51 protein-coding genes, 1 tRNA gene and 2 pseudogenes (1 of these 54 cut by a window edge) are annotated in these 57,671 nt (G+C 61.2%); 21 read left to right on the forward strand and 33 right to left on the reverse strand.

What is annotated here, in order from left to right:
- Positions 1-11 precede the first annotated feature (11 nt).
- Positions 12-995, forward strand: coding sequence for a class II fructose-bisphosphatase (gene glpX, locus IWY39_RS07315; protein ID WP_107124295.1), 984 nt, complete (start codon positions 12-14; stop codon positions 993-995).
- 56 nt (positions 996-1,051) lie between these two features.
- Here the strand turns inward: glpX and IWY39_RS07320 are convergent, their stop codons facing one another.
- From IWY39_RS07320 to IWY39_RS07345, 6 genes are all read right to left on the reverse strand, one after another.
- On the reverse strand, positions 1,052-1,429 hold the full coding sequence (locus IWY39_RS07320) for a MerC domain-containing protein (protein WP_026002108.1): 378 nt from the start codon (positions 1,427-1,429) through the stop codon (positions 1,052-1,054).
- Between the two features lie 77 nt (positions 1,430-1,506).
- Positions 1,507-3,294 (reverse strand): sensor domain-containing diguanylate cyclase, encoded by a 1,788-nt coding sequence (locus IWY39_RS07325; RefSeq protein WP_107124249.1) that lies wholly within the window; start codon positions 3,292-3,294, stop codon positions 1,507-1,509.
- 143 nt (positions 3,295-3,437) lie between these two features.
- A complete protein-coding gene (locus IWY39_RS07330) occupies positions 3,438-4,937 on the reverse strand; it encodes a catalase (RefSeq protein WP_107124296.1) in 1,500 nt (499 codons plus the stop codon).
- 117 nt (positions 4,938-5,054) lie between these two features.
- A complete protein-coding gene (gene clpS, locus IWY39_RS07335) occupies positions 5,055-5,462 on the reverse strand; it encodes an ATP-dependent Clp protease adapter ClpS (protein WP_017181491.1) in 408 nt (135 codons plus the stop codon).
- 111 nt (positions 5,463-5,573) lie between these two features.
- Entirely contained in the window at positions 5,574-6,404 is an 831-nt protein-coding gene (locus IWY39_RS07340) for a phasin family protein (protein ID WP_017181492.1), read from the reverse strand.
- A gap of 130 nt (positions 6,405-6,534) precedes the next feature.
- Entirely contained in the window at positions 6,535-8,274 is a 1,740-nt protein-coding gene (locus IWY39_RS07345; RefSeq protein ID WP_107124250.1) for a PHA/PHB synthase family protein, read from the reverse strand.
- Positions 8,275-8,417: 143 nt separating this feature from the next.
- On the opposite strand from IWY39_RS07345, the gene IWY39_RS07350 reads away from it, so the two are divergent.
- The 3 genes from IWY39_RS07350 to IWY39_RS07360 are packed head-to-tail and all read left to right on the forward strand — an operon-like array spanning position 8,418 to position 10,691.
- Positions 8,418-9,626, forward strand: coding sequence for an LL-diaminopimelate aminotransferase (locus IWY39_RS07350; protein WP_107124251.1), 1,209 nt, complete (start codon positions 8,418-8,420; stop codon positions 9,624-9,626).
- 16 nt (positions 9,627-9,642) lie between these two features.
- Entirely contained in the window at positions 9,643-10,125 is a 483-nt protein-coding gene (locus tag IWY39_RS07355) for a DUF2721 domain-containing protein (RefSeq protein ID WP_017181495.1), read from the forward strand.
- A complete protein-coding gene (locus tag IWY39_RS07360) occupies positions 10,122-10,691 on the forward strand; it encodes a (2Fe-2S)-binding protein (protein ID WP_107124252.1) in 570 nt (189 codons plus the stop codon). The genes IWY39_RS07355 and IWY39_RS07360 overlap by 4 nt, the downstream gene beginning before the upstream one ends.
- 10 nt (positions 10,692-10,701) lie before the next feature.
- On the opposite strand, the gene IWY39_RS07365 is transcribed toward IWY39_RS07360, so the two are convergent.
- Positions 10,702-13,266 carry an HWE histidine kinase domain-containing protein gene (locus IWY39_RS07365; RefSeq protein ID WP_107124253.1) on the reverse strand — a complete coding sequence of 855 codons (2,565 nt, stop codon included), beginning with the start codon at positions 13,264-13,266 and terminating at the stop codon, positions 10,702-10,704.
- Positions 13,259-13,798, reverse strand: coding sequence for a biliverdin-producing heme oxygenase (locus IWY39_RS07370; RefSeq protein ID WP_017181498.1), 540 nt, complete (start codon positions 13,796-13,798; stop codon positions 13,259-13,261). The genes IWY39_RS07365 and IWY39_RS07370 overlap by 8 nt, the downstream gene beginning before the upstream one ends.
- 243 nt (positions 13,799-14,041) lie before the next feature.
- Here IWY39_RS07370 and IWY39_RS07375 point away from each other — a divergent pair, with 243 nt between their 5' ends.
- From IWY39_RS07375 to IWY39_RS07385, 3 genes are all read left to right on the forward strand, one after another.
- Positions 14,042-14,911 carry an RcnB family protein gene (locus IWY39_RS07375; RefSeq protein ID WP_107124254.1) on the forward strand — a complete coding sequence of 290 codons (870 nt, stop codon included), beginning with the start codon at positions 14,042-14,044 and terminating at the stop codon, positions 14,909-14,911.
- Positions 14,912-15,007: 96 nt separating this feature from the next.
- On the forward strand, positions 15,008-15,694 hold the full coding sequence (locus IWY39_RS07380; protein ID WP_107124255.1) for a prolyl hydroxylase family protein: 687 nt from the start codon (positions 15,008-15,010) through the stop codon (positions 15,692-15,694).
- 231 nt (positions 15,695-15,925) lie between these two features.
- Positions 15,926-16,396, forward strand: coding sequence for an RcnB family protein (locus IWY39_RS07385; RefSeq protein WP_017181501.1), 471 nt, complete (start codon positions 15,926-15,928; stop codon positions 16,394-16,396).
- A 208-nt stretch (positions 16,397-16,604) separates the two neighbouring features.
- On the opposite strand, the gene IWY39_RS07390 is transcribed toward IWY39_RS07385, so the two are convergent.
- Positions 16,605-18,185 carry a lysine--tRNA ligase gene (locus IWY39_RS07390; RefSeq protein WP_107124256.1) on the reverse strand — a complete coding sequence of 527 codons (1,581 nt, stop codon included), beginning with the start codon at positions 18,183-18,185 and terminating at the stop codon, positions 16,605-16,607.
- A 126-nt stretch (positions 18,186-18,311) separates the two neighbouring features.
- Here IWY39_RS07390 and IWY39_RS07395 point away from each other — a divergent pair, with 126 nt between their 5' ends.
- The 4 genes from IWY39_RS07395 to IWY39_RS07410 are packed head-to-tail and all read left to right on the forward strand — an operon-like array spanning position 18,312 to position 22,550.
- Positions 18,312-18,680, forward strand: coding sequence for a PilZ domain-containing protein (locus IWY39_RS07395; RefSeq protein WP_017181503.1), 369 nt, complete (start codon positions 18,312-18,314; stop codon positions 18,678-18,680).
- A gap of 41 nt (positions 18,681-18,721) precedes the next feature.
- Entirely contained in the window at positions 18,722-21,475 is a 2,754-nt protein-coding gene (locus tag IWY39_RS07400) for an ATP-dependent DNA helicase (RefSeq protein WP_107124257.1), read from the forward strand.
- Positions 21,472-22,014: a SixA phosphatase family protein gene (locus IWY39_RS07405; RefSeq protein ID WP_107124258.1), complete on the forward strand. Its 543-nt coding sequence runs from the start codon at positions 21,472-21,474 to the stop codon at positions 22,012-22,014. Before IWY39_RS07400 ends, IWY39_RS07405 begins: the two co-directional genes overlap by 4 nt.
- Positions 22,015-22,028: 14 nt before the next feature.
- The gene (locus IWY39_RS07410; protein ID WP_107124259.1) at positions 22,029-22,550 is read left to right on the forward strand and encodes a GNAT family N-acetyltransferase; all 522 of its coding nucleotides are present in this window, start codon (positions 22,029-22,031) and stop codon (positions 22,548-22,550) included.
- Here IWY39_RS07410 and IWY39_RS07415 read toward each other — a convergent pair.
- Positions 22,545-22,886 (reverse strand): MerR family transcriptional regulator, encoded by a 342-nt coding sequence (locus IWY39_RS07415; protein ID WP_107124260.1) that lies wholly within the window; start codon positions 22,884-22,886, stop codon positions 22,545-22,547. The two genes, IWY39_RS07410 and IWY39_RS07415, sit on opposite strands and share 6 nt — an antisense overlap.
- 331 nt (positions 22,887-23,217) lie before the next feature.
- Here IWY39_RS07415 and IWY39_RS07420 point away from each other — a divergent pair, with 331 nt between their 5' ends.
- Positions 23,218-23,493 (forward strand): hypothetical protein, encoded by a 276-nt coding sequence (locus IWY39_RS07420; RefSeq protein WP_107124261.1) that lies wholly within the window; start codon positions 23,218-23,220, stop codon positions 23,491-23,493.
- A 152-nt stretch (positions 23,494-23,645) separates the two neighbouring features.
- On the opposite strand, the gene IWY39_RS07425 is transcribed toward IWY39_RS07420, so the two are convergent.
- Complete coding sequence (locus IWY39_RS07425) at positions 23,646-24,740, reverse strand: sensor histidine kinase (RefSeq protein WP_196871414.1); 1,095 nt, start codon at positions 24,738-24,740, stop codon at positions 23,646-23,648.
- A gap of 771 nt (positions 24,741-25,511) precedes the next feature.
- Positions 25,512-25,700, reverse strand: a complete 189-nt coding sequence (locus IWY39_RS07430) for a hypothetical protein (RefSeq protein ID WP_196871415.1) — start codon at positions 25,698-25,700, stop codon at positions 25,512-25,514.
- Positions 25,701-26,148: 448 nt separating this feature from the next.
- Here IWY39_RS07430 and IWY39_RS07435 point away from each other — a divergent pair, with 448 nt between their 5' ends.
- Positions 26,149-28,290 carry an ATP-binding protein gene (locus IWY39_RS07435; RefSeq protein WP_196871416.1) on the forward strand — a complete coding sequence of 714 codons (2,142 nt, stop codon included), beginning with the start codon at positions 26,149-26,151 and terminating at the stop codon, positions 28,288-28,290.
- A gap of 226 nt (positions 28,291-28,516) precedes the next feature.
- Positions 28,517-29,653, forward strand: a pseudogene (locus IWY39_RS07440) (IS3 family transposase).
- A 180-nt stretch (positions 29,654-29,833) separates the two neighbouring features.
- Here the strand turns inward: IWY39_RS07440 and IWY39_RS07445 are convergent.
- The 4 genes from IWY39_RS07445 to IWY39_RS07460 form a co-directional block, all read right to left on the reverse strand.
- Positions 29,834-30,358 (reverse strand): PilZ domain-containing protein, encoded by a 525-nt coding sequence (locus IWY39_RS07445; protein ID WP_107124265.1) that lies wholly within the window; start codon positions 30,356-30,358, stop codon positions 29,834-29,836.
- A gap of 302 nt (positions 30,359-30,660) precedes the next feature.
- Entirely contained in the window at positions 30,661-31,653 is a 993-nt protein-coding gene (locus IWY39_RS07450; protein WP_107124266.1) for a sensor domain-containing diguanylate cyclase, read from the reverse strand.
- Between the two features lie 101 nt (positions 31,654-31,754).
- Positions 31,755-32,192 carry a BLUF domain-containing protein gene (locus tag IWY39_RS07455; protein WP_181316675.1) on the reverse strand — a complete coding sequence of 146 codons (438 nt, stop codon included), beginning with the start codon at positions 32,190-32,192 and terminating at the stop codon, positions 31,755-31,757.
- 13 nt (positions 32,193-32,205) lie between these two features.
- Complete coding sequence (locus tag IWY39_RS07460; RefSeq protein WP_107124268.1) at positions 32,206-34,005, reverse strand: putative bifunctional diguanylate cyclase/phosphodiesterase; 1,800 nt, start codon at positions 34,003-34,005, stop codon at positions 32,206-32,208.
- A 346-nt stretch (positions 34,006-34,351) separates the two neighbouring features.
- Here IWY39_RS07460 and IWY39_RS07465 point away from each other — a divergent pair, with 346 nt between their 5' ends.
- On the forward strand, positions 34,352-34,942 hold the full coding sequence (locus IWY39_RS07465) for a PilZ domain-containing protein (RefSeq protein WP_196871417.1): 591 nt from the start codon (positions 34,352-34,354) through the stop codon (positions 34,940-34,942).
- A 66-nt stretch (positions 34,943-35,008) separates the two neighbouring features.
- Here the strand turns inward: IWY39_RS07465 and IWY39_RS07470 are convergent, their stop codons facing one another.
- From IWY39_RS07470 to traA, 5 genes are all read right to left on the reverse strand, one after another.
- Positions 35,009-35,716: a response regulator transcription factor gene (locus IWY39_RS07470; RefSeq protein WP_107124270.1), complete on the reverse strand. Its 708-nt coding sequence runs from the start codon at positions 35,714-35,716 to the stop codon at positions 35,009-35,011.
- Complete coding sequence (locus IWY39_RS07475) at positions 35,709-37,247, reverse strand: PAS domain-containing sensor histidine kinase (protein WP_181316677.1); 1,539 nt, start codon at positions 37,245-37,247, stop codon at positions 35,709-35,711. The genes IWY39_RS07470 and IWY39_RS07475 overlap by 8 nt, the downstream gene beginning before the upstream one ends.
- 32 nt (positions 37,248-37,279) lie before the next feature.
- Positions 37,280-37,417 carry a hypothetical protein gene (locus IWY39_RS07480; RefSeq protein WP_181316679.1) on the reverse strand — a complete coding sequence of 46 codons (138 nt, stop codon included), beginning with the start codon at positions 37,415-37,417 and terminating at the stop codon, positions 37,280-37,282.
- 130 nt (positions 37,418-37,547) lie between these two features.
- Positions 37,548-38,297 carry a DUF6118 family protein gene (locus tag IWY39_RS07485; protein ID WP_107124272.1) on the reverse strand — a complete coding sequence of 250 codons (750 nt, stop codon included), beginning with the start codon at positions 38,295-38,297 and terminating at the stop codon, positions 37,548-37,550.
- 18 nt (positions 38,298-38,315) lie between these two features.
- Positions 38,316-41,309 carry a Ti-type conjugative transfer relaxase TraA gene (traA, locus tag IWY39_RS07490; RefSeq protein WP_107124273.1) on the reverse strand — a complete coding sequence of 998 codons (2,994 nt, stop codon included), beginning with the start codon at positions 41,307-41,309 and terminating at the stop codon, positions 38,316-38,318.
- A 173-nt stretch (positions 41,310-41,482) separates the two neighbouring features.
- Between traA and IWY39_RS07495 the strand changes: the two genes are divergently transcribed.
- Both IWY39_RS07495 and IWY39_RS07500 read left to right on the forward strand, forming a co-directional pair.
- Positions 41,483-41,788, forward strand: coding sequence for a conjugal transfer protein TraD (locus IWY39_RS07495; protein WP_107124274.1), 306 nt, complete (start codon positions 41,483-41,485; stop codon positions 41,786-41,788).
- Positions 41,789-41,810: 22 nt separating this feature from the next.
- A complete protein-coding gene (locus IWY39_RS07500) occupies positions 41,811-42,041 on the forward strand; it encodes a conjugal transfer protein TraD (protein WP_107124275.1) in 231 nt (76 codons plus the stop codon).
- Here IWY39_RS07500 and IWY39_RS07505 read toward each other — a convergent pair.
- A complete protein-coding gene (locus IWY39_RS07505; RefSeq protein WP_107124276.1) occupies positions 42,038-43,537 on the reverse strand; it encodes a HEPN domain-containing protein in 1,500 nt (499 codons plus the stop codon). The two genes, IWY39_RS07500 and IWY39_RS07505, sit on opposite strands and share 4 nt — an antisense overlap.
- 139 nt (positions 43,538-43,676) lie before the next feature.
- Here IWY39_RS07505 and IWY39_RS07510 point away from each other — a divergent pair, with 139 nt between their 5' ends.
- Positions 43,677-44,744: a hypothetical protein gene (locus tag IWY39_RS07510; RefSeq protein WP_107124277.1), complete on the forward strand. Its 1,068-nt coding sequence runs from the start codon at positions 43,677-43,679 to the stop codon at positions 44,742-44,744.
- Between the two features lie 230 nt (positions 44,745-44,974).
- Here the strand turns inward: IWY39_RS07510 and IWY39_RS07515 are convergent.
- From IWY39_RS07515 to IWY39_RS07550, 8 genes and pseudogenes are all read right to left on the reverse strand, one after another.
- Positions 44,975-45,166 (reverse strand): annotated as a pseudogene (locus tag IWY39_RS07515) (IS110 family transposase); the annotation flags it as partial.
- 140 nt (positions 45,167-45,306) lie between these two features.
- Positions 45,307-46,445, reverse strand: a protein-coding gene (locus tag IWY39_RS07520) for an IS3 family transposase (RefSeq protein ID WP_409994391.1) whose coding sequence is annotated in 2 segments (ribosomal slippage) — positions 45,307-46,176 and positions 46,179-46,445 — 1,137 coding nt in all. Because the reading frame shifts where the segments join, the coding sequence is not laid out codon by codon here.
- A 34-nt stretch (positions 46,446-46,479) separates the two neighbouring features.
- The gene (locus IWY39_RS07525) at positions 46,480-46,665 is read right to left on the reverse strand and encodes a transposase (RefSeq protein ID WP_229380825.1); all 186 of its coding nucleotides are present in this window, start codon (positions 46,663-46,665) and stop codon (positions 46,480-46,482) included.
- Positions 46,666-47,069: 404 nt separating this feature from the next.
- Positions 47,070-47,393, reverse strand: coding sequence for a hypothetical protein (locus IWY39_RS07530; RefSeq protein ID WP_145169976.1), 324 nt, complete (start codon positions 47,391-47,393; stop codon positions 47,070-47,072).
- A 200-nt stretch (positions 47,394-47,593) separates the two neighbouring features.
- On the reverse strand, positions 47,594-47,929 hold the full coding sequence (locus tag IWY39_RS07535; RefSeq protein WP_107126507.1) for a hypothetical protein: 336 nt from the start codon (positions 47,927-47,929) through the stop codon (positions 47,594-47,596).
- A gap of 238 nt (positions 47,930-48,167) precedes the next feature.
- On the reverse strand, positions 48,168-48,488 hold the full coding sequence (locus IWY39_RS07540; RefSeq protein ID WP_107126508.1) for a helix-turn-helix domain-containing protein: 321 nt from the start codon (positions 48,486-48,488) through the stop codon (positions 48,168-48,170).
- Entirely contained in the window at positions 48,478-48,912 is a 435-nt protein-coding gene (locus IWY39_RS07545; protein ID WP_409994389.1) for a type II toxin-antitoxin system RelE/ParE family toxin, read from the reverse strand. The genes IWY39_RS07540 and IWY39_RS07545 overlap by 11 nt, the downstream gene beginning before the upstream one ends.
- Positions 48,909-49,142 carry a hypothetical protein gene (locus tag IWY39_RS07550; protein ID WP_107126510.1) on the reverse strand — a complete coding sequence of 78 codons (234 nt, stop codon included), beginning with the start codon at positions 49,140-49,142 and terminating at the stop codon, positions 48,909-48,911. Before IWY39_RS07550 ends, IWY39_RS07545 begins: the two co-directional genes overlap by 4 nt.
- 183 nt (positions 49,143-49,325) lie before the next feature.
- Between IWY39_RS07550 and IWY39_RS07555 the strand changes: the two genes are divergently transcribed.
- Entirely contained in the window at positions 49,326-49,529 is a 204-nt protein-coding gene (locus tag IWY39_RS07555) for a helix-turn-helix transcriptional regulator (protein WP_107124454.1), read from the forward strand.
- Between the two features lie 59 nt (positions 49,530-49,588).
- Here the strand turns inward: IWY39_RS07555 and IWY39_RS07560 are convergent, their stop codons facing one another.
- The 3 genes from IWY39_RS07560 to recJ all read right to left on the reverse strand — a co-directional run bounded on the left by IWY39_RS07560 (position 49,589) and on the right by recJ (position 52,930).
- Complete coding sequence (locus IWY39_RS07560) at positions 49,589-50,824, reverse strand: tyrosine-type recombinase/integrase (protein ID WP_107124453.1); 1,236 nt, start codon at positions 50,822-50,824, stop codon at positions 49,589-49,591.
- A gap of 163 nt (positions 50,825-50,987) precedes the next feature.
- Positions 50,988-51,062: transfer RNA gene (locus tag IWY39_RS07565), tRNA-Glu, on the reverse strand.
- A 101-nt stretch (positions 51,063-51,163) separates the two neighbouring features.
- Positions 51,164-52,930 (reverse strand): single-stranded-DNA-specific exonuclease RecJ, encoded by a 1,767-nt coding sequence (recJ, locus tag IWY39_RS07570; RefSeq protein WP_107124452.1) that lies wholly within the window; start codon positions 52,928-52,930, stop codon positions 51,164-51,166.
- 148 nt (positions 52,931-53,078) lie between these two features.
- Between recJ and IWY39_RS07575 the strand changes: the two genes are divergently transcribed.
- Both IWY39_RS07575 and IWY39_RS07580 read left to right on the forward strand, forming a co-directional pair.
- The gene (locus IWY39_RS07575; RefSeq protein ID WP_181316695.1) at positions 53,079-55,196 is read left to right on the forward strand and encodes an autotransporter assembly complex protein TamA; all 2,118 of its coding nucleotides are present in this window, start codon (positions 53,079-53,081) and stop codon (positions 55,194-55,196) included.
- A protein-coding gene (locus tag IWY39_RS07580) for a translocation/assembly module TamB domain-containing protein (RefSeq protein WP_107124450.1) crosses the window boundary here: on the forward strand, positions 55,196-57,671 show its 5' portion. 1,742 nt of this gene lie beyond the right edge of the window; 2,476 of the gene's 4,218 nt are visible here — the first part of the coding sequence; the start codon lies at positions 55,196-55,198; its stop codon lies beyond the right edge, outside the window. The genes IWY39_RS07575 and IWY39_RS07580 overlap by 1 nt, the downstream gene beginning before the upstream one ends.

Genomic DNA, 57,671 nt, shown 5'->3' on the forward strand with positions numbered 1-57,671 from the left:
GAGGGATGAAGATGGTACAGGCAAGTTCGACGCTGGATCGCGTTCTGGTGCTGGAAATGGTCCGCGTCACCGAAGCGGCGGCCATTGCCGCTTCCAAGCTGATCGGCCGGGGCGATGAAAAGGCAGCCGATGCTGCCGCCGTAGAAGCCATGCGCCTGGCCTTCAACGACCTGTATATGGACGGCACCGTCGTCATCGGCGAAGGCGAGCGCGACGAAGCACCGATGCTCTATATTGGCGAGAAGGTCGGCAATGCGATCGGCACCGGGCCGAAAATCGACATCGCGCTCGACCCGCTGGAAGGCACGACCATCACTGCCAAGGCCGGTCCGAACGCGCTGGCGGTACTGGCGATTTCCGAAGAGGGCGGCCTGCTCAACGCGCCCGACGTCTATATGGACAAGCTGGCGGTAGGGCCGGGCTATCCCGACGGCGTGATCGACCTGAGCCGGTCAGCCAAGGAGAATGTCGAGGCGGTCGCCACTGCCAAGGGCGTGGAACCGTCCGACATCATCGTGTGCGTGCTGGACCGGCCGCGCCATGAAAAACTGATTGCGGAACTGCGCGCGATCGGCTGCGGCATCATGCTGATTCCCGATGGCGATGTGGCGGGTGTGATCGCCACGACCGATCCTGAAACCACGATCGACATCTATATGGGATCGGGCGGCGCGCCCGAAGGCGTGCTGGCCTGCGCCGCGCTGCGCTGTGTCGGCGGACAGTTCAAAGGACGGCTGCTGTTCCGTAACGAGGATGAAAAGCAGCGCGCCCGCAAATGGGGCATCACCGATCTCGACAAGATTTATGACCTGAAGGAACTGGCCAAGGGCGACTGCATCTTTGCCGCCACCGGGGTTACTGACGGGTCTTTGCTCGACGGGGTCAAGCGGCTGCCGGGTGGCAAGCTGACGACCGAGAGCGTGGTGATGCGCGCCAGCACCGGCACGGTACGTTGGGTGAAGGGCGAACATCGGCTGAACCACAAGCCGGTTTGACCGACAGCGAGCCGAACATAGGGAAAGGGAGCCGGATGGCTCCCTTTTTTGTGGGCCTAGCGCCCGGCGCGGTGGTTGAGATCGTGCCCTAGTGCCAGGATGCCGACGCCGATCAGCGTATAGACGCTTTCCTGCCAGCCATGGTCCATGGTCAGCGCGCCCGCCATCACCCCAAGCCCCAGCGCTCCGATCGCCGCGGGCATCATGAACCGATGGACCAGCGCGCCATGGCCGAGCGCGATCGCGCCCATCAAGATGGCCAGCACCAGTCCCGCTTCGTGAAAGATCGGGCTTTCAAAAATACCGCCCGCCGTCGCCAGCAGGCCCAGCACGACAGCCGTGATGAAGCAATGCGCCAGACACAGGCCCGACAGCGCGATCGCAAAGCGATCGAGGCGGCCGGACATCAGAAAGTGGCGAATGGTCTGCGACATGCTGGTGGCTACATAGGCCAAACCGTTATAAGTTACAACATATCATCATGATTTATGCGCGATGGCCCCAAAAGCAGCTAAGCCGCCAGGCGCAGGCAGTTCCGGCCGCTATGTTTGGCGCGATAGAGCGCCTTGTCAGCGGCCTCCAGCATCGCCGATCGCGTTGACCCACCGTCCAGTCGGACCAGTCCCGCGCTGAAGGTCACGGAGATGGCCTCGCTCCCCGCCTCCCCCACGGGAATCGGGGCGACCATGCGAGCGCGCAGCCGTTCACAGATCATGCTGGCCCGATCAATGTCGCTATCGACGAGCAAAATCGCAAATTCCTCGCCACCCAGACGTCCGATGCTGTCGATACCCCGCAATCCCGGCCGCAGCCGTTCGACAAACGCGCTCAACACCCGATCGCCTGCGCCATGGCCATAGCGGTCATTGACCGCCTTGAAATGGTCTATGTCGATCAACAACAGGCAGGACCGCGCGCCGTGGCGTGCGCGCAGGATTTCCGCTTCCAGCTTTTCGAGGAAGGCGCCGCGACTATCCGCTCCGGTTAGCGAATCATGCGATGCGACGTCTTGCAGCGCCTGTTGGCGGGCCTTGTGCCGGGACATGTCGCGGATCATGCTTACGACGCCACTGGCGACGCCCCGTTCGTCAACGACGGCGCGGCTCACCATTTCGCACCACTGCGGATCGCCGCCGGACAGCAGGGACCGGAATTCGACGGTGTGGCTGACGCCGGGATTGGCCAGCGCGCGGCGATGCGTGGCGATGACGATCCTCCGGTCCTTTGGATCGACCAGATGGGCGGCGGACTGGCCGATCAACAGGTCCGGCGCGCAGCCAATTTGTTCAGCGGCCGATGGCGAGGCGTAACGGATGATACCGTCCACGCCGATGTTGAGCACCACATCGCCGCTATGTTCGGCAATGGCGCGATACCGCGCCTCGCTGTCGTGCAACATCAGGAACAGGCGGCGACGGCTGTTGAGTTCGGCCGTGATCAGCATGCTGAGCAGAAAACTGAGCGCGATGTAGAATTGGAAATATTGCACCCGCGCGCCGACCGTTCCGGGAACGAGGTTCAGCGGACCGAGCCCTTGCACGGTCGCCGCTCCCCCAACCACCGCCAGGATGATGATGGAGGCCGCCGCACCCACCTGCCCGGTGCGAAAGGCAATCAGGACCAGCGGCAGGAGTGGCGCGAACAGCAGCGGATAGCGGGCCCAGAAAAACACATGGACGATGGCCAGCGTGAACAGCGCGAGCAGCACGATGGCCTCGACCTTGACCCGCTTCGGCGTATCCCGCAGCCAGCGCCCGCATTCGCCCTGCAACAGCAGGATCAGGATCGGCGCGAATGTCAGCCCGCCCAGCACATGCCCGCTATACCATTGCAGCCAGGATGCACCGAACGGCACGGACGTGACGAAGGAGGCGACCGTCGCCGCCATAACCCCGGCGACGACATTAGCGACGCCGCATAGGGCGATGATGAACACCACGAGGGGACGAATCGCGCCGATGATCCGGCGATCCGGCACGAAACGGCGACAGATGATCGCCACGATCAGCGATTCGACGACGTTGATCGCCGCCATGGGGATCGCGGCCAATGGACCCATGCCGAACAACGCAGTCGCCAAGGTGCTGGCAATGGCGCAGGCCATGATCGCGCGCGGCCAGTAGCGGGTGCGCGACGTCAGCAACTCCGCCATCAAAAAGGCATTGGCACCCCAGATGAAGGCAAGGCCGCCTTCAAAACGAGAGATCAGCAACGCCATTGTCGCCACGATGAAATAGACGCTGCCAGTGACAACAGGCGCGAAGATCGAGGAGGAGTGACGAAGAGCGGACCGTTGCATATTGGCGGGGAGGCTAGCGCCGCATCCTTAATATTTGCTCACCATGAATGCCCGCGATCGGGGAAAGCCCCTGTAATAGCGACGCAAAACCCCGGCGCGTGTCAGGCGCCGGGGTTGATCGTCATGCAAATCTGGCCGCGCCGTCAGGCCGATGCGTCGGACAGTAATTCATCGGTTGGCGCCGAGATGGACGGATTGCGATCCTTGATCTTCGCGCGCGCAGCCCGCACGCCGGCCCCATAATCGGGATGGACGGCGTCAAACAGCTTGCACTGGCGTTCCTCGATAAAGTCGGGAATGTCGCCCATGGCAGCGGCGATATTGGCGAACAGCCGGTCCTTCTCGCCCGCATCGAACAGTTCGAACAAGGCGCGGGGCTGGCTGAAATCGTCATTGCCCTCCCTGTGGTTCCAACGGTCTGCATCACCCGAAATCCGCAGCGGCGGCTCCAGAAACTTATTGTCCTCGACCGGTCCGCCAAAGCTGTTCGGCTCATAATAGGCTGCCGGATTAGGATTATTGGGGGTGAAGCGCATCGCCCCATCCTTGTGATAATGATGCACCGGGCATTTGGGGGCATTGACCGGCAATGCCTCATAATGGGTGCCGATGCGGTGGCGATGGGCGTCGGCATAGCTGAAGATTCGCGCCTGAAGCATCTTGTCGGGCGAAAAGCCGATGCCCGGCACGATGTTCGACGGCGACATCGCCAGTTGCTCGATTTCCGCGAAATAATTGTCCGCGTTGCGGTTCAGCTCCATCACGCCAATGTCGATCGGCGGATAGTCCGCATGCGGCCACACCTTGGTCAGGTCGAACGGATTGTAGGGCGTCTTGTCGGCATCCAGTTCGGGCATGATCTGCACCTGGACCTTCCACTTCGGAAACTCTCCGCGCTCGATCGCCTCGAACAAATCCTCCTGCGTCGATTCACGGGTGCGACCCACGACCTGCGCCGCTTCCTCATTGGTCCAATGCTTGTGGCCCTGCATCGTCTTGAAGTGGAATTTGACCCAGAAACGCTCATTGGCGTCGTTGATCAGGCTGAAGGTGTGGCTGCCATAGCCGTTGATGTGGCGCACGTCCGTCGGCAGACCGCGATCGGACATCAGGATCGTCACCTGATGCAGCGATTCCGGGCTGAGCGACCAGAAATCCCACATCGCCGTGGGCGAACGCAGATTGGTGCGCGGGTGGCGCTTTTGCGTGTGGATGAAATCGGGGAATTTCAGCGGATCGCGCACGAAGAAGACCGGCGTGTTGTTGCCGACAAGATCCCAATTGCCTTCGGGCGTGTAGAATTTCATCGCAAAGCCACGCACGTCGCGCTCGGCATCGGCCGCGCCCGCTTCGCCAGCGACAGTCGAAAAGCGCAGGATCATGGGCGTTTGCGCGCCCGGTTGCAGCACCTTCGCCTTGGTATATTTGCTGATGTCGCCGGTGATGGTCAGCGTGCCATGTGCGCCCCAGCCCTTGGCGTGGACGACGCGTTCGGGGATGCGTTCGCGATTCTGGTGGGCCAGCTTTTCCAGCAACTGATAGTCCTGCAACAGCAGGGGGCCGCGCGGGCCAGCGCTCAGGCTGTTCTGATTATCAGCGATCGGCGCGCCGCCGCTGGTCGTCATTAGGGGCTTATCGGCCATGGTCATCATCCTCATATTGCGAATGATGAAAGGATAAGCGGCGCTCAGGTTCCAGAGAAATTGATTAAAACATGCTGACTGATCGAATTTTACGGTAAATCAGGCGCAGGTCGGCGATCAGGCCTTTTCCAGCGTGCATTGCAGCGGATGCTGATTTTGCCGGGCGAAATCCATCACCTGATTGACCTTGGTTTCGGCCACTTCATAGCTGAAAATCCCGCACACGCCCACGCCGCGCTGGTGAACATGCAGCATCACGCGAGTCGCCTGCTCCATATCCATGCGGAAAAATTGCTGGAGGACGTGCACGACGAATTCCATCGGCGTGTAATCGTCGTTGAGCATGAGCACTTTGTAGAGAGACGGCTTTTTCGTGCGGGTCCGGGTGCGCGTGGCGATGCCGACGCTGGGACCGGTGCCATCGCCCGGATCGTCCCGATCCTCCCCCGTCATCGTCGCGGGGATCATAGATGCTGTCAAAATGCTGGTCATGATGGTCGAGGATATGGCAATTTGCCGGCCCATGGCAAGGGGCCGCCATGGCTGGATGCGATGGTAACCATCAATTTTGCAGACGGCAAAAAGGGCGCACCCCCCGATATGGAGAGCGCGCCCTGATGCTGTTCGTCCGATCGCTTAGGCAGCGAGCGACTTCACCTTGTCGGTCACCACGGTCACGCGGGCGGTCAGCGGGCTGGCAACGTCGCTGGCCAGCTTCATCATCGCTTCGCTGCTCTTGGCGGCTTCCTTGGTGAAATCGTCAAAGCTGCTCGAAAACATCTGGCTTTGCAGCTGGAAGAATTCGGTCGGGGTCTTGACGGTCGCGAAGGACTTGAAAGAGGCGGTCGCCTTTTCGAAGCTCTTGCGGCTGTAGTCGACAGCTTCCTGGCCCAGGGTTTCCATGCCCTTGGCTGCGATCTTGCCGGATTCGACCATCGCTTCGACATTGCCCTTGGCGATGTCGCTGAATTCTTCGATAGCCTTGGTCGACTTTTCGACGCTGGCCTTCGCCTTTTCGTTCATGTCGGCATAAACGGTTTCCAGCTTCGCCTTGGCGTCTTCAGCGAACTTCTTGCCGGTTTCGATTACGTCGTTCATCGTTTTGGTTCCTTCTATGGCGGACAGCGTCTTGAGTGCGAACGGTTCGGCCTGCTCGGGCAAGCTCTTGGTCATTTCGGGTTCGGCCGGAGCCTCAGGCGGCGTGGCGTCTACGGGCGCCTGCGCCTCTGGTTCGGCAACCGGTTCCGGAAGCGGCGGCGCGTCGACGGCGGTCGTCGCTGCAACAACGGCAGCGGGATTGGCGTCGATTGCTTTCACGCTGGACGCCGCCGCCTTACGCGGGGGCGCTTTCTTGGGTGCGGGGGCAATCGCCGCTTCGGCAGCCTTGAGCGCTTCGCTGGCCGACAAGGTCGTCGATGCGCTTTTAGCGCGCGGGGCGCTGCGTCCGGTCTTGGGTGTTACGGCCATGGACTTTCCTCCATTTGTTGCAGTGCACAATAGTCGCTTTGCGATGTGATTGCAAGACTTATTGTGCGCTGCAACAAAAGCGTCACGCAGCAGGGTGGAGGAGGCGTTCCAAGGTCTGGAAAAAGAGCGATTACCGCGCTTTTACATAGCGTCCGGGCGCATCTTCCACCGCCTTCAGCCGGCCCTTGCCCGGCACACGCGCCCCTTTGACCGGGACGGTCTGCGGATCGAGTCGTTCGATCCAGGCGCGCCAGTCGGGCCACCAGCTGCCCTTGGTTTCCTGCGCCGCGGTCAAGAAGGCCTCGAGCGTCGGCCGGCTATCCTCGCACGCCCAATATTGATATTTCTGCGCCGCCGGAGGATTGATGACCCCGGCGATATGCCCCGACCCTGCCAGCAGGAAGCGGACCGGCCCGGACAGATTTTCGGTCAGCTTCCACACGCTTTCCAGCGGCGCGATATGATCCTCTTTCCCCGCCTGCACATAAGCAGGCGTCGTGACTTTCGTGAGATCGATCGGCGTGCCGTCTACCGTGATGGCGCCGGGCACCACCAGCAGATTGTCGCGATAGAGCTGGGTCAGATAATCCCGGTGCCAGCGGGCGGGCAGATTGGTCGTGTCGCCATTCCAGTAGAGCAGGTCGAACGGCGGATAATCCTGCCCCAACAGATAATTGTTGACGACATAGTTCCAGATCAGGTCGCGACCGCGCAGCAGGTTGAAGGTGAGCGCCATATAGCGCCCGTCCAGAAACCCCTGCGATGACAATTGGTCGACCAGCTTCATCTGTTCATCATCGATGAACAGGGTCAGGTCGCCCGCCCGGCTGAAATCGACCTGGGCGGTGAAGAAGGTCGCGCTCGCCACCTTGCCCCCCTCCCCGCGCGCGGCCAGCAGCGCCAGCGTTGCCGCCAGCGTGGTGCCCGCGACGCAATAGCCGATCGTATGGACGCTCGGCACGCCCAGCAGATCGCGCACCGTATCGATCGCGTCGATCTGGCCACGCAGGATATAATCGTCCCAGATCAGATCCTTCATCGATGCGTCGGCGGATTTCCAGGAGACCAGAAACACGCTGATCCCCTGATCCACCGCCCATTTGACAAAGCTTTTCTGCGGGCTGAGGTCGAGGATATAGAAGCGGTTGATCCATGGCGGGAAGATGATGAGCGGCGTCGCCAGCACATCCGGCGTGGAAGGCGCATAATGGATAAGTTGGTAGAGCGGGGTTTCGTGGATGACCTTGCCAGGCGTCGCGGCGATATTGACGCCCAGTTCAAACTGGGTGCCGTCGGTATGGGTCAGTTGGCCCTTTTCCAGATCGGCCAGCATATGCTGCAAGCCCTTGACCAGATTTTCGCCACCGCTCTCGATCGTCTTTTCCACCACGGTCGGGTTGGTCAGCGGGAAATTGGAGGGCGAAAGCGCATCGAGCATGCCGCTGGTCGCAAAGCGCAGCTTCGCCTTCTGCTTGGGATCGACACCGTCGACGGCATCGGCCAGTTGCAGCATATAGTCCGACACGAGCAGATAGCTTTGCCGGATCAGGTCGTAAAAGGGGTGCTGGGTCCAGGCGGGATCGGCAAAGCGGCGGTCCTTGCGCGCGGCCGGGCTGTCGGCGGGCACGGGTTCGGGCTTTTCGCGGAACATGCCGCCTGAATCGATGAAGCGCTGCCACATCGCCAGCCCTTCGTCAGCGAAACTCGTCTGGATACGCGCCACCGTTTCGGGCGAAAAAGGGAGCGTCTGGCCCGCAGCGCCCGCCGCCTGTTCCAGCATCAGTTGCTGGGCCTGACCAATCGCGTGGGTCCATTGCTGCATCTGTTCCAGCGTAGGCAGATGCGGCTCCATGATGTCGGCTTTATCCATGGCCACTCTCCTGTTCCTGGCATCGTTTCATCGCATCGCTTTTTCTGGCGCGGCGCAAGCTGGCCGGTTATAGCCAGATTGTGACGCGGCAACGGCGCGACACGCACTATTCCCTACCGAGCGCTTTCAGGAAAGCCCCCAAAATGTCCGAAGAATTCTACCGCATGAAACGCCTGCCCCCCTATGTCATCGCCGAAGTGAACGCGATGCGGGCGGCCGCGCGCGCGGCGGGAGAGGATATTATCGACCTGGGCATGGGCAATCCCGATCTGCCGCCGCCGTCCCATGTCATCGACAAGCTGGTCGAGGTAGCGCGCAAGCCCGACGCCCATGGCTATTCCCAGTCGAAGGGGATTCCGGGCCTCCGCAAGGCGCAGGCCAACTATTATGGCCGCCGCTTCGGCGTGGATGTCGACCCGGAAAGCGAAGTGGTCGTGACCATGGGATCGAAGGAGGGCCTGGCAAGCCTGGCCACCGCGATCACGGCGCCGGGCGATGTCGTGCTGGCCCCCAACCCCAGCTATCCGATTCATATGTTCGGCTTCATCCTGGCGGGCGCGACCATCCGGTCGGTGCCGACGACGCCGGACGACAATTATTTCCGCTCGCTCGACCGCGCCATGGCCTTCACCGTGCCGCGCCCGTCGATCCTGGTGGTCAATTATCCGTCCAACCCGACCGCCGAGACGGTGGACCTGGCCTTTTACGAGCGACTGGTCGCCTGGGCGAAGGAGAATAAGGTGTGGGTCTTGTCCGACCTTGCCTATTCCGAGCTATATTATGACGGCAACCCGACGCCATCCATCCTGCAGGTGCCGGGCGCGAAGGACATTGCGATCGAGTTCACCTCGCTCAGCAAGACCTATTCGATGGCGGGCTGGCGGATCGGCTTTGCGGTCGGCAACAAGCAACTGATCGCGGCGATGAGCCGGGTGAAATCCTATCTCGACTATGGCGCGTTCACGCCGATCCAGGCGGCGGCCTGCGCCGCGCTCAACGGGCCGCAGGATATCGTGCAGAAGAATCGCGAACTGTACCACAAGCGCCGCGACGTGCTGGTCGAAAGCTTTGGCCGCGCCGGATGGGACATCCCCGCCCCACCCGCGTCCATGTTCGCCTGGGCACCGTTGCCGCCTGCGCTCAAGGATATGGGCAGCCTGGAATTTTCCAAGCAATTGCTGACCCATGCCAAGGTCGCTGTTGCGCCGGGCGTCGGCTATGGCGAGGATGGCGAAGGCTATGTCCGCATCGCCATGGTGGAAAATGAACAGCGGCTGCGGCAAGCGGCCCGCAACGTGAAGAAATATCTTCAGTCGATGGGCGTCAATACGCCAGCCAAGGGCGCGGCTTGACGATCACGGTCGCGCCATGATCCCCCTTCCCCAGGTTTCGCTGGTCTCTCAGACGATCCAGCTGGCGCTTGCCCCGGTGTTCCTGCTCGCCGGGATCGGCGCGTTCCTGAATGTCTCCGTCAGCCGGCTGGCGCGGATCATCGACCGGGCGCGGACGGTGGAGGCGGCGATCCTGACCACGCGCGGGCGCGAGCATGACCGGCTGGTGCATGAAATCCGCGTCCTCGACCAGCGGATGAGCGTCGTCAATATGGCGATCTTTCTGTCGGTTGCGTCCGCCTGCGCCGTCTGTCTGGTCGTCATCCTGCTGTTTGCGGGCAATTTGTTCGACGCCCATCTGGGGACGCCGATCGCCATATTGTTCAGCCTGGCGATGCTGTTGCAGGCGGGCGGCTTTGCGACCTTCATTCAGGAGATCCGGCTGGGATCGAAGATCATCCATGTCCGCAACGAAGTCCTGTATCATAAGGCCGAGATGGAAGAGCCGGACGCCGAATGACGCGCTTCACCGTCAATGACCGGCCAGTCCAGTATCGCATGGACCCGGACACGCCGCTGCTATGGGCGCTGCGCGACGCATCGAACCTGACCGGCACCAAATATGGCTGCGGCACGGGCGACTGTGGCGCCTGCACGGTGGATATAGACGGGGAAGCGGTACGCTCCTGCCAGGTGACGATCGGCAAGACCGAAGGGCGTTTCGTCACCACGATCGAGGCGCTGTCGCCCGATCGCGGTCATCCCCTGCAACAGGCGTTCGCCGCCGACAATGTGTCGCAATGCGGCTATTGCATCCCCGGCATGATCATGGCGGCGTCGGTGCTGCTGCGCCGGACCAATGATCCAAGCGACGCGGAAATTGACGCGGCGATCACCAATATCTGCCGGTGCGGCATCTATCCCCGGCTGCGCGGCGCGATCCGCCGGGCCGGGCGGATCATGCGGGGCGAAGATACAGGCACAGGCGATCAGGGATCCGCCGCGCCGCCGCCGGGCATCACCCCGGAGGAGGCGGCCCGCACGATCCCGGCACTTGGTCGGCCAGCGCCTGCGCCCAAGCGATAGCGCTGCCCGACTAGGCTGCTTCCCCGATCAGCGGCGTCATCGCCTGCGCCAGCGTCGCGCCCGAATAGGGCTTCTTGACCAGCGTGACATCGGCGAAGCGATCCGGCAGTTCCAGTCCGTCACCATAGCCGGTCGCAAACAGGAAGGGGATGCCCTGCTCCGCCAGCAGATCGGCCACCGGCATGCTGGTTTCCGCGCCCAGATTGAAATCGAGCACGGCCAGATCGACCGGATGCTGCTGAAGGGCTTCGCGCGCACGGGCGATGGTGGCGGCGGTCGTCACATCCGCGCCCAGATCGCGCAGGGCGTCCTCCCCGTCCATGGCGATGATCATATTATCTTCCACCAGCAGGACGTGACGCCCCTTGAGCAATGCAGGCGTCACGGCAATGACGGGGCGCGAACGATCCGTGCCGACGACGTCGGGCAGCACCGACACAACATGAGTGGAAGGGATGCAGAAATGCGCCTCCAGCCCGGCCAACCGGTAGTGGATTTCGGCGCGGCCATCCAGATCATAGGGAATGGATCGCTCGATCACGGTCGATCCAAATCCCCGCCGCGTGGGCGCGACCACCACCGGACCGCCACTTTCGCGCCAGTCGATCAGCAGGCTGCCATCCTGATCCACGCGCCAGTCGATCGTCACTGTGCCGTTGTCCGACAGCGCGCCATATTTGGCGGCATTGGTCAGCATTTCGTGGATCACCAACGCCATGACCGTGAAGCAGCCAGGCGTCAGCAGCACATTGGGGCCAGACAGCCGGACCCGGTCGCGCCGTTCACCCAGATACACGCCCGCCTCAACCTCTATCAAGTCGTAGAGGCGTGCGGGACTCCAGCGGTCGGCAGTGATCTGGTCGTGGGCGCGGGCCAGCGCGTGGATGCGGCTTTCCAGCGTGCCGATGAAATCCTCGACTGACACGGCGCTGCTGCGCGTCTGCGACAAAAGCCCGCGAATCAGCGCCAATATGTTGCGGACCCGGTGATTGAGTTCCGCGATCAGCAATTCCTGCTTTTCATGCGCGCGCTGCCGTTCCGCATCCGCTGAATCGGACAGGCGGAGCACGACTTCGAGCAGGGCTGTGCGCAAGGCTTCGGCGACGCGCAATTGCGCGGGGGCGAAAGGCAGTGCCGTTCCCTTCACCAGTTCCGACCATTCCTCGAAACTTTTGCGCGGAGTGAGCCGCGGGCCATTGGGGCCATATTCGATATGCTTGTCCTGATTGCCCGCCCAGCGCACCGCGCGCAGCTGTTCGGCACGGAACAACACCACATAGTCACGCGGTCGGCGCGACAGCGGAATGGCGAGCAGTCCGGAGGCACGATCGGCATAGGCAGCCGCTTCGGGCAGGACGCGGCCGAGCGCATCGGTCGTATAGACCTGACTGGCGGCGACGCGGTTGAGCATCGAGACGATGCCGGCAAACGCCGCCGTGTCAGGGGTCAGCCCCGACAGGCTGATCTGCCCGTCAATATAGACACCAACGCCATCGGCCGGAATCGTGTCGAAGATGATGTCGCCCAGCCAGCGCGCGTTGGACAGCAGGTCATGATCCTGCGCCACGGCCGACATGAGCCGGTCGGCAACCTGTCTCGCCTTGCCCTCATAGTCGGCTGTCTCCGCGCGTTCGCGGCTTTCCAGCATCATCGAGAATATCTGGCCGAACAGTTCCGCCGCGCTGCGCTGGGCAAAGGTCGGCAGGCGCGGGGCATAGTGGTGGCAGGCGAACAGCCCCCATAGCCGCCCTTCGACGATGATGGAGATGGAGAGCGACGCCCCCACCCCCATGTTGCGCAGATATTCGATATGGATGGGTGATACCGCGCGTGTGAGGCAGAGCGACATGTCGAGCGCCGCGCCGGTCGGATCAAGCGTTGGGACGATCGGCACGGGCTGCGCATGAACATCGGCGATCACGCGGAAAATGTTGCGCAGATAGAGCGCGCGCGCCTGCACCGGAATGTCGGAGGCGGGGTAATGCAGGCCAAAGAAACTGTCGATGCCGGGCCGCAGTGCTTCGGCCACGACTTCGCCATCGCCGCCATCGGCGAAGCGATAGACCATCACCCGGTCAAAGCCGGTCAGCGCCCGCACCTGTCGCGCGCCATCTCGCAGGAAAGCCGTCATGCCATCGGCCTGCGCCAGTCGCGCGACCATGGAGCGAACGGTGCTGCTCGCTTCCATCTCGTCGGCGCTGGCGGGTTCGGCCTCTATCACTACCAGCGGACCGGAAAAATGGACGGCGACATCGAACGGCGCGCCGCCGGACATCAACGGCAGGGAGAAGATGCGTTCCACCGAGTCGGCGCCGCGCAGCAGGGTGATGCGGTTGCGCAGCGCATGGATGGCATCGGCATCCAGCAGGTCGCTGACCGGCTTGCCCAGCATGTCGTCCGGGGACAGGCCAATGAAGGCAGCGCTGTTGGCCGATACGCGCGACACGAGCCAGTCGGCGGTCAGCGCGATCAGGAAACCGAAAGGTTGAACCGTGCCCAGCACATGGATCGGTTCCCGATCGCAATTGGTCAGATTGACGGCGAAGTCCGCGCCTGTACCGCCGCCATCAGCCATGGGCAGTGGCCAGTTCAGCGCGGGTTGCGGCAGCAAAAAGGGCGAAGGCGGCCTGCGCGCCCTGCACGGCGTCGTCCAGCCAGTCTTCGCCCCCGTCAGCGGCTGCCCGATCGAGCGCCTGCTGAAACGCGACCCAACCGCCCTTGCCATGGACGGCGGACAGATAGGCATGTGGCAGGCCGGGTGCGACCCGGCGCGCGAGCATCGCGCCACCCAGCCGCGACCCTTCCAGCGCATAAAGCAGCCCCCAGCGATAGCCATCGCGATCGGGATCGGCGAGCGAAAGGGGCGCAGGCATGGCCATATCCATCGCCGCAAGATCCGCCGCGATCATGGGCAGGCGTGGCGATTCGGGGCGCGCAACCGATTCAAGCGCGCCCAGCGCGCGGGCATGGGCCGTCAGGAACGCAGCATAATCGCTTTCTGAATCAAGCCGGTAGGCTGAAAATAGGCCATCAACATGGCTATGACTGTCGCTGGTAGCTTCGCGCAGGGCCTGACGGACGCCGCTGACATGGGGAGATTTATTCACTCGGCAGTCCTATAGAGGGGGCAAGCACCCTGCACTGATCTGGATCAGCATTTGATCCGGGTCCGGCCGTTTTTAGCGGACGGACCGATACGAAAACGAAATAACGCGCGAGGCGGGATTTGGGTTCATTACGTCCCGCGATTCTTTCAAATGGCTGACGGACAGGTTCAGACTTGCGACATCGCGCGCGCTCTAGAAAGGCGGCATGAGGGGACAGGAGGTTCCCGCGCAAAGAAAGTCACGATGATGTTCAGGAAGATGATGCTGACGGGACTCATGGCCGCAACGCTGCTCAGCGGTGTCGCCCCTGCTTATGCCCAGAGCAATGAGAATGGTCGTGGCAATCGCGGCGATCGTGCAGAGCGTGGCGGCGGTGACCGTCAGGCCTATCAATGGCGCGGCAATGGGCAGCGCCCGATGGGCGGCGAAGGGCAGCAGGCGCAACGCTGGCAACAGCGACAGAACCGCGCGGTTGCGCAGACACCGGCGCTCCAGGCCCCCGTACAGCAGCCCCGCGCCGACCGCCCGTGGCGGAATCCCGGCAGCTCGGCGGTAGTATCCGCGCCTGATCGACAGGATGCGCGGCAGGACCGGCGTGGCGATCGCCGCAATGACTGGCAGGGTTATCGCCAGGGCCAACGCGCCGATCGCCAGGACTGGCGCAACGATCGCCGCGACGACCGGCGGGATTATCGCCAGGATCGGCGCGATGACCGGCGCTGGAACGACAATCGGGGCGTGGTGGGCAACTGGAACAATGGCCGCCGTTATGACGATCGCACCCGCTGGAGCAACCAGCAGCGCTGGAATCAGGGCTGGCGGCAGGACAGGCGCTATGACTGGAACAGCTATCGCAACCGCTACGGCAACCAGTACCGTCTGGGTCGCTACTACGCGCCGCGTGGCTGGGACTATGGCTATCGCCGTTTCTCTGTGGGTATCGTGCTGAGCAGCCTGCTCTATTCCAACAGCTATTGGCTGAATGATCCCTATGCCTATCGCCTGCCGCCCGCTTACGGTACGCTGCGCTGGATCCGCTATTATGACGATGCGCTGCTGGTCGACATTCGGGACGGCTATGTCGTCGACGTGATCCATGACTTTTTCTGGTAATCGCGCTCCCTGAAGTGGCCTTCAGGAATACTGGCCCCGGTGCGGTGACGCGCCGGGGTCTTTTCATGGCACCGGCCGCTGTGGCAAGGTGACGGAATGACAGACAGTGACGATGATGGCGGCATCGCCTCCTCCGCCCGCGCGGCGATCGGGGCGCAGGTGCAGGCCCGGCTGGAGCGCAACCCGATGGTCAGCCGGATCGAGTCGCCCCATCTCGCCATCTATGGGCGGCAGGATTTCCTCAGCCCCGAAGAATGCGCCGATCTGCGCGCCATTATCGATGCGGGCGCGCAGCCTTCGACCCTGTTTTCGGGCAGCGCGAACGCCGATTACCGGACCAGCCACAGTTGCAATCTCGATCCCTTCGATCCGCTGATCAAGGCGATCAGCGACCGTATATGCGCGCTCACCGGCCTGCCTGCGGATCACGGAGAAACATTGCAGGGACAGCGCTATACCAGCGGCCAGGAATATCGGCTGCATTGCGATTATTTTCCGGTCACCGCCAACTATTGGCCGGCGATGCGCGTCACCGGCGGGCAGCGCAGCTGGACGACCATGATCTATCTTTCCCCGGTCGAGGCGGGGGGCGAGACGCATTTTCCCCATTGCGAATTCATGGTGCCGCCGGTCGAGGGGATGATCCTGATCTGGAACAATATGGATGCTGACGGCGCGCCCAATAATTTCAGCCTGCACGCCGCCCGGCCAGTCGAACAGGGCACCAAATATGTCGTCACCAAATGGTTTCGCGAACGGCCCTGGACGCCGAGATCTGTTTGAGAATGGGCCTTCGCCCATGCGCGCGGGAAAGGGCCGGTGCGACGTCGAAATGCGCCCTGCCACGCATTGTCGAACATCCTTGGCGATACACTTTGCGACATAAATGACTGAAAACTGACCGCTTCATTTTCAGGCCGTTCAGGCGCGCTGCGCCATATCTCCCTGTGTTGGCGACAGGGAACCCGGTCCAGCCGGACAGGGTTCAGCCGCCAAGGAAATAGGAGATATGCTATGCGTAAACTGATCATCCTGGGCCTGTTGGCCGCCACGGTCGCGCCTAGTGTCGCGTCCGCACAGTCCTATGGCGAAGTGCGCCGCAGCGAACGCAATCTGCGTGAAGAAAAGCAGGAATTGCGCCAGGCCCAGCGTTATGGCGATCGCCGTGACGTGCGCGATGAACGCCGCGATGTCCGTCAGGCCCGCCAGGAGGTTCGTGAGGATTGGCGCGACTATCGCCGCTCGCACCGCGACGTATATCGCGGCGGCAACTGGCGCGCGCCGTTCCGTTACAACCAGTGGAATGTCGGCGTCCGTCTACGCCCGGCCTATTACAACTCGCGCTATTATATCGCCGACCCCTATCGCTATCGCCTGCCCCGTCCGGGCGTGAACCAGCGCTGGGTCCGCCATTATAATGATGTGCTGCTGGTCAATGTCCGCAACGGGCGCGTGATCCAGGTGCATCGCGGCTTCTTCTGGTAAGAGGCCAGCCCATAGGGAAACGGCCCCGGACAGCGATGTCCGGGGCCGTTTTCATTGCATTTCCGCCCAACTTGGCCGCGCCGCCCGTTGCCAGACAAGCGCGGCCGATGGCACGCAGAACGCACCATCAGTCCGAAAGGGGGGTGGACCGTTGCGCAAAACGCGCGCCTGCCCGAAAAGTTCCGCTTTTCCGGTAAAATCCGCCGATTCAGGCTGCCAGCGCCTGCCCAATCAGCTTACGACTGTTATCGATACCATAAAGCGCGATGAAACTGCCCATGCGCGGCCCTTGGTCCGCGCCCAACAGCGTCTGGTACAGCGCCTTGAACCAGTCCCGCAATTCGGCAAAGCCGAACGCCTCATCCTTGCCGATGGCATAGACGATATTCTGGATGTCCTCCGCTGATGCGTCGGCAGGCAAAGCAGCGAGTTCCGCGTCCAGCCTGCGCAAGGCCGCAGCCTCATTGGCGCCGGGCGCGCGGCGCTGGAGGGTGGGGGCGACGAAATCGCGATGATAGGCCAGCGCATGGCCAATCAGCGCGTCAAGATCAGGATAGGTTTCCGGCGAGGCATCCGCGACATAATTGGTGAGATAACCCCACACTTGATCGCGGCTGGCATCGCCCATGACGCCGACCAGATTGAGCAACAGGCCAAAGGTCACCGGCAACCGGCCTTCGGGCAGCTTGCCGTCATGAACATGGTGGACCGGATTACCCAATTGCTGTTCGACCGGCTGGCCCGGATAATTGCCCCGGAACTGCCAATATTCGTCCACCGCGCGCGGGATGACGCCCATGTGCAACTGCTTGGCCTTTTTGGGTTCGCGATAGGCGTAGAAGGCCAGGCTCTCTTGCGGGCCATAGGTAAGCCATTGCTCAAGGCTCAGGCCATTGCCCTTGGACTTGGAGATTTTCTCGCCCTTTTCGTCGAGGAACATCTCGTAATTGAAGCCCTCGGGCGGCCGGGCGCCAAGCGCGCGGCAAATCTTCGACGATTGCGTGACCGAATCGATCAGATCCTTGCCCGCCATTTCATAGTCGACGCCCAGCGCGTACCAGCGCATCGCCCAGTCGACCTTCCATTGCAGCTTTGCGCCGCCCGACAGGATCGACTGTTCGACCATTTCGCCTTCATCCTCGAAACGGACGATCCCGGCTTCTGCGTCGACGACTTCCACCGGCACCTGAAGGACGATACCGCTCTTGGGCGAAATGGGCAGGACCGGGGAATAGGTCGCCTGCCGTTCCTTGCGCAGTGTGGGCAGCATGATGTCCATGATCGCCTGATACCGCCGCAGCACCTGCTTGAGCGCCTCGTCAAACGCCCCGGCCCGATAGCGTTCGGTCGCGGAGACGAATTCATAGTCGAAGCCGAAGCGGTCGAGAAATTCGCGCAGCATCGCATTGTTGTGATGGGCGAAGCTTTCGAACCTTTCGAACGGATCGGGCACCTGCGTCAGCGGCTTGCCCAGATGCTGCGTCAGCATCGCCTGATTGGGCACATTGTCAGGCACCTTGCGCAGCCCGTCCATATCGTCGCTGAACGCCACCAGGCGCGTGGGAATATCCGACAGAGCGTGATAGGCGTTGCGCACCATCGTCGTGCGCAGCACTTCGTTGAACGTGCCGATATGCGGCAGGCCCGATGGTCCATAGCCGGTTTCAAACAGGATATGGCCTTTGTCCGGCGCGCCATCAGGATAGCGCTTGAGCAGCTTGCGCGCTTCTTCATAGGGCCAGGCCTTGGCCGCCAGGGCGGCGGTGCGGAATAGATCGGTCGCGGTCATGACATGCCCCTAGCTCCGGACAGGCCGAAAAGAAACGCTCTTTGCGGGCAAATCTGCGTTAAGAACCGTTCGCACATTAGAGCTTCATTAACCCTATCGAGGGATAATCAGGCTTCTGGAGGCATCATGCAGATCTTGCGCACCCGCGAACGCATCGTGGTCGACATCGCCATCGTCGTCACGACCGTACTCGACAGCCTGGAAGGCACGATCGTCGACCTGAGCGAAGGCGGCGCGCAAGTGGTCGGCTGCACCCTGCCTGCCGGTTCATCGTGCCAGATCGATCTGGATGGCCACATCACCTTTGGCACGGTGCGCTGGTCCGAAGAAGACCGCATGGGCATTCGCTTCCCCTATGAGTTGAACGAAGGTCCGCTGTACGACCAGCTGGAACTGGCCCGCGCGGCGCGGCGCACGCCCGTCGCCTTCCAGCCGCGCGCCCGCATTATGGCCGCGGCCACCGGCGGTGGCGGTTTTGGCCGCCGGACCAGCTGAAACAGGTTTTCCTTTTGTTCCCGCTCGCTTAAACGGGGCGGGTGATCGATCCAGCATCCCTGCCAGCCCTCCACGCCAGTCATGGCGGCATCTGGTTGCGCGAAGGCGGTCGGACGCAAGGGCTGGCCAAGGGGCAGGCGATCGGTCGCGCGGCAGAAACGCCGGTGCTGCTGCTCAATGCGCCGCTGACCGGCCAGCGTCTGGGCTATCCCGATCTCAACGGCCTGGACCTGCTGGAACTTTGGGCATTTCTCCACCCTGCCAGCTTCCTTGTCCCCACGCCCAAGGGGCTGGCGCAAGCGCTTGGCCTGCCGGTACCGGGCGCGGAAGCGGACATTCCCGCCTTGCTCCAGAATGCGACGCAGGCCCTGCTCGATCGGCTCGAATCGCCGGACTGGCGTGAGCGGGAAGGCGCTTGGACGTCGGCGCAGACGCTGCACCGGCTGCGCTGGCCCTGGTCGCCGCTGGTCGCGCCGCGCATCGCCAAGCCGCGTGAGGCCGAGCGCTGGCTCTTTTCCAAATTGCCCGAATGGGAGGAGGCTCAGCCCCGCCCTGCCCCGCGCACCGTGATGCTGGACGAGGCGCAGGTGCTGGACCGGCTCGACACGCTGACAGGCGCGGGGGCGGAGGCGCGTCCGGGCCAGCGCGCCTATGCCACCGCCGCGATCGGCCCGTTCCGCCCGCGCGCGCACCGCGACCAGCCCAACATGCTGCTGGCGGAAGCGGGCACCGGCATTGGCAAGACATTGGGGTATCTTGCGCCCGCCTCCCTCTGGGCGGCGCAAGCGCAGGGGACGGTGTGGGTATCCACCTATACCAAGGCACTGCAACGCCAGCTTGACCGCGAATCACTGCGGCTGTTTCCCGACGCGGCGGTCGCGGCCCGGCGGGTGGTGGTGCGCAAGGGGCGGGAAAATTATCTCTGCCTGCTCAATCTGGAAGATGCGTTGCAGGGGGGCTTTAGCGGCCGGGCCGCGATATTGGCGCAACTGGTCGCGCGCTGGGCGGCTTTCAGCAAGGATGGGGATATGGTCGGCGGCGACCTGCCCGGCTGGTTGCCCACCCTGTTCCGCCGCAACGGCTCCATCGCGCTGACCGACCGGCGCGGCGAGTGCATCTATGCCGGCTGCCCGCACTATCGCAAATGCTTCATCGAGCGGTCGGCCCGCGCGTCCGCCGATGCCGACATCGTCATCGCCAATCATGCGCTGGTGATGATCAACGCGGCGCGCGGCCGCGAAACCGGCCAGCGGCCCCAGCGGATCGTCTTTGACGAAGGCCATCATCTGTTTGACGCTGCCGATTCGACCTTTTCCGTCGCCTTGTCGGGACAGGAGGCAATCGAGCTGCGCCGCTGGATCATGGGGCCGGAGGGTGGATCGCGCGGGCGACGGCGCGGCCTGTCGGCGCGTCTGTCCGACCTCGCCAGCTATGACGTGGAGGGCGGAGAGGCGATCCGCGCCGCCGCCGATGCAGCGCTGGCCCTGCCCGCCGACGAATGGCTGAAGCGCGTCGTGGCCGATGAGCCGTTCGGACCGCTTGAAGCCCTCTTTACGGCCGTGCGCGGCACTGTCTTTGCGCGTGCCGCGGACACGGGCGAGGCGGATGCGGGCTATGGACTGGAGACCGAACTGGCCGCCCCGGATGGTCCGCTGGTGGAGGCGGCGCAGGAGGCCGCGCTGGCGCTCGATGCTTTGCTGCGCCCGTTGACGCACCTGTCGCGACGGCTGGAGGCAGTGATCGAGGATGCGCCCGACTGGCTGGACGGCGCGGCGCGGGCGCGAATCGAGGGGGCGGTGGCCTCGCTCGGCTGGCGGCGCGACCTGATCAGTGCATGGCTGGCGCTGCTGGCGCGGATCGGCGGCCCGGCCGACCCCGACTATGTCGACTGGATGACGGTCGACCGGGTCGAGGGGCGGGAATATGACATTGGCATCCACCGCCACTGGCTGGACCCCAGCAGACCGCTTGCCGAAACCGTATTGAAACCCGCGCAGGGCGTGATCGTCACCTCCGCGACGCTGAAAGGCGGAGGCGACTGGGGCGATGCGGAAAGCCGCAGCGGCGCTGTCCACCTGCCCCACGGCGCCGGACGGTTCGAGGCTGGCAGCCCGTTCGATTATGCCGCGCGCGCGCAAGTGCTGATCGTCACCGACATCAAGCGGGGCGATCTCGCCGCCTTGTCGGGCGCCTATGGCCGCCTGATCGAGGCAGCGGGCGGTGGCACGCTGGGGCTGTTCACCGCGATCCGGCGATTGCGCGCCGTCCATGCCCGCATCGCCGACCGGCTGGCGCGCGCGGGGCTGCCGCTCTATGCCCAGCATGTCGATCCGATCGACACGGGCACGCTGGTCGACATCTTCCGCGACGATCCGCGCGCTTCGCTGCTGGGCACGGACGCGCTGCGCGACGGCGTGGACGTGCCCGGCCACTCGCTGCGCCTGGTGGTGATGGAGGGGGTGCCATGGTCGAAGCCGACCGTGCTGCACGCCGCGCGGCGACTGGCCAATGGCGGCAACGCCTATGACGACCGGCTGATTCGTGCGCGGCTGGCGCAGGCGTTCGGCCGCCTGATCCGCCGGGCCGAGGACAAGGGCTGTTTCGTCATCCTGTCGGCCGCCATGCCCAGTCGCTTGCTCAGCGCCTTTCCGCCCGGCACGCCGATCCGCCGGGTGACGCTGGACGAAGCAATCATAGCGGTCAGTGTCGCTTCGCGACGCGAAACCCTTGGCGAAACTGCGTCCTTAGGGCATCAGGGACACGAATCCGGCCACAGCCATCTGGAGAGAGAATGAAGCGGCTGACCCTGTTGCGCCACGCCAAGTCCGACTGGGACGATCCGGTGGCCCGCGACTTCGACCGGCCCTTGAATCATCGGGGCGAGAAGGCGGCGCTGTTGATGGGCCAGTTTGCCGCCCAGCGGCAGATGCAGTTCGATATGCTGGTGGCGTCGCCCGCCGTGCGGGTGGTGCAGACGCTGGAGACGTTTTTCACCGGCCTTGGCGAATCGCTCGACGCGCGTTGGGACAGGCGCATCTATCTCGCCTCCTCCCCCACATTGTTCGATGTCATCCGCGACCTGCCCGAAAGCACCGACAGCGCCCTGCTGGCCGGGCATAATCCGGGGCTGGAGGAGTTGATCCTCGATCTCGTCCCCGACGATGGCGCCAACCCGCTGCGCGAGGATGTGGAGGTCAAGTTCCCGACCGCCAGCATCGCCGTGCTGGACCTCAAAGTCGACCGCTGGAGCGAGGCGCGGGAGAATATCGCCACGCTGGTCAGCTTCACCCGCCCGCGCGATCTGGACCCGGCGCTGGGTCCGGGGACGCGCTGACGGGGCTGGCGGCCATGACGCCCATAATCTGGCGCGTCGCGCGGGCCGATGATGCCGCTGCACTTTCCATCCTTGGCGGGGCGACCTTCCTGTCCAGCTTCGCCCACGACCATCCCGGCGCGGCGCTGGTCCGTCATATCCGCACCGCCCATGGCATCCCTTATTATGAGGCCGCGCTGGCCGATCCTGAGCAGACCGTCCTGATTGGCGAGACACCAGTTGGCGCGCCGGTGGGCTATGCGATGGTCACGCCGCCTGACCTGCCGATCGCGACCGATCCGGCCTGCGACCGGGAGTTGAAGCGGCTCTATCTGCTGTCGGGCTGGCAGGGTGGCGGGCATGGCGATACGATCATGGACCTGGTTGCGCAGGAAGCCCGGCGGCGCGGAGCCAGCCGCCTGCTACTGGCCGTCTATCCCCAAAATGACCGGGCGCGGCGCTTCTATGCGCGGCATGATTTTGTTGAGGTCGGATCGCTGACCTTCATGGTTGGCGACGTGCCGTTCCGCGACCTGATCTACGCGCGGCCGCTATAGCCGAATGGCGCGGGCCAGCTGGTCGCGTATGCCCTCCAGCCGCGCCAGCACATCATCGTGCGTCCTTGGCTCCGGCACATCCGGCGATACGGTCCCATTGCCATCGACCAGCATCTTCTGCGCGCCCTTCACAGTGAAGCCTTCGATGTTGAGCAGATCATGGATGCGACGGGCCAGCGCCACGTCGGCGGGACGGTAGTAGCGGCGATTGCCGGAGCGCTGGAGCGGGCGCAGTTGCGGGAAACGCGTTTCCCAATAGCGCAATATATGCTGGGGCAGGCCCAATTCATCAGCCAGTTCACTGATGGTCAGCAATGCACCCTCTGCCTTTTTCATGACAGCAATGTTGCACCCTAAGACCCATCAAGGTCAATCACGGTAAACTACGGGTTAGCGCGGAAAACATGCAACTGCACAGCATCGAGGCCCAGCGACCGAACGCCCGCCTGCAAGATGGTGACCCCTACGGGCACCAAACAGTCATGGCAAGGTATTGACTTAACGTCGGTTCTCGCGTTCGACGTGTAAGTAATACCATCATAAGTGCCAACTGTCCATTGAGCTAGCGGGGGCTTGGATGGCAATATTGTGAAATGCGATAAATTTTGACTGGAACCAAAGCACCTCCTTGGACATTTCAGCCCCGTTATAAACAAAGGAGGGAAAGATGGCTGATCCTTATCGCGATGATCGCGTAATGACCCGCAAGTCTGGCGTGAGTGTTTGGGTTTGGGTTGCATTGGCGGCAGCAGTGATTGTTGGCCTCCTCTTTGCCACCGGGTTTTGGTCTGCCGATGTCGAAGAAGGCGCGATGCCTGAGGTGTCCGTCGACGGCGGAAAACTTCCAGCGGTAGACGTAGACAGCAAGGAGATTGTTGTCGGTACCGAGAAGAAGGAAATTGACGTTCCCGTAGTCGGTGTGGAAGACAACGGCGAAAAGTAACCTCGTCCCCTAGCAAGTAGAAAGGCTCTCCATGTTCTAATGGAGAGCCTTTTGCTATATAAGTTTCATGTCGTTATTTAGGTTAGCTCGACGATGGCTCGCCGCTATAAGGCACAACAACTTACTATAGTCCATCCGATCGAAAGTAGGGCTTAATGTCGGCTACCAGAGAATAAAACCTTGAAACAGGTGCTACCGTTCGCATGGCGACCGGCGGTAAGCCCCCCCCCCAGCTGCTTTGCAAGCGAACACACCACCCGCATGCCCAAGCTTATGTTCGCGGCGGCAGGATCAAAATCATGTGGAAGATTACGACCTTCGTCGCATACGGTAAGTGAGTGTTGTTCATTTTCGACTGTATAAAACACGTCGATTTGACCTGATCCATGCTTGGCCGCATTAGTCACCAACTCGTTGACGATTAATCCGATCGGCTGAATCCACCAGTTTGGCACCTCGTCCGCTGCGCCCTCAACGTGGATCGGTCGTTCCAAAATCGTCTCTAACTCCTCACCCAGTCGCTTGAGGAAAGCGATGCACGACGTCTTTTCGGTAGCTTCTGAATAAAAGTGGCGGTGCACTTGCGCTACGGCGGCCACACGGTTGGCGGCGAGTTGTAAGTGGGGGCCTGCATCTCCAATATTGGGAGAGTGTGCTTGCATGTTTAGCAATGCCGATACGAATTGCAGGCTGTTCATTACCCGATGGTCAATCTCCTTTGCCATCAGTTCGGCCTGCGAAACCGCGTTTCGTGCAGACAATTGAAGTTCCAGTTGATCCATGACCAACGAGGCAAGATCTTTCAAATCCTCGATTTGCTCCTCGGCTATGGGGCGAGGGTGCTTGTCGATAACGCAAAGAGTGCCAAGGTTGTGGCCATCGCCCGTCTCCAATGGCACCCCTGCATAAAAACGCAGCCCAAAATCGCCCGCTACCAACGGGTTGGTTAGCGAACGCGGATCGACGCTGGCATTGGTAAGTATGTATGGGTCATGTGATAGGATTGCCGACGCGCACAGGCCGGGATCTCGACCTATCTCAGCAATGGATACCCCGTGGTGAGATTTGAACCAGATACGGTCTTCGTCGACGATACTGATGATCGAGATCGGCACTCCGAAACGTCGTGCTGCGAGCGCCGTGATACGATCGAACGCGCCGTCAGGCGGCGTGTCCAAGATGTCGTAACGTCGCACCGCCGCCATGCGTCGCTGTTCTGTATCTCCTGTATGCGATGCATCCACCATATGCCTACTATGGACAGGAAGGTCGGCGTTAACAAGTTTATATAGAATATACCGGTTTGCCGAGACGGATCGCTCTATCTCGGCGCTGATGTGGGTTAGCCATCGTGTATTGTTGACAACTACCTGTCTTAGTTTCGGCGGCTGCGATGGGGTAGGCAGTCCTGGCGCAAGTCGCTGATTATAATACACAAAGTGTGCCGGCGCCATCTCTGTACGCCAGACAGAAATTACTATTCACGGTGGAGATAGCCTACTCGGCTTCTCATTCTCAGCCATTTGCTGCAGAAATGAACGCGGCTCGACGATGGTCGGCCGAAATCCGATGTCGGCATATTACTGCTGGCACAGGCGGAGCGACAGCCTTGCATTGTGTAACGGCCTGCTGCCTGGATCGCCAATCAGCAATATATCGTCAAGCGTAGCAATGTGCCAGGCTTAGGATTCGAATGTCGGCGATCCCGTCTCTCAGACCCTGCGCCGATGGCTGCAGGTATGGCATTCCCGCCTTACTGCCCTCCGTTGGGAGCATGTACTCGTTATTGTGATGGGCAGCCTGCTGGCCACCGGCAAACGGAGCATTAGCTCTTGCGTGAATGTGAAAGGGCCGACCTCATCGTCCCGACTTTGCGACCTATCACCAGACCTCAGTTGCGCCCGTCGGAGCTCGCGAGCGCTGCCAGGCGACTGATCGGCATCGTGGTCCAACATCTCGTGCCAGATGGTTATGTTGCCATTGGTATGGACGAGAGCAACGGACAGGTGCGAGCCGCCTCAGTGGCAGATTGGACCAAGTGCGTCTCCGCCATGCAGCCGACGCCATCCTTCGTTGAGAAAGAACAACGCCATCGCATTGTGACGATAGCGCAGCGCGCTTGAATTAGAAGCGTCGCGACGATCTAACTCGCGCTGCGCCAAAGCGAACAGTTCGCCGATCGTCGCCGATGCCATCTCTGACTGCATAAGGAACATGTCTAAGACACCGTTCCAAAGACTTTGTCGACCCGGCAAAGGCCCGACTTGACATAAACGTTACCCTGATCGAGGGTCAGTTGCAATGCGGAATGCTGCTTAGATGAGCGCCATACTCGTACCGTAGAATTTTGCGTCGGTTCGGTCGCTTGAAGACCGAATTTGGGCTGTTCGCCCTCCGACCGCTGCTGTGATAGAAGCAGCCTCGAGACGCATTAGGCTGTTGGTTCCGGTTCTAACACAGGCACTTTGAGTTACGGGATGTATCGGCACAAGGGCCGAGTCTCATTACGCGCGCCTCGCCGCGAGGAAGTGGGGGCGCGGGGCGCTAAACTTACTATTCGATTCAAAGGAACGACTTTCTTCGCGAACGGTTTAGCCGCGACGCGGTACTGGCGTGTGGGTGGGGCAGGCACACCCTGCTGTAGAGGGGCAGTAAATGAGTTCAGAAATCTTGGCGCTGTTGGCGGACCCGACGCGTCGGCTAGAAGCCATTGTGAACAATACGACAATGGCGATCTTTGTCATGGACGATCGTCAGCACTGCATCTTTGCAAACCGGGCGGCAGAGCATCTTACTGGCTATAGCTTTAGCGAGCTGCAAGGGCAGCCGCTGCACGATGTCATCCACAATAAATATCCTGATGGACGCCATTATCCCCTGGAGGAATGCCCGATTGATCAGGCATTCCCTGAGCGCGCCCAGATGCAGGGGGAAGAGATTTTCGTTCACAAGGACGGTAGCTTTTTTCCGGTTGCGTTCACCGCAAGTCCGATCGGCGACGACGCTGGCGTTCCTATTGGAACGATCATCGAAGTAAGGCCGATTGCCGAAGAAATGGAACAACGAGAAACTCTCGCGCTGCTCAACCAGACGGGGCAAGCGCTCGCAGCTGAGGTCGATCTCGAGCGCATCGTCCAGATGGTCACTGACGCGGGCGTCTCGCTGACCGGCGCGCAATTCGGAGCATTCTTCTATAACGTCGTTGGCGAGGGGAGCGAGAAATATCTACTCTATACGCTCTCGGGTGCGGAACGTTCGCAGTTTGAGAATTTCGGTATGCCGCGCGCGACAGCTGTGTTCGCGCCGACCTTCACGGGCGGCGGGGTCATTCGGTCCGACGACATTCTGATCGATGAGCGATACGGTAAGAATGAGCCGCACCATGGCATGCCCAAAGGGCATTTGCCTGTCCGCAGTTATCTAGCGGTGCCGGTCCAGTCTCGATCAGGTGAGGTGATTGGCGGATTGTTCTTTGGCCATTCCAGCCCAGCAATGTTCAAGAAGCATCATGAAGAGCTTATGGTCGGGATAGCAGCGCATGCGGCGATCGGGGTTGATAATGCTCGGCTTTATGATGAACTCAAACATTTGAACGAATCCTTGGAACGCCGCGTCCAAGAAGCCGTCGCTGAGCCGGCGCAGGCTGAAGAGGCGTTGCGGCAGGCGCAGAAGATGGAAGCAGTGGGCCAATTGACGGGGGGCATCGCGCATGACTTCAATAATCTTCTTGCAGGGATTTCCGGAGGTCTCGAAGTCATCGAGCGAAGGCTGGCACAAGGACGCACTGATGGTATCGAGAAGTTCATCACCGGGGCGCAAACCTCGGCGCAACGCGCAGCGGCTCTGACTCAGCGGCTGCTCGCTTTTTCGCGCCGTCAGACGCTTGATCCTAAACCAACAGACGTCAACCGCCTGGTGTTCGGCATGGAAGACCTTATCCGGCGGACCGTGGGTCCGCAAATTGCCGTAGAAGTGGTTGGTGCGGGTGGCCTGTGGTTAGCGAAGGTTGATGCGGCGCAGTTGGAGAGCGCTCTCCTCAATCTGGCGATCAATGCGCGCGACGCTATGCCGGACGGCGGGCGATTAACAATTGAGACAGCGAACAAGTGGCTGGATAATCGGGCGGCGCGCGAGCGTGACCTGCCGCCGGGTCAGTATTTGTCGGTGTGTGTGACTGATACGGGTACAGGCATCCCTGATGACATCCGTGATCGCATTTTCGATCCCTTTTTCACGACCAAGCCTATTGGGCAGGGCACTGGCCTTGGCCTGTCGATGATCCACGGCTTTGTGCGTCAGTCGGGGGGACAGGTGCGGGTCTACTCGGAAGATGACCATGGCACTACGATGTGCGTCTACCTGCCGCGCTATTTGGGGTCTCTGGATCATGAACCGGTCCACGGTGACGTTGCGATCGAAGAGGTAGGTTCGGGAGAGACCGTCCTCGTCATTGATGATGAACCCACAGTGCGCATGCTTATCGTCGATGTGCTCGAAGAAGCAGGGTATAAGGCTCTGGAAGCAGAAGACGGTCCGTCAGGCCTTAACATCCTTCAAAGCGACGTACGTATCGACCTCTTGATAACCGATGTTGGGTTGCCGGGCGGCATGAATGGCCGTCAGGTCGCCGATGCCGCAAGAGTTCAACGGCCTGCTCTGAAGATACTCTTTGTCACAGGATTTGCCGAAAATGCAGCAGTAGGCAACGGCCATCTCGAACCAGGGATGGAGGTCATCACAAAGCCTTTCGTGATGACAGAATTAGCAAACAAGATCAGCGAGATGATAGACACGTGACAGCCCTAATTATGGAAGCTGTAGCAATTTGTTCAGTGAAATCTTTAGCCGATATTATGCGTCGAGGTGCGAAATGCGTCCGGCTCTTCGCGTCAAGTCCGGCCACTCCAACTTCCCGGAGCGGTACCGAACCTGCTGTTCAGAGGTGGCCTGGCAAAACTAAACATTGAGATAAGTGGATTTTCTACCTGACGGTGGCCAGTATGGCTGCGAGACAGGAGCAGAGATGAGCAAACGACCCGGCCGGAACCACAGTCCGGCATTTAAGGCGAAGGTGGCACTGGCTGCCGTGAAGGGCGAGAAGACGCTGGCCGAGTTGGCGCAGCAGTTTGACGTGCATCCGAACCAGATCACGACGTGGCGTAGCCAGTTGCTGGAGGGCGCAGCCGGTGTGTTTGGTTCGGACAAGGCATCGGAAACGGGCGAGCCGCCGGTTGACGTGAAGACACTACATGCCAAGATCGGTGAGTTGACGCTGGCGAATGATTTTTTGGCCGGCGCGCTCGGGAAGGCCGGTCTGTTGCCGAGCGCAAAGCGATGATCGATCGTTCGCACAGTCTGCCGCTGTCGCGGCAGGTGCGGGAACTGGGGATCAGCCGGGGCAGCGTCTATTATCTGCTCAGGCCGGTTTCGGTGGCTGATCTGGCGATCATGCGGCGCATCGACGAACTGCACCTGGAATCCGTTCGCGGGCAGTCGAATGCTGCGCGATCTGCTGCGGCAGGAAGGGATCGAGATCGGCCGCCAGCATGTGGCCACGCTGATGAAGAAGATGGCGATCGAGGCGATTTACCGTCGCCCGAACACATCGAAGCCGACGCCAGGGCACAAGGTTTACCCCTATCTGCTGCGCAAACTGCCGATCGTGCGGCCCAACCAGGTCTGGGCGACTGACATCAGCTACATCCCGATGGCGAGGGGGTTCGTCTATCTCGTGGCCATCGTGGATTGGTTCAGCCGCAAGGTCCTGGCCTGGCGTGTGTCGATCACGATGGAGGCCGACTTCTGCGTCGAGGCGCTGGAGGAAGCCCTGGCGCGCTACGGCAAGCCCGAGATTTTCAATACGGATCAAGACAGTCAATTCACCAGTCACGCCTTCACCAGCGTGCTGCACAGGGAGGAAATCGCCATCAGCATGGACGGCCGAGGCGCCTGGCGCGACAATGTGGTGGTCGAGCGCCTGTGGCGCTCGGTGAAATATGAGGAAGTTTACCTCCGCGCCTACGCCGCGGTCCGCGAAGCCCGGATATCGATCGGTCGTTATCTGAACTTTTACAACGCAAGGAGGCCGCATTCGAGCCTTGGCGCCCGGACCCCGGACCAGGCATATTTTGACAACCTGCCAATGGCGATGGCAGCATGAGTTTGGCCGCCGATATGGGGCGTCACTCCGGTCGGGCTTCGCCCTCCCTGCATGACGCCCCATATCGGCAGTTCGATGATGAAACCGGCAGATGATCCACTTATCGAATGCCGATCCGTGTTCAGACTACCCCGGCCACCTCTGTTCCTAATTCAGCCGCATTCTACCAGACACAGCTGACTATAGTTGATTTTCTAGCGCCGAAAAAGGCGTTGCTAGAGCGTCATATACTTCGGTGGCAGCGCAAGCGGCAGCAAAGAGCACTGCGGCAATGAGAATGCTGGACTGGAATGCCGACGACCAGCGACGGCTTTTCTCCAATTGTCGCGCTATGTCAGCATCCTGGTTTATTCGATTCTGGGCGCGGCGGTCGAACGTCGCGCCAAGGCCGTTCACAATCTCCGGACGGCGCGCAAGGCGGGGTTCGTTAGTGATTGCAGCTATGTCGATCGTCCCCTGTGCCCGAATGCCAAAGAACCGATCCTTTTTCCAAACTACCCGCCCCACAACAGTTTGTCGGCCTCGCCAGATTTCAACATAGGCACCGCGGTCCGGCGGATTGTTGCATGCAATAAGCGCGCCATGGGCCGAAAGGTTATGAATGACCACGTCCGTCCATGAGGGTGCCGCGCGCATCCGGGCTGGAATCAGTACAGGATATCGCGTCTCGCGCTGCTTGTATCCGATCTGTAGGGACTTAAGCACTGGATCGCTCCCCTCATACGATAGACATGTAGTACGTCGATGGATCCGAAAATCACCTCATGATCATTCCGACGCGGCGAGATTCTGCGCGCGACCAGCAGGACCATAATCTTGATTGTTACTGGCGAATTTCCCGACGCTCACGGGGGTGAGCGCCGGGAGGATCGAAGTGCATTCGGCGGGTGGGGACGTTACGCCAACTTGCCAGTGCCTATTTACGTGAATGGTTTTAAAGCGCGGTAAGCGCCCCTTACCGTATTTCCCGCAGTCACTCTCGTGGTCAATTGCCACCATCAGTTGTATTAAGCGGCGACCGCGCAGCTCACCAGCTTGCTGCTGCCAATGGTCCTGTTGCGTCCGCCGTGCTTGGCTTTGAACAAAGCGGCGTCCGTTACGCCAATCCAATGATCAAGCGACTGCCCTGGGGCGATTTCGGATACGCCAAAGCTCGCAGTAATTTTCAGATGAGGTGCCCAGTCGAACGCCAAACGCGAAAATTGGTTGCGGAGACGCTCAGCCACTAGGACGGCGTCCTTGAAACTCGTTTCATTAAGTAAGACGCCAAATTCTTCGCCTCCCAGCCGTCCGAGGATATCGGCGGGCCTGATTGTTGTCCGACAACAATTCGCGATAGCGATGAGGACCTCATCACCTGCCGGGTGGCCATAACCACCGTTGATTTTCTTAAAATGATCTAGATCAAATAGAATGAGGGCGCATGGCCAGCTGTCTTGTTCGAGTCGGGATATGGCTTTTTCAACAGCCTCGATAAAAGAACGCCGCGTAACTGCGTCTATGAGGGAGTCACGATGAGCAAGTGTGCGAAGCTCTAATTCATTGATAATAAGTTCGGCAAACTTATCAAGAATGCTGATTTGTCCCTCACTGAAGTTTCGAGGCTGCACATCGATAACGCAGAGCGAGCCCAGATTATAACCATCGGGCGATTGCAGCGGCACGCCTGCATAACTTCTGATACGTGGATTACCTGTCACAAGGGGGTTCGAGGCGAACCGCGGGTCGAGCTCTGCGTCAACCATTGGAGTACGCTTCAAAATCGTATGTGCACAGAACGCGACACTCCTGGACGTCTCAGTGGCGTCCAGACCCTGGATGGACTTGAACCACTGGCGTTCCCCATCGACCAGGGATACGGCGCATATTGGCACATCGAGAATGTCGCGTACCAAGCCTGTGATCTTGTCGAACGCCGTTTCGCTTGCGGTATCGAGAATTTGATATCGCCCAAGAGCCGAAAGTCTGCCTTCTTCATCGGGAAGTTGACGATGTTTCAAGGCCTTTGCTCCTGCTCCAATAGTTGACCCCGCACGAGCATATCCGCAAAATCCTAAAAAAGTTCATCTTCGCGGGAGTCCCGCTGGCAATAGTATTTAAGCTAATCAGACCTTCGTGGTGCGGAGTGCAACGTTTGCTGCGCGTAGAATTCAATCATAACATCGATGAGGTCGGACATACCCCGACTTGACCCGCGAAGAGCCTCCGACACGGGCCGGGCGATCAAGCGCTGAACGAACAAGGAGGGCCCGGCATAGCCAAGCCCCCAATCGGCAAACCGGCGGCTTGCCACCTCGCCCTGTTGAAGGATGGTAACATCAGTATGGCGGGTGTCGCGCAGAATGCTGCGCATGATGTCCTCCACAGCAGATTGCTCTCCTTCCAGTATCTGAGCAAATCTTCCCGCGCCGAAAATCAGGCAGCCCGTCACATGGGCCTGTTCATTACGCGATCGACCAGCGCTCACGATCGCTTCGACCTCGGCATCGGCTTCGCTAGGCGGTAGGGTGCTGCGGCTCGCATATAATAAACTGTACATATGCATTTCGCCTCTATGACACGCGGCGCGGCAGTGCCTGTGGTTGGCTGCCAGCCATTATATGTTGACGAGAAAGGTGAGGCACCACCGCGCTCGGAACTGCCCGGCTGAATAAAAAGCCTTGGCCGGTGTGGCATCCCATATCGCGCAATAGAGTAGCCTGTTGCATAGCTTCTATGCCCTCGGCCACCACTTCGATGGCAAGGTTATGCCCAAGGCCTATCATCGCGCTTACGATCGCGCGGTCTTCCGAACTGTCCGGCAAATTATTGACAAAGCTTCGATCGATTTTGAGAACATCGACCGGATACACTTTGAGGTGCGAAAGCGACGCAAAGCCTGTGCCAAAGTCATCTAGAGATATACGTACGCCCGCCGTATGGAGTTCCCGCAGGGCTTCTCCAACATCCGCCGCTCCAAGCCCGAGAAACACGCCCTCGGTGACTTCAAGCTCGAGGAGGTGAGTTGGAATATCGACCTCATAAAGTTTCTTCAAAAATTTGCCCGCGAAGTCCGGATCGCGGAAGTCAGCTGCCGACGCGTTTATCGCCACGGGCAGGGCCGATCCCGCCCGCCTCCAGGCTGCGATATCAGTCAAAACTTTATTCTGCATCGTCTCACTGATGCATGTGGCAAGCTCGGGATCGTCGAAGGCGGCCAGAATGCTGGCGGGTAGTTCAACTGCTGCCCCAGGCTTCTGCCATCGCAGCAGCGCTTCCAGGCCCACGACGCACCCAGACTGCAAATCCACTTTTGGCTGGTAAAAAGGCTTTATCCAGTCGCTGGCGATCGTAACTTTGGCCACTTCCATCATAGATAAGTGGCGTTGGAGCTGCTGGCGCATACTACCGTTGAAAAGGACAGTTTTGCCTGGGCCTGCTCTCCTGGCATGTTCCAGAGCCGTGCGCGCGTTGCGAAGCAGCTCCTGGTCCGCTTCACCATCGAGCGGGAATGTCGCTACCCCCGCGCTTACGGAAAAGCCTGCAGTATCTGTGCTGTTGAGGATCCGATCAGCGCATTGTTGAATCAAGCGCTCAATCATGGTGACAATCTTATCGGTTTCTACCTGACCATCGACAATGAGGGCGAACTCATCGCCTCCCACTCTGGCAACAAATGCATGGTCATTTGCTGCTTGTGCCATACAGTTTGCAAATTCAGTGAGCATGGCGTCGCAAGCCTTGTGCCCGAGGCGGCTGTTTAATAGTTTGAATCGGTCTATATCTAAAACCGCCAGTGCAAATTGGCCGCTGTCGGCGACACGTCGCAATGTCCTCCTATGGAGTTCCTGTTGAAGCCCCATCCTGTTGGGTAAGCCCGTGAGGGCGTCGCGCAAATCTCCTCGGCGGAGATGGCTTGGACCGGCACCTGGAGATTGCGCTTCCCGTGCCATGGCGATGATATTCGAGCTTCCGGGCGTAAAGCCACGTATTTGCGTGAGAGTGACATCCCATTCCAGCAGCGCTTGGTCACTTGCTATTGTCGTTGCTGTGAACCGGGCACGTCCTTGGGCCAAAGCTTGATCGAACGCCGCCAACGCGTTCGCGCGGTGTTCCGTTGCCCAGACCTGCCCCCACCGGCATCCGCTTTCCGCGTCCAGTAGCGCATCGAACTGCGTCAGTGCGCTTGCATTTGCCCAAACTACGCCGCCCTGTGCGTTGACCAGTAGTATAGGGTCGGCAGTCTGCTGGACAAACGCGTTGGCCACCCCCTCCATTTCAGTGGGAAAAGGCAAAGTGGTCGCAAGGCTTGTGAGACCGTGAGGAGGAGATAGCGGGACCGCAGGTGTATTTACGAAAGACACATGCTTCATCTGCTTACTCCCTCAAACCGAATAAGCCGAGTCCAGACAACTTATGCTCAGCCGAGGTGGCAGCTGGCACCACAAAACGCTTATAATCCTCGCTCTGGTGCAAATGGCTCGCTCCTTTTGTCGCAGGTCTTCCTCGGCAATGCTTATGAATTTATGTATGGTCATTCCAGTAGGTGATGACAATCCGTGGTAAATACGCGCAGCATGTTCACGAAGGCGTAACCTCTGCCCACGAGCTACTTCCGCGCATCGGTTATTGAATCGTTAACGGCGGCGCCGGTAATCATCCGATCTATCGCTCAACGAGATCACGGCCCACTTTGGCTCCCGAGAGGAGCTAAATATCATGATCCATAGCAAACCAGCGCTGGTATGGGACGGAGGAACGGGCGGTCGACGCTTGTGTGACTGGGAAGAACGTCGGTCTGGTCGAACGCCTGCGTCATTACACATGGTCATGGTCCAGTCCGAACATCATGAAGGATTGGCCCGACTGCAAAATATCTCTGACGACGGGATGATGCTGCGCCATAGGCTCCCCATCTGTCTTGAGGATGTGATCACGATGCAGATCGCCAACGCTGATAGCGTTGAAGGGACTGTAGTCTGGACAAGCAGGGATGCCTGTGGTGTGCGCCTCTCCCTGCCAATCGAGAAGGGTGGGCTGCCCCCGCAATGGGCCAAGGGAAGCTGCGGGGGTGTCATAAAGCGCGTTGGGGGGACGACGGCGGATGCGGATGCCGTCCAAGGGGAAGGCAAAATTCCTCTGGTCGAAATGGGAGCTTTTGATCCTGATGCCGGAAATGCCCATACCCCCGGTTTTGTAGAAGGTCTGCCGGTGAAAGTCGTCCTTGGCGAAGGACTTGAGCGGCGGGGTGTGTTGCGGTGGTCCAAGTCAGGGGTAGCCAGCATTCACCTCACGAGCGATGACAACTGAGTCAACTTCAAACCGTTGAAGCAAAGACAAATATATTTTGATGAGCCTGCGGAATTGAGGATCTGATCAAGGCTGAAGCGGCTTGACTTGCGCCATAAGTGCGATGCCGACGAGCTCAGCGAAAGTATGCACGCCCAAACGGTTCATCAGGTTGGAGCGGTGCATCTCAACCGTGCGCACGCTGATGTTCAACCGTATCGCTACTTCCTTGTTGGAGAGACCGGCGACAAGGCCTTGTAGGAGTTCTTTCTCCCGCGCCGTAAGCTTCGTCACGCTGGCTTGCGCCTTCATCCGCTCGACTTGCGCTTCCAACCGTGCTGGCAGGTTTGCGAACAATGCCTCCAGCATCTCCAGAAGAGCCGCGTCGGTGAAGGGCTTCTCGATGAAATCATCCGCGCCTTGCTTCATAGCCCTAACGGCAGTTGGTATGTCGCCATGACCTGTCATGATAACGGCCGGAAAGAGCAGGCTTGTTCGCCCGAGTTCTTCAAGAACCGCAATGCCATCCATGTCCGGCATCCGCACGTCTAGCAGCACGCAGCCTGTCGAAAGGCTGCCGATCTCATCGAGGAAGTCCCTTCCCGACATAAACGCGCGAGTTACAAATCCGGCCGTGGTGAGAGTAAAGGATAATGAACGTCGAACCATGCTGTCGTCGTCCACTATGTAGACCCGTCGAACCGCTTCAGGGTTCTGTGTTGCCGTGGCAGGAGCGGGAGTAGCTGATGCTGTACGCACGACGACAGATTTGTCTTCGATCACTGCCTCAACCATGAGAAACTCCATTCGGGATCGAGAAGCAGAACTGCGTACCTGAAGCACCGCTCTTTTCCAGCCAGATGCGGCCACGATGCGCCTCGACGATGGTACGCGAAATCGATAGGCCAAGCCCCATCCCGGCACTCTTCGACGTGTCTGTCCAGGTAAAGATGTTCTGCGCCGCCTCAAGCGAAAGTCCTTCGCCGGTATCGGTAACGCTCACGACTACCATATCGTCTTTCGATGACGCACTGATAACGACACAGGGCTTAACCGAGTCGCGTGCCGCTTCGCAGCCGTTGCGAAGCAGGTTGATGATGACTTGCTGAATTTGAATACGATCACCAAAGAGGGATAATCCTGCTGCGGTTTGATCATCAATCGGCACATCGGGGCAGCCTCCCGCACGGACCAGGCGGACGCATTCGGCGATTGCGGCCCCTAAGTCGAACGACATTTTGGTCGTTTCGCCTCGGCGGGTTAATTCTCTGACATTGCGAATTATCTCGCCAGCGCGCTGCGCTGCCTCCTGCGTCGCTTCCAACGCGCCTATGAGCGCCTCGGCGTTTCGGGAATCCGGGTCCACCAAACGAATACCGCCCGCGACATAGTTGGAGATCGCGGTCAGAGGTTGGTTAAGTTCATGCGCTAATGTAGCAGCCATCATGCCCATGGCGTTGACACGAGAAAGATGAGCTACCTCATCCTGCAGCAGCGATAATTTTTCCGCGGCCTCGCGCTCTGCAGTAACGTCATACCCTTCACAAAATACACCGGTAATCGCGCCGCGCTCGTCGCGTATCGGCTGATAGATGAAGTTGAGGAAATGAACTTTCAAGCAGCTATCGCCCATCAAGCGCATAGGCATGTTGCGGGCAATGAATGGCTCTCCTGTCGCGAACACCTTGTCCAATAGTTCGACGATCCCCTGATCCGCAAGCTCGGGCAGGGCCTCGGCGACGGTATATCCGACGAGCTCATCGCGCCCGACCAGATGCCTGTATGATTCATTGGCAAAGGTGAATCGGTGATCCTTGCCTTCCGACGTCGCTATGAACCCAGGCGCTTGCTCATAGATTTTGTCGAACAGACCACGCTGCCGAAGAAGTCTGTCAATGCGTCCGCTCACCTCGACGAATGACCAAAAGTGCTGAATAATAGCGCCTTGGTTGCCTCGAACCGGACTGAGGAAGACAGTCGCGAGATATTCGTTTCCATCTGCGCAGTGGCACTTTGCTTCCCAAGTTCCGTCCGTTCCTGAATTAAGCGCGTGCTTGATTGACGAAAGGGTATTATGATCAGCTAGCTGCTGCAGAACAAATCCGATGCCTTTTCCTAAAAGCGTGGCCCGATCAAATCCGGTGAGCGCAAGAAAACTGTCGTTGGCAAAGACAATCGGATGCCCTTCGATGAGCGCATCTGTGAAAATCATTGCCATCCGGGTCGTTTCCGCCGCGACGACAAACGGTCCGAGCGTTTGACGGAAGTAGTCTACCCGCAAATTAGCAGCGGCCTGTTCCCCCGGAGATCCCTTCCTCTTGTCCATTTGATGCATCCCTCGTGGGCGTTTTGTTAAAATCAAAATTCTTTACCCGCGCCTCCAGTAGCACTTAAAAGCGATGGTGTGGTTAATGGTTGCGCGGTGAAAGTTGGCACAGTTTGTAAGAGGTGGCCGGGTTGATCTGAATAGGTTGCAGCAACAATTAAGTGGATCATCTGTCGATTTCCTCGGATCGACGATACTGGCCATCATGCCGGGATCGCGTAGCCGATCCGAGTAAGGCTAAGTATCCGCTGCCAGTTTCATGATGCCATCATCACTGGTCGTCGTGTCCCACAGGGCGCTTCACATCCTCACCGTGATCGTGCAACTTACCTGTCCTTTGGTCTTAGCGGCTGCCTTCTGACATGCGGCAAAGGCACCGCGGTTCTCGCGGGTCAGGCGTACCGCGTCAACAATTGCCCGCCAGCCTTCTGGATTGCCCGCGCGCATGAGGCGGATACCGGCATCCCATAGCGTAGGCTCGCCTAGCGTGCGACGGGCCACTCGTTCCGGCCAGAGCCAGCTTTGCGGACCGATGCTGGCCGCCCAGCCGGGATACATCAGCCACAGAAGCGAAATGGCCAGTGCCGCGCCGCCGCCGCAATAGAGCGTGTGCCAGCGCTGCCCCTCTTTGGTCCGAATGGTGCCGATCGCGCGCATCTGGTCTGCCTGGGCTTGATGATGCAATTCCAGCGACTTCTTGATGGTTGCCTTATCCGTCGCTCGTGCGGCATCCGCCGCCACGTCAATCCGCTCCGCCATGCTCTCCGGCGTCAACTGCATGGCGGGCGCGTCCATGATCTTCTGCGTATATCCTGCCAGCGTCGCGAGATAGCCGTTCATCTTGGCAAGCGTCGGGCCGTAGTCGGGGAATTCGAGGCTCTGCTTCTCTATGGCGATATGCTCAAGCGCGCGGGCCATTACCGCCATGCGCCCGTCTAACCGTTCTTCCATAGCGGCGACGCGCTCCGAGAGGTGCGTGAACGCCTCGGCGGCGGCATTGGGCCGGGGTTCCGGCTCCGGTTCATTCAAAAGGCTCTGCTCGTCGTCCATATCGTGGTCTCCTTGGGGTTAGCGGCTCATGCCGCGACCGATGTCGCGTCCGTGATCGAAGGGAATGGAGGATGCGAGATCATGAGACAGGCTGCGGCCCGCCTGCTGGCCGATCTCAAGCCCCAGTTCGCGACTGCGCAGGCCCAACACCGATTCAAGCTGGGCGTCGCGTTCGAGGCTCTTCGCCATGCCCGCCATCTGCTGCGCCGCACTTTTCGCGCCCCGGAAATTGCCGTCGCGCAAAAGCTCGGCATGATGACGCTGCAATTGCTGCCACCCTTCCACGAACCGGTCGGCTCGGCTGTAGGGGTCCATGCGGATTTCGGTTTCCAACTGCATCGCGCGCACGGCGGCCTGGCCGCGCCCGTCGGCGGCCTCGCGGACAAGCTCCGGACTACTGCGGAACGCGCTGTTCAAGTCGGACGAACCTTCGGGCCGGATAGCGTCCAGAGCATCCCGCGCCCTGTCGAACGCCTCGCGCTGGTGGGGCATGGCGTCCAATCCCTGCGCGCGGGTCTGCTGGATCACTTGCCATGCCCTGGCGTAGCGCTCCACCGCACCGCGCACGCCGCCTGCCCGAAGCGGCTGCGTGTCGTGGTCGGGCTGGTGCCGAACGGCCTGCTCCTGTGAGGGCGGCTCGGCCTTGGGCTGAAAGCCCGCAAATATGTCACGTTCCTGCTGCGGCGAGATATTGGGCCGGAAGCTGTCGAAGATACCGCGCGCTTTCTCGACAATGGGCCTGACGATTTCCGCGACCCGCTCGCCAAAGCTAATGCCGCGTCGCTCGGCATACTCCCTTGCTGGATCGGCTTGTCTGTAATCAGTCGCCATGTCCTTGCCGCGCTCGCGCGAGAGCGTCCGAACAAGCCGGGACTGATCGCGAAAATCGTCGCGGCCATAATGAAGGGCCATGCCGTCGCGGTGGCGGGACATAGCGACATAAGCCCCGTGCCGATCCATCCCCGGCGTCGCCAGCACATGCGCCTTGTCCACAGTCATGCCCTGCGCCTTGTGGATGGTGGCGGCATAGCCGTGGTCGAGGTCACGATAATCCTTTGTGTCGAACGAAACGGCACGCCCGTCATCGGTGCGGACGGACATATGGCCCTCGCTTATCTTCTCGATGGTTCCCAGCGTGCCGTTCTTCACCTCCAGACTGCGTTCGTTGCGCAGAAACATGATGCGGTCGCCAGATGCGAATAGCCGGTCGCCGCGCTCGGTCTTCACCTGTCGCTCGTCGCCTAATTCACCCGCATCGCGCATCGCCACGCGCGCAGCCTCGTTGAGGTCGCGCACCTCCACATTGGTGTGGGTCAGGATGATACGGCTGACGTCGGGATCAGCCTGCCGTTCGCGATCCCAGCGCTCGACAAGATCGCGCCGTGCATCCCCGCGTGTCTCGGCCTGATGCACCATGGCCTTGTCGGCATAGGCGGCAATGGCCTCGCCGGTTCTGCCGGTGGCAAGATGCCGGGTAGCGTGCTGCTGCCATCCTTCATGCTGGCGGCGAACCTGCGTGATCTCGACGCCACCATGGCGCTCATGGATCGCGCGGAACGCCGCGCCCGCCTCGATCGACTGCAATTGCTGTGGATCGCCGACAAGAACGACCTTCGCGCCAACCTCGGCGGCATGGGACAGGACGCGCTCCATCTGGCGCGTGCCGACCATGCCCGCTTCGTCGATCACCAGCACGTCGCGGGCATTGAGCAAGTCGCGGCCCTGCGCCCAGCCATGTTCCATACTGGCGATGGTGCGCGACGCGATGCCGGAGCCATTCTCCAGCCCCTCTGCGGCGATGCCCGCAAGCGCAGCGCCGCGCACGTTGAGGCCTGCGCTTTCCCACACGTCGCGCGCCACGCCCAGCATGGCGCTTTTGCCGGTCCCGGCATAACCCAACACCAGTGACAATCCGCGCTCGCCCGTTATATGGCGCAGCGCGGTTTCTTGCTCTGCTCCCAAGGCAAGGCCACCACTCTCGGCGGCGCGGCTGGCGTAGGTCGTCGCCGCCGAGAGACCATTGCTCTGGTCCATCGCAAGCCTGTCCGCCGCATGGCTCATCCGCTGCTCGGTTTCGATCATCTCGCGAGAGGTGAACCGATCATCGCCGCGCCCGTCCTTGCCCAGGGCGATCAGGTCCGGCGATCCGCGCACTGCGCGCATGGCGGAATTAAACTGCTCCTGTCCGTCGCTATGCCGGTGGATGAACATGGCCATATCGCGGTTAGTGAATGTCGCCTGTTGGTGGGTGATGGCGTTAAGGGCGATACCGGGATCGGCGATGATGCGTTCGCCATTCGCCCGCGCAATCTCGCGGTGTATCTCGGCGCGGTCGGCTTCCAGCCCTTGGGCATCCATCCTATGCGCGGGGCCGCCGATCTTGCTTTGCGGTTCGAGGTCGATGCCCTGATCGGCAAGGCTGCGGTGATCGATGCGGGCGTCTATATCGAGTTCGGCAAGGCGCGTGTTGACGTCACTCTCCCAGCGTTCGCGCCAGCGCTCGACATTCTCATGATCGTTCCACTCGCGCACCTTCGACCCGAAGCCAGCGGTGCCGTCCTCACGCTGCACAACCTCCCGCATCGTGAGCATGACATGGGCGTGTGGCTTGGGCTGACCGTCGGCACCAACGTCCCAATGCACATTGAGGTCGGCGATCATGCCGCGATCCACGAACTCGGTGGACACGAAATCGCGCGCCAGTTCTATGCCCTGCGCCTTGGTCATTTCGCGCGGAATGGCGAACTCGACCTCACGGGCAAGCTGGGCGTCCTTGCGCTTCTCGAATGCCTCGACATCGTTCCAGAGGCGCTCGCGGTCGCGCCATTGTTCGGGCGCGCCTTCGGGCAACATGATTTCGCTATGCTCGACGCCGGAGCGGGCGCGGAAATCATGGGGCCGGTCAAGGCGCTCGTCGTGCAGCCGCTCGCCCGCGCGATAGGCGGCGGCGGAGACGGCGGAGCGGCCCGTCGCGCGACTGATGACCTGAACGGAGAAATGGAAGATCGCCATGACGATCGTCCATCTACTACGCTCAAGCGCACGTCGGAACGACGTATAAGCGCGCCCTTCTCGAAAATTTCTCGGACGGGACTAGGCGGTGTCAGGCTGTCCCGGCGACTCTACTGCGCGGAGGGCGGGTTCATCTTATCATAGCGCCATCGTCACTCAATGGAGACTTTGCGATGCGTAAGCCCCGTAACTTTGATTCGGAACTCAAAGCCTTGGCCGACAAGGCAAAGGTGCTCAAGGAACGGCGCGTACGCCAGCTTGGCGAACTGGTGTCGGCGACCGGGGCCGATGCGCTTGACACCGATATACTGGCCGGGGCGCTGCTTCATGCCGTCACGGTGAAAGACGCGCCGACAAAGGAGGGATGGCGCAAGGCGGGCTCGGCCTTCTTTCTCGGCAAGGGCGGCAAACCTGCGGGCGGACCTTCTGGCCAGCAAAGCGGCACTCTCCCGCTCGACGGCGGCGCGGCATCGGCTTGAGGCACGAAAGGCGCGAACCGACATGCGGGATTGGCAGGTCAAGCGAAGGGAGAGAACGCGGCATCTGATCGAACTGGGCGGCCTCGTCGTCAAAGCGCGGCTGGTCGATCTGACCGATGATGATCGGGCCACGCTCTACGGCTCATTCCTCACCGTTGCTGACCGGCTGCGCGGCGAGGAACGCACCAACGCACTTGCCGTTTGGAAGCGCAAGGGCAAGCGGGCGTTTGAGGCGGAACAGGACGTCGGTTAGCGCGAAACCGATAAGCGCACATTGCTGTCCGGTTGTGCCTGATACTCGACCATTGCTGCCATGGGTGGACTGCTCTTGTCGCAGTAGCGCACGGTGATGAAGTCTTCTCGGATCGCAGGGCACAGGCCGGAGCCATAGAGAATGTCCGCCAGCGCGTCGAAGGTTGTCGCCTGGGCGCGATAGGCCCCGGTCCATCGCACAGTCCAAATGTCGTCATTCGCCTTGACCCGGTAGCCCGCCCTCCGCGCAACGTCCATGACCGCGCCCAGCACCGTGTCCGCGCGCACGTCGAAGTCCAGCACGGCGGACATGTCGGCGGGTTTGGAACGGACGGTTTGCGCGGACTTTACCCGCCATAGCGTTGCCTCGGCACCCGCCATGAAGAAGCACAGGCAGACAATGGCCAAGGGCAGATGGTCAACCCAGTCCATGAACCTGTCGGAGCGCCAGAACCGGCGAACGGGAACGAGCGGATTCCATCGGCCCTGTGGCGGGGCGATACGTCGCACGATCCGCCATGTCCGTTGCAGCATATTGGCGCGGCGAGCAGGCTGGGAAAGGGCTATCGCTGTCGTCGGCTCTGCGGGCGGCGGAAGCATCGGCGCAGGCCAGCTTTCGGCAAGCGAAGCCTGATGATCCGCGCAGGCGAACGCTGCCCGTACCTGCAATATCTTCACCCGCGCGAAAGCCCATGCCAGTTCCTCGTCCGAAATGCGGTAAGATTGCCCATAGCGGGCTTCGACATAGGCGCGGCGGATACAGCCGAATGCGCGACGCTCGAAGCGGCTGTCTCGCGGCCATGCCGAACATAGGTGCGGGTCCAGCGCTTCCGCCGCCTCGCGCAGTTCATCGAGCGCATGGGTGCGCGGGGCGTGGAGGCTGATCGACCGCAATACGCACAGATAGAAATGCTCGCACGCCTGATGCAGCATCAACGCTGCCATCGGCATGTCGCCCCGGTTCCGATAGAAAGCCGCGCCCGCCAAAAATCCAGTTCCGCGCTCATGCCACCGAATGAACTCCGCCACGCCCCGGATCGCCCGTTCCCGCACTGGAAGGCGGCGCGGCTCTTTCAGCCGCAAGCCCTCCATCTGGTAAAGCGCGATTCCCTGCTCGGCGATGGTGACGAAATGCGGGACGCCTTCGACAAGAGCACCGTTGATCCGCTCAAGGCTTTCCACCGCCAGCCGCACCGGGCGGGTAATTTCGCCATGTTCCCATGCGCGGCGGAGTCGATCACGCACCAGCCGCCAATCGCGTTCGCTGCGGGCAAGGCGGGGATAGTTGACGATGGCCAGCAGGCGGAACGCTTCCCCCGGCGCGATGTCCTCCCATTCTTTTTCGGTATGGGGGCCGTACAGGATCAGGGTGAGGATGCGGCCCGCCCTGAAATGTTCGGAACATCGGCCTTTGGTCGTTTCCTCGAATGCCTCGAACAGGATCGTGACGACGTGAAGAAGCTCGTCGCGGATCGGCGCGGCCGTAACATCAGTCACTAAGAATGGCGTTGTCACATATTACACATCGTCCGGCGATATTTACACTAAGATTGTCACGATCAGCGATAGCGTCCCAGGCAACCGCATTGTCACGATCGATAGCGCCTATGCGCAGATAATTTCAGATAAGGACGAGTTGGGGAAAGAGACGAAGTTTGAGTATTATACCGATACCCGCCTGCTAAAAAAGATCATCGCGCCGGAGGGCAACTACGCCGAATATATCTATGATCCGCGCGGAAACATTACCTGCACCATGCTTGTCTCCAAGACAGCACCGGCGGGGCAAACCTGCGCCTTTCCGAGCACCGCCAATAAAATCGTTACGGAAGCAACCTATCCCGCCGCGCAATCCGGGCAGGACTGGCATTGCCCGTCTGGCGTAGGTGCGGCGCGATGCAACAAGCCGCTGACCAAAAAGGATCCCAATGGTCAGATAACGCAATATGCCTATGACGGTGCCCACGGTGGCATCACGAAAATCACCCTTCCTCCACCAAGCGGCTCCATATATTGTCCATCGGCGGGCGTTGTATGTCCTGAGACGCGTTACACTTACACCTCCAGCTACTATGCACAATTTAAGAATGGCAGCGGGACAATCGTTAATTTCGCAACCCCTCTTACCCGCTTGACCAACGTTTCAAGCTGCCAAACAACCGCAAGCTGTCTCAATAGCTCAGACGAAACAAAATCAGTGTTTAGCTATGGTACGAGCAATGTCTTGCGTACCACAATTTCGGAAGGATCGGGGGACGGATCACTTACCGCGACCACGAGCTATACCTATGATAATATCGGCAACCAACTGACAGTTGACGGCCCACTCGCGGGGGCGGCAGACACGACGCGCACGCGCTATGACGCCTTACGCCGCGTCATCGGTGTCGTCGGCCCCGATCCAGATGGAGCCGGATCATTAAAGCATCGCGCCCAACGTTTTACCTATAATGGCAATAGCCAACTCACGGTTATGGAAATCGGCACGGTTAACAGTCAGTCCGATCCTGACTGGGCCAATTTCGCCAGCTATCGGCAGTTGACCTCTACTTATGACGCTGCGACAGCGCGCAAGACGAAGGACGTGTTGACGGCCTCAGTGCCACCAGTAGCACCTTCCACATATCAGGTAGTGCAATATGGCTATGACGTTCTTGGTCGTCCAGAATGCCATCTGTGGATGGCTCCCGCGTTGCAAGCATAAAGTGATGATCTGACGTTCCGTCGGGTGCAGTCGTCTGTCCGGCCTGTTGATGCAGTCGATGCAGACTGCTGGCCCTGATGGGGTCCGCGAACAAGGTCCGATCGGGTTTGCAGGCTATTACGCCTATGACATTCCTTGGGTTGTCCTTGTTCCCGGTCCGACCGGTTTTGCCATCACATCCTTCGCTCTCACAACCTCGTGAAGCTGATCTCCTCAGCTAAACTCTTGATCTATGCTGCCGCCAGCATCGGCGCATGCCCGCGTTCGAAGACGCCGCCGCGCGCCATGACCGCCCATGCGATCCGCGCCATCTTGTTGGCGATGGCGACCGAGGCGACACGCGCGGGCTTTCTGGCGAGCAATGCGACGAAGCGCGGATCGACCGTGCTGGGTTTCTGCTTGGCGTATCGGACGAGCGCGGTAGAGGTGGCCGGGTTTGTCTGAACAGGGATCGGCAACGGTTAAGTGGATCGTCTGCCGGGTTCCTTGCCTTGCCAATATGGGGCGTCATGCAGGGAGGGCATAGCCCGACCGGAGTGACGCCCCGTATTGGTTGCCAAATTCATGCTGCCATCATTACCGGCAGGTTGTCAAAATACGCCTGATCCGGCGTCCTGGCGGCGAGGCTCGAATGTGGCCTCCTTCCATTATAGAAGCTCAGATAACGACCGATCGACGCGCGGGCTTCGCTGACCCCGCCGTAGGCGCGGAGGTAAACCTCCTCATATTTCACCGAGCGCCACAGGCGCTCGACCATCACATTGTCGCGCCAGGCGCCCCGGCCATCCATGCTGATGGCGATTTCCTCGCGCAGCAGCACGCTGGTGAAGGCGTGACTGGTGAACTGGCTGCCCTGATCGGTGTTGAATATCTCCGGTTTCCCGAAGCGCGTCAGCGCTTCCTCCAGCGCTTCGACGCAGAAGTCGGCCTCCATCGTGATCGACACCCGCCAAGCCAGGACCTTGCGGCTGAACCAGTCGACGATGGCCACGAGATAGACGAACCCCCTCGCCATCGGGATGTAGCTGATGTCCGTTGCCCAGACCTGATTGGGCCGCACGATCGGCAGTTTGCGCAACAAATAAGGGTAGATCTTGTGCCCGGGGGTCGGCTTCGATGTGTTCGGGCGACGGTAGATTGCCTCGATCGCCATCTTCTTCATCAGCGTGGCGACATGCTGGCGGCCGATCTCGATGCCTTCCTGCCGCAGAAGATCACGCAGCATCCGACTACCCGCGAACGGAAATTCCAGGTGCAACTCGTCGATCCGCCGCATGATGGCGAGATCGGCAGGCGGCACCGGTCTGGGCAGATAATAAATGCTGCCCCGGCTGATCCCCAGCTCCCGGGCTTGCCGCGCCAACGGCAGTGCGTGCGAACGGTCGATCATCGTTTTGCGCTCGGCAACAGTCCCGCCTTCCCGAGCGCCCCTGACAAAAAATCGTTCACCAGCGTCAGTTCACCGATCTTGGCGTGCAGCGTCTTTACGTCGATCGCCGGCGCCGCAGCCTCGCTCCGCGTCTCGCTGCCAAATACACCGGCAGCCCCTTCCAGAAGCTGCCCGCGCCATTGCGTGATCTGGTTCGGATGCACGTCAAACTGCTGCGCCAACTCCGCCAGCGTCTTCTCGCCCTTCACGGCGGCCAATGCCACCTTCGCTTTGAATGCCGGGCTGTGATTCCGGCGTGGTCGTTTGCTCATCTCTACTCCTGTCACGCGGCCATCCTGGCCGCCGTCAGGCAGAAAATCCACTTATCCCGATGTGCAGTTTTGCCAGGCCACCTCTAACTGCCTGCCCCATCTGCCGCAGCCATCTGTAGATCTGGTTCGGCCGCAGATCGGCACGGCGGGCAATCTCCGCCACGTTCGCACCGGCGCCGAAACCGCCGCGACCAGTTCGCGCTTTTGCTGGTCGCTCCATACCCGCCGCCGCTCCGGCCCCGAAATTACCGTGATCTGACTCATCGCACCGTCCTTAGTATCGGTGCAAACACCGGCGCTTGCACCGGTGCCATCTCGAAATATCAGCCAATCACCGCAAGGCGGCCCTCACCGGAACGATACTGCCATACCGCATATATCTTCGAATATCTGACGGCTAGCCGTATGAGCGGTTACACGAGCGACCGCTTTCGGGACGTTACTGATGTCGGCTAAACGATCGAAATTGAGGCACAAAGCCGTCCGGCCGTTTTGCGCCACTTTTCGCCGTCCGGCACCTCGCTTCCGACTCCAGGAAGCAGTCATTCGTTCAGGTTTCCGCTGCCCATCTGGTGACAAAAAGCTGCCGGTCGGTCGTCGACGAATTTGCGGACATTCACGGAATTAGAGCAGCAGCCACTTAATTACGCCTGCGCCAGCAAGAAGGACCAGAGCGCACCCCCACCATGGAATGGGGGTGCCGTCGTCGTATTCTCCAAGATCAACATATCGGCGCACATCTCGTCGCTGCCTCACCCCGTATGCGTCGTCGCGGGATCGAATGTCGGCGTCATCAAGGTAGCGATGCACCGCCTCTGGCGTGGCGTCGATTGGCAGTTCCCGTTGTAACTGGCTCGCTAGCCGTTCCACTTCAGGCCAATCGGGAGGCTGTCGTTCCTCAACGGCCAAAATCGCCGCCAAGCGGCTGCGTAGTTCGTCGAATTCCACGGCCACAAACTACTGAATTGGGCGGTCGATGCAATGACCGCCATCCACCCATCCCGGCGATTTGGCCTGGTCAAAGACGTGGCGAGTCGCGCTGGTGCCGCCGGTCCGGTCTATATCCGCATGAAATCGAACGCGAGAGCGGCGCAGACGGGTGGTTAGCGGACTGGCGGCTTCGCTCGCAGTTTCAGGTGGAAGCAGCCTTACCGCTTTGCGCGAAACAGTTCTCTTTGCCCCTGATTGATAGAAAGCTCATCCCAATCAACCTCACGCATTGATGGCGGGAAGATTTCTCGCCGGTCATCATAGTCGTAGAATAGCGTTCCATGTATCCCCTGCGCTTCGCTCTTCAGAATGGGGCGATCCCACAGAGGCGAAATAACGCGGCCCGCTTCGGCGTCCCCAAGACGCGCAAACACGTCCTCAATGATTGCCATGTCACTATTCCCGACAAAAATCGCACCAAATTCATCGTCAGTGGCTTGAAACAGGCTGAAGGTCGCATTGAGCGCACCGTCAATGATCTGGATGTTTTTCATGAGCTTATTATGCGGAGGGCTGTGATGAACAGCAATGCTTTCGAGCGTCCGGTTTTGAGCCGAATTGCGAAGTTGCTTAGCGTCGGCAAATGGTCGATGGGCGACAGGCAGATGTTTCCGCCCACGATCGTGTCGTCTACCCTAAAGAGGACTGGCGGCTATCCCTTCCTACCCGCCGGTAAGGCGACATTCCGAAATCGGCCAGTTTGCGACAAATAGGTATTTCGAACGGGGACAACTACGCGACCGCCTGTAATCCCTTTCGCTGGATGATCGACAGAAGGCGCAGGGCTGGGCCACCGGGACGCTTAACGCCGCGTTCCCAATCCGACACCAGATTGCGCGAGACGTTGAGATAGGCGGCGAACACAGGCTGCGAGACATGCTCGCGTTCGCGGATCGCCCGGATTTCATCGCCTGCCAGCGTAGGGGCGGGGGCAAGGCACGTTTCATCGAATGTACGCAGCGTCGCGCGCGACACCACGCCCGCGTCATGGGCGTTGCTCATCATTTCATGGATCGCGCCCGCAATCTCGCTGCGATAGCCCTTATCCTTCATCACGGTTCCCATCGTCTATCTCCACCAGTGTTCCCGACGCCACCAGTCGGTCCAGTTCCCTGGCGCTCCATTCCAGCGCCTCGCTTGCCGCGTCGCGAAGCAGGGCCAGGTCCGCCTTTGATATGTTCGCCTGCGCACTCTTGGCGAACCCAAAAGCAAATATCGCCCTGTCACCCTGCCGGAACAGGATCAGCGTGCGATAGCCGCCCGACTTGCCTTGCCCGGTGCGCGCGACGCGCTGCTTGATGACGCCACCGCCAAGATCGGCATCCACCAGACCGCTTTCGGCGCGCTCCACGGCTTCACGAAGCGAGGCATCGGTAATCCGCTCCTTTCGCGCGAAGCGCTCGAACCAGCCATTTTTGAAGATGCGCGCGATGGCGGTTTTCCTGCTTCTGTAGCTGCATATAACACTTAGCGTTATATTTCAACTTGGATGGGGAGGAACGACGCGGCAGGGCCTTCTTGACAGAGCATAGACTGCAGGTGAGCATGATCCTGCTTCATCACTCCGCGACGGCGATCCTTGGAAAGGAGCGTCAAATGTTCGACTCGGCCTGACGCCTTGCGGATTTCCGCCGAAACGGGGCGGATGCGAAGGCTTGGCATGAAGTTTTTGGTACAGGCTGGGAAAAAATCTTCGCTGATTGTCATCAGAGAGAAGCCTACGCCAAATTCCGCCGTCTTCCGCCGCTGACCGCCAATTGCCGCCAGCGTTCACCGACCCATGAAAGCGTAGCTGCCTGCGCGCCCGGAACACTCTTGTCCGGGACGGCAAGGCATCCAATGCTCGTGGCCGGGGGCGCGTGCAACATCCTGATTTAAAGAGACTGCCCCATGAACAACAGTGATCGTATCATTCGCCTGAAAACCGTCCTCGCCCGCACAGGGCTTTCCCGCACGACGCTTTATCGCAAGATGGGCGAAGGCACTTTCCCACGCCAGGTGAAGATCAGCGTCCACGGCGCTGGCTGGCGGGAGTCCGCCATCAACCGCTGGATTGCCGATCCGGTAAGCTACCGGGAGGAGTTGGGCGTTTGATCCTGTTGCCGTGCTCCACCTTTTGCAGGCATGGGCACGGCAACATCGGCGGCTTCCGATCAGGCAGCTTGGCTCTTCGCCTTACCGAACTTGCCGGTAACGACCTTCTGCCCGTCGCGCAGCAAGTCGAGATGGTCGGACCAGTGCTGCATCATGCGGACCCGTTCGTCCCAATATTCGCCCCGCGTGTAAGCGCGACGCACCGCGTTGTTGTCGCAATGGGCAAGCTGCCGCTCGATCGCGTCGGGATGCCATAGTCCCATTTCATTGAGCAGGGTCGCCGCCATTGCCCGGAAGCCATGGCCGGTCATTTCATCCTGTGCGAAGCCCATGCGCCGCAAGGCGGCGTTGATGGTGTTCTCCGACATGGGCCGGTCCACCGAGCGGAGCGACGGGAACAGGTAGCGGCTATAGTCGGCATCATGTTCGATGGTGCCAAGGATCGCCAATGCCTGCCGGGAGAGGGGGATGGTATGGGCGCGGCGCATTTTGGTCTTGTGCGCGGGGATGGTCCACAGCGCCTTGTCGAAATCGAAGTCGGCCCATTCGGCGTGGCGGAGCTCGCCGGGACGGACAAACACATGGGGCAGCAGTTGCAGCGCCGCCTTGGTGTTTGCAAAGCCCTCGAACGCCTCAATGGCCCTCATCAAGCCGCCCACATTATCCGCGCTGGTGATGGCAGCCCTATGGACGGGCTTAGGAGCAATCAGCGCCCCGCGCAGGTCCGCTGCCACGTCACGCTCTGCGCGCGCCGTGGCGATGGCGTAGCGGAATATCTGGCTGCATGTACTGCGCAGGCGCTTGGCCGTCTCGTAGCGGCCTTTGCCCTCCATTTTACGCAGCATGGTCAACACTTCCTGCGCGGTGATGGCGGCGACAGGCCGCTTGCCCAGCGACGCATTGATAAATGCCAGCAGCCAGCGCAGCTTCTTCATCGTGACGGAGGAGCGGCCTTCACGCTCGACTTTCACCAGCCATTCGTCGGCAACCGCCTTGAAGCTGTTGGATGCGGCCACGGTCGCGGCAATCCGATCTAATCTGATCTTTTCGGCGGGATCGTTCCCCTTCGCCAGCACCTTGCGGGCGGCGTCGCGCTGCTCGCGGGCGTCGGCAAGGCCGATGTCGGGATAAATCCCGAAGGCCAACGTCTTTTGTTTGCCAAGGTGGCGATAGTTCATCCGCCAGTAGCGCCCACCATTGGGTGCCACATAGAGGAAAAGGCCATCGCTATCGGTGAGTTTATAGGGCTTGGCTTTGCCCTTGGCGTTTTTGATCGCAGCGGCGGTGAGCGCCATGATGGTATCTCCTTTTCGAGGAGGGTCGCGCTACCATCAGACATACCATCAAGTTGCTGGTATCCGGTGGTCCAAGACCGCTCCGTATGGGATACCTATGCCATGAAAAACCGCAGAAATCCGCCGTTCCCGGCATCTTCTGATACTCTCTGGGAGAGTATTTTGGTGACCCCTACGGGAATCGAACCCGTGTTTCAGCCGTGAAAGGGCCGCGTCCTAACCGCTAGACGAAGGGGCCGTTGGCGGCGCCACCGGATGGCGCTGCGAAGCGAGGCGGGCATTAGGAGGAGACGGCGCAGGGGTCAACCCCCCTTTTTCCTGTGTCGGATTTCTCCACCCTCAATCAGCCCAGGCCGCGTCCTCCAGATGGAGTTCGGCGGCCGGGCGGCTACCCCAGTCGTCGATCTTCGCCCGACCCGCGACCCATAGCCGCCGGTCGCGCGGCGCACCCAGTATCGCTTGCCCCAGATCGGTCTCGGCCTGCCGGAAGGCGATGGTCTTGAACGAGCGGCCATCCTCCCCGCCCATGATCGCGCGCAAATGGCCGTTACCCACGACATCGGCCTTGATCACGCGCATCGGCCCGGCAGCGATGCGCGGGGCTGGCCAGCCCGCGCCATAGGGCCCGCCCGCCTCGATCGCGGCGATAAAATCGGGATTGACCCCGGCGGGGGCCAGCACGGCGTCGATCAGCAGCGCCCGGTCGTCGCGGGCGCGGGCGACGGCTCCTGACAACCGATCGTCAAGGAAATCGGCCAGCGCATCGACCCGGTCCGCCGCCACGGTCAACCCCGCCGCCATCGCATGACCGCCGCCCGCGACCAGCAGGCCGCTATCCTTGGCCGCCATCACCGCCGCGCCCAGATCGACCCCGCTGATCGATCGGCCCGATCCCTTGCCCACGCCATCTTCGTCCAGCGCGATGACGATGGCCGGGCGGCCTGCCTTTTCCTTGATTCGCCCGGCGACGATGCCAATGACGCCGGGGTGCCAGCCCTGCCCGGCGATCACCGCTATGGCGCGATTGTCCTGGGCCGTCAGCAATGCCTCGGCCTGTTCCTGCACCGCCGCCTCGATCGCGCGCCTTTCTTCATTATACTGGTTCAATTGTTCGGCGATCCGCGCGGCTTCGGCAGGATCCTGCGTCGTCAGCAGGCGTACCCCCAGATCGGCCTGCCCGACACGTCCGCCCGCATTGATTCGCGGTCCCAGCGCAAAACCCAGGTCGTGGCATAGGGGGGCGCGGGTCAGGCGGCTGGCGTCGATCAACGCGGCCAGGCCAATATTGCGCCGCCGGGCCATCACCTTGAGCCCCTGCGCCACGAAGGCGCGGTTGAGGCCTTTCAATTGCGCGACATCGGCCACCGTGCCCAGCGCGACGATGTCCAGCAACTCCATCAGCGCCGGTTCGGCCCGCGTTGCGAACCAGCTGCGGGCGCGCAGCACCCGCACCAGCGCCGCGCTCAGAAGAAAGGCGACGCCGACCGCCGCGAGATGACCATGGGTTGCGGCCTCGTCCCCTTCATCCAGCCGGTTGGGATTGACCAGGGCCAGCGCCATGGGCAGCGCCGCGCTGCATTTATGATGATCGACCACGACGACATCGACTCCGGTGTCGCGTGCCATGGCCAGCGCCTCGAATGCCTGCGCGCCGCAATCGACGGTGACGATCAGGGTCGCGCCCTCGCCCGCCAGCCGCACCAGCGCCTCACCGGACGGGCCATAGCCTTCCATCAGCCGGTCGGGGATATAGGGTTTCGCCGTCAGTCCCAGGTCGCGCAGCAGGCGGATGAGCAGGGCCGCACTGGTGGCGCCATCGACGTCATAATCGCCAAAGATACGCACATCCTCGCCCCGCTGCACCGCGTCGGCCAGCCGTTCCGCGGCGGCATCCATGTCGCGGAACAGGCTGGGGTCGGGCATGAAGGCGCGGATCGTGGGGTTGCGGTGCGCCTCCAGCGCGTCGCGCTGACAGCCGCGCGCCAGCAGCAATTGCGTCACCAGATCGTCGGGCGCATAGCCCGGTTCGCGCGCATCCGCCCCCTCTCCCCGCCATTTCCAGGGCTGGCCAGTGATGGAGCGGGAGATGTTGAGCGCAAATGTCATGCCGCCGCTCTAGTCGCTTGCATGCAGGGATGGAAGCGCGGGCCGTCGCGGCGAATTGCCCGCCGGACGGAACCGCGGCAACTGCTTGAGCGTATTGCTGCTTTGTGGCCGCCTTCATGGCTGGCGACCAGAGGGGCGTGACGGACATATGATAATAAGACAGGCTCATCATGTCCGGCACATGTTGGGCCTTCTTATCGCTACCGCATCCCCCCTGCCGCTGCTGGCGCAGACGCCGCCGCCCGCCACCACGCCGTCCTTGCCCTATGATGCGACGCGGGCTGAAGAGCCGATCCTGCCGGACGACCAGTTCGAGGCGCGCCTGCCGCAGATGGAGGGAAGCGACCCCGCCAAGCCGCTGCCGTCGATCGACAGCTGGATCGACCAGCAAATGCCCTCGACCGGCGCAGCGGCGGAACTGCCGCCTGCCATTGAGCCGGCTGAGGAGCAGGAACTGGCGCAACCGCTGCCCCCGCTGGACAGCGTAACCGTGCCCGCCAACGTTGCGGCCGACAGCGACCCGAACGCAAAGCTGCCCGACGTCCGTTATGCCACCCGGATTGAGGGTTTTGGCAAGACGGGCCTTGAAGACGAATTTCGGGATGCATCCGCGCTGATCGACGGCGATGGCAAGGCAGAGACCGCCGCAATGGTGCAGGCACGGGCGCAGGAGGATGAGAAGCTGGCGGTACGGCTTTTCTATTCCGAAGGCTATTATGACGCGACCGCCCTCGCCAGCCTCGACCAGACCGGCGATGGCACGTTGACCGCCGTGATTTCCGTGACGCCGGGCAAGCGCTACAAGCTGGGCGACATCATCGTGCAGGCCGGGCCGACCGTGCCGCCGGGGCTGGTGCGCGACAGTCTGCCGCTCAAGACCGGGGACTATATCGTCGCGACGACGGTCGAAGGTGCGGAGGCCAATGTCGCGCTGCGGCTGCCCGAACAAGGCTATGCTTTCGCCAAGGTGGGGGAGCGCGACATATTGCTCGACCCCGCGACGGTGACGGGCGCCTATACCCTGCCCGTCGACACCGGGCCGCGCGGTACGTTCCGCAAGATTACCACCAGTGGCGACAAGCAGGCGTTCGGGGCCGATCATATCGAGGTGATCCGCCGCTACAAGCCGGGCGAGATCTATGACAGCCGCAAGGTCGATGATTTGCGCAAGGCGCTGGTCGCGACCGGCCTGTTTTCCAGCGTCGCGGTCGATCCCGTTCGCACCAACGAGGCAGGACCGGACGGGACCGAGTATGTCGACCTGCACGTCGAACAGGCTGCCGGGCCGCCGCGCACGCTGGCGGGCGAGGTGGGATATGGCACCGGTCAGGGTTTCCGCGCCGAAGGGACATGGACCCACCGCAACCTGTTCCCGCCCGAAGGCGCGCTGATCGCTGGCGTGGTCGCGGGCACGCAGGAACAGGGCGTGTCGGGCACGTTCCGCCGGTCCAACGCGGGCAAGCGCGACAAGACGTTTCAGGCCGGCGCGCTGATCAACCATCAGAAATATGACGCCTATGAAGCCTTCACCGCCGGGCTGAACATCAGTTGGGCGCGGCAATCGACGCCGATCTTCCAGAAGCGCTGGACCTACACCTATGGCGCGGAAATCCTGCTGTCGAACGAACAGACGACGATCGATCCGGCAACCGGCCAGAACAAGCGGCTGACCTATTTCATCGGCGCGCTGCCGGTGCAGGTCGGCTATGACCGGTCCGACGATCTGCTCAACCCGACCAAGGGGTTCCGCGCCAGTGTGCGCGTGTCGCCCGAAGCGTCGTTGCAGGGCAATGTTTCGCCCTATGTGCGCGGCACGTTCGACCTGACCGGCTATTATCCCGTGTCGGATTCGCTGGTCATCGCGGCGCGCACCCGGCTTGGCGCGATCAGCGGCGTGTCGCGCGACGATGTCGCGCCATCGCGGCGCATCTATGCGGGCGGCGGCGGATCAGTGCGTGGCTATGGCTATCAGGAACTGGGGCCGAAAGATGTAAACAACGATCCCATCGGGGGCCGATCGGTCAATGAATTTGCGGTCGAGGGCCGGTATCGTTTTGGCAATTATGGCGCGGTGGCCTTTGTCGATGCAGGTCAGGTCTATAACAGCGCAATCCCGAAATTTTCCGACATGCGCTATGGCGTCGGCATTGGCGGGCGCTTCTACACCAATTTCGGTCCCTTCCGCGCCGACATTGCAATGCCGATCAACCGGCAGCCGGGCGAATCCAAATTCGCCGTCTATATCGGTATTGGGCAGGCCTTCTAATGACTCAGGATGACACCCCCGCCCAGACCGTCCCTAGCGAGGCCGTGATCGTGCGCGAAGCTCGCCCCTTGTGGCAGAAGATCGCGATCGGGGTCGTCGGCCTTGTCGTGGCGCTGGTCGTGCTGGTGGCGGGCCTGCTGCTGGGCCTGAACACCCAGCCGGGCAAGCGATTCCTGATCCAGCAGATCGCGGCGCTGAAACTCGAATCGGGCATGGCCATCGAAGTCGGACGGATCGACGGGTCGATCTATAGCGACATGGTGATTCACGATCTTGTGCTGCGCGATCCCAAGGGCGTGTTCGCGGTGTCCCCGCGCGTGCATGTCGTGTGGAAGCCGTTTCGTTATGTGAACAACCATATTTCGGTCAGCCTGCTGGAAACCCCGCTGGTGGTGCTGGCGCGCAGCCCGCAGTTCAACGCCACCCCGACCGATCCCAATGCCCCTATCCTGCCGGATCTGGACATTGACGTCGACCGGCTGAAGATCGGCAAATTCGTGCTGGCGAAGCCCGTCATCGGCCAGAAGCGCGAAATCGCGATCGACGGCGTGACCCATATCGCCGACGGCCGCGCGATCCTGTCCGCCGACGCGATCGTCGACAGCGGCGACCGGTTGCAGGCGAAGCTGGACGCGGTTCCGGCGCAAAATCGGCTGGCCATGAGCGGCACGCTGACCGCGCCCAGGGGCGGTGTCATTGCCGCCATGTCGGGCCTGACCGACGGGATGACCGCGACGCTGGATGGCAAGGGGACATGGCAGGCCTGGAACGGGCGGATCGTTGCGACCAGTCCCAAGGGCGAGATCGCCAACATCGCCGTCGCTGCGCGTGATGGCGCATTTACCGCGAAGGGTCCGCTGCGCCCCGGCCTGGTCATGGCCGGCACGGTCGATCGCCTGACCGCGCCGCAGCTGGACGTCGACCTGTTTGCAGGCCTGAACGAACGGCGCGTCAACCTGAAGGCGACACTGCGGTCCCCTGCCCTGTCCGCCGATGCGCAGGGCCTGGTCGATCTGGGCACGAGCCGGTTCAGCGCGCTGAAGATCAATGCGGCGCTGCTGACCCCCGGCGCGATCATGGAGGAGGTCAAGGGTCGCGACGTGCGCGCCGCCATCGTTCTGGACGGGCCGATGGCCACGCCGTTCATCGATTATGACATCAGCGCCAAATATCTGGCGTTCGACGCCACCGGCATCGAAAATCTGAAAGCCACCGGCCGCGCGGTGATCGACGCCGACCGCATCCGCATTCCGGTCAACGCCACCGCGAGCCGGGTGACCGGCCTTAACGCCGCGGCTGGCGGATTGATGAACAATCTGCGGGTGAAGGGCGATTTCGCCTATGCCAGTGGCAGGTTGATCAGCGACAACCTCAAGATCGACAGCGACAAGATCGACGCGACCGCAATAGTCCTCGCTGATCTGGACAACGCCCTTTATCGCGGGGCGCTGAAAGGACGGGTCAATGATTACCGGATCGACGGCGTCGGCATCGTCAATCTCAACACCGATATAGAGCTGGTCCCCGGACCCAAGGGCGGCTTTGGCCTGTCGGGCCGCTTTGGTGTGCGAACAGCGCGCTGGGACAATGCGTCGGTACGCGATTTCCTGGGCGGCAACGCCATCGCCACCGGGCGGATCGGCATGACGCCGGAGGGCAAGTTCACGCTCGCCGGGCTGAAGGGCGCGGCGCCCAATTTCACCATCCAGTCGGGTTCGGGCAGCTACGACACCAACGGCCATATCGCGTTCGACGCCACCGCCGCCTCGCGCCAATATGGGCCGCTGGCGCTGACCGTCCGCGGGACGATGGAGCGACCGCAAGCGGTGTTGCGCGCGGCACGGCCCAATGTCGGCGTGCAGCTGAATGATGTGATCGCGAAGCTGAACGGAGAGGCCGCAGGCTATCGGCTCGAAGCGACCGGCGGATCGCCCTATGGCCCCTTCTTCGCCAATGTGCTGATCCGCACCGCCGCTGGCCCGTTGACGATCGACATCGCCAAGGCCCGCTTTGCCGGGGTCGATATGGCAGGCACGCTGCGACAGAGCGCGGCCGGTCCCTTTGCCGGTCAGCTGAGCCTGAACGGGTCGGGCATTACAGGCGCGGTGCGGCTGGCGGCGGTCGGCAAGGCGCAGGGCGTGGATGTGAACGCCACCGCCAATAACGCCAAGCTGCCGGGCGACGCGGACGTGATCATCGGCCGCGCCATCGTCAACGCTTCCATGGTGCTGACCGATCAGCCCCGAATCCTGGCCGACGTGCAGATCGCCAACGCCGCCTATGGCGACTATGTGGTGCGCACGGCGCGCGCCAAGGTCGATTATCAGGGCGGGCGTGGCAAGGCGCAGCTGGTGGCCGATGGCTCCAGCGGCGTCCCCTTCTCGATCGCGGCCAATGCCGCGCTGCGCCCCGATCTTTATGCCGTGGCGTTGCAGGGCAAGGCGGGCAATATTCCCTTCCGCCTCGCCAACCCCG

It is taken from the genome of Sphingobium sp. JAI105 (assembly GCF_015752145.1).
GTDB classification, from domain to species: Bacteria; Pseudomonadota; Alphaproteobacteria; order Sphingomonadales; family Sphingomonadaceae; genus Sphingobium; species Sphingobium xenophagum.

Bases quoted from the DNA above. Each gene is read 5' to 3' on its own strand.
- glpX (WP_107124295.1), top strand. From the start codon at position 12: ATGGTACAGGCAAGTTCGACGCTGGATCGCGTTCTGGTGCTGGAAATG.
- IWY39_RS07320 (WP_026002108.1), bottom strand. From the start codon at position 1,429: ATGTCGCAGACCATTCGCCACTTTCTGATGTCCGGCCGCCTCGATCGC.
- IWY39_RS07325 (WP_107124249.1), bottom strand. From the start codon at position 3,294: ATGCAACGGTCCGCTCTTCGTCACTCCTCCTCGATCTTCGCGCCTGTT.
- IWY39_RS07330 (WP_107124296.1), bottom strand. From the start codon at position 4,937: ATGGCCGATAAGCCCCTAATGACGACCAGCGGCGGCGCGCCGATCGCT.
- clpS (WP_017181491.1), bottom strand. From the start codon at position 5,462: ATGGGCCGGCAAATTGCCATATCCTCGACCATCATGACCAGCATTTTG.
- IWY39_RS07340 (WP_017181492.1), bottom strand. From the start codon at position 6,404: ATGGCCGTAACACCCAAGACCGGACGCAGCGCCCCGCGCGCTAAAAGC.
- IWY39_RS07345 (WP_107124250.1), bottom strand. From the start codon at position 8,274: ATGGATAAAGCCGACATCATGGAGCCGCATCTGCCTACGCTGGAACAG.
- IWY39_RS07350 (WP_107124251.1), top strand. From the start codon at position 8,418: ATGTCCGAAGAATTCTACCGCATGAAACGCCTGCCCCCCTATGTCATC.
- IWY39_RS07355 (WP_017181495.1), top strand. From the start codon at position 9,643: ATGATCCCCCTTCCCCAGGTTTCGCTGGTCTCTCAGACGATCCAGCTG.
- IWY39_RS07360 (WP_107124252.1), top strand. From the start codon at position 10,122: ATGACGCGCTTCACCGTCAATGACCGGCCAGTCCAGTATCGCATGGAC.
- IWY39_RS07365 (WP_107124253.1), bottom strand. From the start codon at position 13,266: ATGGCTGATGGCGGCGGTACAGGCGCGGACTTCGCCGTCAATCTGACC.
- IWY39_RS07375 (WP_107124254.1), top strand. From the start codon at position 14,042: ATGATGTTCAGGAAGATGATGCTGACGGGACTCATGGCCGCAACGCTG.
- IWY39_RS07380 (WP_107124255.1), top strand. From the start codon at position 15,008: ATGACAGACAGTGACGATGATGGCGGCATCGCCTCCTCCGCCCGCGCG.
- IWY39_RS07385 (WP_017181501.1), top strand. From the start codon at position 15,926: ATGCGTAAACTGATCATCCTGGGCCTGTTGGCCGCCACGGTCGCGCCT.
- IWY39_RS07390 (WP_107124256.1), bottom strand. From the start codon at position 18,185: ATGACCGCGACCGATCTATTCCGCACCGCCGCCCTGGCGGCCAAGGCC.
- IWY39_RS07395 (WP_017181503.1), top strand. From the start codon at position 18,312: ATGCAGATCTTGCGCACCCGCGAACGCATCGTGGTCGACATCGCCATC.
- IWY39_RS07405 (WP_107124258.1), top strand. From the start codon at position 21,472: ATGAAGCGGCTGACCCTGTTGCGCCACGCCAAGTCCGACTGGGACGAT.
- IWY39_RS07410 (WP_107124259.1), top strand. From the start codon at position 22,029: ATGACGCCCATAATCTGGCGCGTCGCGCGGGCCGATGATGCCGCTGCA.
- IWY39_RS07415 (WP_107124260.1), bottom strand. From the start codon at position 22,886: ATGAAAAAGGCAGAGGGTGCATTGCTGACCATCAGTGAACTGGCTGAT.
- IWY39_RS07420 (WP_107124261.1), top strand. From the start codon at position 23,218: ATGGCTGATCCTTATCGCGATGATCGCGTAATGACCCGCAAGTCTGGC.
- IWY39_RS07425 (WP_196871414.1), bottom strand. From the start codon at position 24,740: ATGGTGGATGCATCGCATACAGGAGATACAGAACAGCGACGCATGGCG.
- IWY39_RS07430 (WP_196871415.1), bottom strand. From the start codon at position 25,700: ATGCAGTCAGAGATGGCATCGGCGACGATCGGCGAACTGTTCGCTTTG.
- IWY39_RS07435 (WP_196871416.1), top strand. From the start codon at position 26,149: ATGAGTTCAGAAATCTTGGCGCTGTTGGCGGACCCGACGCGTCGGCTA.
- IWY39_RS07455 (WP_181316675.1), bottom strand. From the start codon at position 32,192: ATGTACAGTTTATTATATGCGAGCCGCAGCACCCTACCGCCTAGCGAA.
- IWY39_RS07460 (WP_107124268.1), bottom strand. From the start codon at position 34,005: ATGAAGCATGTGTCTTTCGTAAATACACCTGCGGTCCCGCTATCTCCT.
- IWY39_RS07465 (WP_196871417.1), top strand. From the start codon at position 34,352: ATGATCCATAGCAAACCAGCGCTGGTATGGGACGGAGGAACGGGCGGT.
- IWY39_RS07470 (WP_107124270.1), bottom strand. From the start codon at position 35,716: ATGGTTGAGGCAGTGATCGAAGACAAATCTGTCGTCGTGCGTACAGCA.
- IWY39_RS07475 (WP_181316677.1), bottom strand. From the start codon at position 37,247: ATGGACAAGAGGAAGGGATCTCCGGGGGAACAGGCCGCTGCTAATTTG.
- IWY39_RS07480 (WP_181316679.1), bottom strand. From the start codon at position 37,417: ATGATCCACTTAATTGTTGCTGCAACCTATTCAGATCAACCCGGCCAC.
- IWY39_RS07485 (WP_107124272.1), bottom strand. From the start codon at position 38,297: ATGGACGACGAGCAGAGCCTTTTGAATGAACCGGAGCCGGAACCCCGG.
- traA (WP_107124273.1), bottom strand. From the start codon at position 41,309: ATGGCGATCTTCCATTTCTCCGTTCAGGTCATCAGTCGCGCGACGGGC.
- IWY39_RS07495 (WP_107124274.1), top strand. From the start codon at position 41,483: ATGCGTAAGCCCCGTAACTTTGATTCGGAACTCAAAGCCTTGGCCGAC.
- IWY39_RS07500 (WP_107124275.1), top strand. From the start codon at position 41,811: ATGCGGGATTGGCAGGTCAAGCGAAGGGAGAGAACGCGGCATCTGATC.
- IWY39_RS07525 (WP_229380825.1), bottom strand. From the start codon at position 46,665: ATGGAGCGACCAGCAAAAGCGCGAACTGGTCGCGGCGGTTTCGGCGCC.
- IWY39_RS07535 (WP_107126507.1), bottom strand. From the start codon at position 47,929: ATGAAAAACATCCAGATCATTGACGGTGCGCTCAATGCGACCTTCAGC.
- IWY39_RS07540 (WP_107126508.1), bottom strand. From the start codon at position 48,488: ATGAAGGATAAGGGCTATCGCAGCGAGATTGCGGGCGCGATCCATGAA.
- IWY39_RS07550 (WP_107126510.1), bottom strand. From the start codon at position 49,142: ATGACAATCAGCGAAGATTTTTTCCCAGCCTGTACCAAAAACTTCATG.
- IWY39_RS07555 (WP_107124454.1), top strand. From the start codon at position 49,326: ATGAACAACAGTGATCGTATCATTCGCCTGAAAACCGTCCTCGCCCGC.
- IWY39_RS07560 (WP_107124453.1), bottom strand. From the start codon at position 50,824: ATGGCGCTCACCGCCGCTGCGATCAAAAACGCCAAGGGCAAAGCCAAG.
- recJ (WP_107124452.1), bottom strand. From the start codon at position 52,930: ATGACATTTGCGCTCAACATCTCCCGCTCCATCACTGGCCAGCCCTGG.
- IWY39_RS07575 (WP_181316695.1), top strand. From the start codon at position 53,079: ATGATAATAAGACAGGCTCATCATGTCCGGCACATGTTGGGCCTTCTT.